Raw genomic sequence first — 52,902 nt, 5'->3', positions numbered from 1 at the left:
GGGCCACGCGCTCAGCTCAAATTACGCCCTGTACGGGGACCTGAGCGCCCGTTTTATGCGGCGGCTGGCCAGCCATGCCCCCATTGAAATCTACTCCATTGACGAGGCCTTTCTAGACCTGCACGGCATGGAACGATACCTGCTGCCGCCCCTGCGAATTGCGCGGGAGGCGAAACAGGACGTGCTGGCCTGCACTGGGCTGCCATCCTGCGTCGGGGTGGCCCCGACCAAGACGCTGGCCAAGGTTGCCAACCGCCTGGCCAAGAAGTACGCCGAACTGCAGGGCGTGCTGGTGCTCGATACGGAAAGCCGGCGGGAACGGGCGCTGCGGGCGTTGCCGGTGGGGGATGTGTGGGGTATCGGAGGCCAATACGCCCGGACGCTGCAGCAGCACGGCTTGGCTACGGCCTGGCAGCTGGCCGGCGTCTCGGAAGGGTGGGCCCGCAAATACCTGGGCGGCATCGTCGGGTGGCGGCTGGTGCAGGAGCTGCGCGGCCAGCCCTGCCAGGGCCTGCTGCCGTCCGAGGACGGTTCATTGCGCCGGCAGAGCCTGAGCTATTCGCGCACGTTCGGCCAGGTGCTCCAGGACCGGGAGGCCGTGTGGGGGGCCGTCAGCACCTACCTGATCAAGGCCGCCGAGAAACTGCGGGCGCAGGGCGACGAGGCCCACATTGTCACGGTGTACCTGAGTAAGAATCGGTTTGATCCGGGACTCGTTGGCCCGGCCGGGCGGTCGGCGACGCTGACGCTACCCGGCGGCCCCACGGCCGACACCTTGCGGCTGCTGCAGGTCGGGCGGGGTCTGCTGGACCGGCTATGGGAACCCGGCGCGGCCTACACGAAAGCCGGCGTGGTGCTCGATGGGCTGGAGCCCCCGGGCCAGGGGCGGCAGCTGGATCTGTTCACCAGCCCAGCCGCGCCGGCCGCGGCAGGTCGGCCGGAGCTGATGCAATGCCTCGACCAGCTTAATGCTAAATTCGGGCGGGGTAAAGTCACGGTTGGGTGCGCCGTTGCGCCGGCCGGCGAAGCTGCCCCCTGGCAAAGTAAGAGCCAGTGGCGAAGTCCGGCCTATACGACCCGGCTTGAAGACTTACTGTTCATCAATTAACGCAGGACCATGGATGATCATCAGTTTACCGGACACTTCTCAGGGTTGCTCAATGCCCTGGAACCGCTCCGGCGAATACAGGAAATGGTTAATCAGTCGGTTATTACGCCGGGGTGGATGGCGGCATACCGGCAGCAGTTCCAGCCCTTGGAGGCAATAGCCAGCCAGTTTAGTGCCGCCATGCCGGCGGCATTACTGGACCAGATGCAGCTGCCTGAAGCAGTTCGCCAGCAGTTGCCCGGCCAGCAGTTAGGTAGCCTGCTGGCCTCCATTGGCAGTCAGGTCAGTCAGAACATCCTGGCCACGGGCGTTGTCCCAAGTCCTTGGCCGATGCCCGTCCTGGCTGCTATCGGTGATTATGCCCGTTCGTTTCGGGAGCTGGCCGCCTGGCAGACCGATTTCATGTATCAGCTGCGGGAGGCGGCCGCTGAGCACAGTGCAGAATTACCCGACCTGGAAGACTATGGCCAGCACTTGCTGCAGGAGCTGGAGCATCAGCCGGATGCCACCCAGCAGCTGCAACAGCTGCAGAGCATGACGGCCGCCATTGTCCAGCCCACCCGCACCGATGCCACCATTGATAAGGTCCAGGCGGCTTTAGCCCAGCTCGTGAGCCTGGAGCAGCAGAACGGCCACTTGCTGAAACAGCTGGTAGCGCAGGGCAATGACGCGGGCAAGACGTTCCGGGAATACCTGAACCTGATTATCGCGGCCCTGGGATTGCTGATATCCTATCTGGCGCTGAACCAGCCCCACCAGCAGGCAATGCTCTCCCAGCAAGCAGGGGAGGCCCCTGCAGCTACTACCGCGGCCGTAGCAGCAGGCAGTATCCTAATCGTTGAAGATGATGGGCTAATAGCGGGGGAGATGGGGCGCAGCGTACAACGGATGGGGTATACGGCCCTGGAGTCTGTTTGCTCGGGACAGGAAGCGCTGGACGCGCTGCGAACGGCCCGGGTTTCCCTGGTCGTAACGAACATAAAACTGGAGGGAGAAATGACGGGGGTTGAGCTGGCCCAAAAGGTCCGGCAGCAGTACGGCATCCCCGTTCTGCTGGTATCGGCGTACCCCTCGAAAATGCTGCAGGCCCAGGTGCAGGCTGGGGTAGTGCAGGGCTACGTGAGCAAGCCGTTTACTGACCTTGCGCTTCAGGCCGGCATACGGCGGGCGCTTGGCCAGCCTGAATAACATTGCCCAACATTCAATAAAAAAGCCCTCGCTTCGGTACGCGAGGGCTTTTTTATTGGTCATGCGACCTATTTTCGTTCCTGAAGGTACCGTTGCGCATCGGACAATACCAGGGCTTCCAGTTCCCGCTGATGCGTAACGGCCACCCCGTACGCGTGCTCGTACATCGGGGTCAGCTGTTCGGCCAGCTGCGGGACCATATCCGGGAGCGTGGCGGGCGTAATATCCAGTTTGTAGAGCAGATTGTAGAGTTCCTGCTGAACGGCTTCCGGCAGGCTCAGCGCAGTTTCGTAGGCAGTTAGGTTCTGAACGGCAGATGACATGATGGGCTGAATAAAGGTGAAACGCAGAAAGAATATACGGCAAAAAACAGGCCGGTAAATAAGTAGCCCGACCCCAGGGGGGCCGGGCTGCCGGCGGTGCTGAGTCCGTCAGGCTCAGCGAAAATGGAAACGCAGACCGACCGAGTAAAAGCCGGGCCAGCGGTCAATCTGCGGATTCAGCCACAGATAGCCTTTCTGGGCCGACAGCGCGACCGAAACTGCGTCTGCCAGGTACACATCCGTATCCAGGCCCAGCAGCGGCCCTACGGCCGCGCCCTGCGGGGCTTTGCCGCCATCCCGGCCGCCCGTATTGTTTTCCTGCTTACGCTCGTAGCGCCCCAGTACCAGGCCCTGCGCGTGCACGTACACGCACTGCCCAACGCGGAATAGTTGCCGGGAGCCGCCGACGGCTACCCCATACGCGGAGAACTCCCCTATTCCCTGCCGGCCCTGGCCCCGCTCACGGGTGGCCAGCACGTCGAGGCGCGTGGTATTGGTCAGAAACCGCCCGTAACTCAACCCCACTACCCGCCCGGGCTCGGTCGAACCGTAGCTGGGGGTAAGGCTGTTGAGGTGGCGGATATGGCGCTGCGCGGAAGCAGTGGTGGTCAGCGTCAGGGCGCCGGCCAGGAAAACAAATGAATGACGGAAGAGACGGAGCATTGGAGTACGGAATTTTTACAGAGGATTAGTTGAACTGCCGGCCGACCTGGGCGAGGCTGGCGGAAAACTGTCGGTCGGCAATAACCAGGTTAGCGGCCTGCCGGGCCGGGGTGGGCTGCGTGGCGGCGAGCAGCAGCTCATCCGCCTGCTGGCGCATCTGCTGGGCCTGCATCATGGTGTTGGCGCATTCCTGCAGGCGCGACATGCGCTCCCCCTCAGTCATGGCGTAGCGGCCCTCGTTGCGCAGGGAGGCCTGCGCCTCGATCGACTGACGGGTCATCTCATCAGCGATGCGCTTGTATTCCCCGGCCTGCTGCACCCGCTGCTGCTGCACCAGGTCGGACACGGCCAGCGCGGCAAAGGCCTGCTCGTGGCCCTGCTGCTGAATCGTTTTGTAGTCCTGGCGGGTAGAGCCCGAGAGGTGGTAACGGTCCAGCTTTTGGGTGGCCACCTCGTAGCCCTGCTGGGTGCCGGCCAGTAGGTTCTGCTGAAACTGCCGGGCCAGCGAGTAGCTGCCCATGTGGTTGAGCAGGCCGCCCTTCGTGGTGGTGGCGTCCAGGGCCGTGCCCATCAGCTCCGGGACCTGGGCGAGCTTCATATCTTTTAGGCTGGCCACCTTTCGCAAATCATCCTGAATCTTCCGGTTCAGGTTCAGGGCGTCCTGGGAGATGCTGCGTACCTGGTCGGTCAGGCTTTTAACCTGATTGGTGATGTCGCGGGCGTCGCGGGCGACGCTGAGCCCATCTTTTACAATCTGGTAGTTCTGGATGGTTTTGGCCCAGTTCTGGGTTTCCTTCACGAACTTGTTGATCTGCATGGCAATGTGGCCAACGTCCACCACGGGCGCACCGGTAGCCTGCGCAATGGTGGGCGCCAGCTGCGCGCCGGCCAGCACCACTGCCATGATTCCCCACTTCGAAAATCGGTTAAGCATAAGTGAAAAGGGTTTAGGGTGAATAAAGCCTTATCGGTTGCCTCGTTCCTGGCCGGCGTAGCCGCCCTGGCCAGTGCCGCTCATAAAGCTGGACTGGAGGGGGTTGCCGTCCTGGCCCATCGGGCCGGTCGCACGCTGGGCCGGTGAGCCGGCGGCGTTCTGCGAAGCAACGGTGATAAGGACGGGGTAGCCGTCGGGAAGAAGCACCTCACGCAGCTTGCGGCCTCGCTGGGGCATCCGCTGGAGCATGGTGACGCCCATGCGGCCGGCAATGCCCTGCACGCTGTTGGCGGCGGACTGGCTGCGGTCAATGCTATAGGAAAGGTCGTTGAGGCCGCTGCTCATGGCCGTCTGGCCGAAGCCCTGCTGGCTGGCATCCACCGGAGCCCGCTTCGAGGGGTCGATCATAATACCGGGCATGTACAGGGTATTGTACACCTGGGCAGCAATGCGGTAGGGACCGATGCGGTCAATCTGGAACGTGACGCGGTTGGATTCCACCGACACCACGGCGGCCATCAGCTGGTTGCGGGGGAAAGGGACGCCCTGCAGGGTCACATCCTCGTCAAAGCGTAGCAGCACCACCGAGCCGGTACGCACGTTCTGGGTGCCGCTGATGACGGCCCGGTAGAAGGGATCGGCGGCCACCGCGTTTTCCGCGTCATCCGCCGGAGAGGCGTTGCGCCCCCGGTATTTCACCGTGTAGAAGCCATCCATGCCGGGCACGTACTGCATGGCCTTCCGGTTCTGCTCGGAAAGCTCTACGTCGGAGTCAAGGGGCCGGTACCGGCGCCCGGTCATACGCTCGTAGGCCCGCTGCACGTCCGGCCCACCTTCGCGCAGCATCGAGTTAACTTCATCGTTGGTTTCATACAAGGCACCATCCCGGTCGCGCAGGGGGCGGCGTGGGGCGCGGGGAGCCGAGGAGCGGGCGTAGCTGTTGCCCCCGCCGTAGGTGCCCCCACCGCCACTGCCGCCACCGACGAAGCCGGCGCTGTTGGTGGCGGGCGTACGGTGATATACCTGGCGGCGCTGGGTGTACTGGCCGGTCTGCGGGTCGCGGGCCGTTACTACGACCGTATCCATGTTACGGGCCCGCGCCGTGCGGGCGTACTGGTCCCGTACAATGGCCTGTTCGGCCGAAATCTGCTGCTGCTGGGCGCGGCGCTGCTTGCGGGCCTCGATGGAATCCGACGCGTACATTGCTTTCTGCTGGGCCTGCAGTTCGTCGGGCGTAACCTGCTGGGTAGGAAAGGAGTTGCTTTCCTGAGCCTGCAGCTCATCGTAGCTTTTAGTCTTGTCGCCCGACTGCGGCATAACTACTGCATTGTTTAGTACGTCGCCCTCGATGTGCTCCGTCGAGCCGGCGACGGTGGGGTTAGAGTCGGCCATATCGTTCATGGCCGATTGCACCCACAAGTACAGCCCGGCAAACAGAAGCACGAGGCCTCCAGCAGCCAGGAGCATCCAGTTTTTCTTGGCCCAGGCCCCCCAATCCTTGCGGGGTGCAGCGGCAGGAGCCGGGGCAGTGGCGGCGGGCGCAGCGGCGGCCGGGTCCACAGGGGTAGTGATGGGAGGTTGCATTGCTTAGAGAGTAGGAGCCGTGTTGATGACTTTAGCGGGGATAGGCAGCAGCAGGGTCCGCGCCCCGTTCAGCTCATGCAGCTCGACGTGCAGGTAGCCCAGATCCGTTGCGGCGTACAGCGGAACCGCGTAGTAGAGGTAGCCGGTCGTGCCGCCGGCGATTACCTGGTTGGCGCGGCCGCCCGAAGGCGTGAGGGGGCGGCGGGATTCGTTGCGCTTCTTGCCCAGGAATGGGCGTTTGGTGTTTTCCACGAGCTGGAAATCCACAAAGTCAATGTGGTAATCAATGGAACTGTTATTGTTCACCTGCAGGCGCAGGTAAGTAAATTCCTTGTCGTTGCGCACGTTGGCCAGCGACACGGCTACCCGGTTTTCGTACACGGCCACCCCCGGGTGCTCAACCCGCAGGTTGTCGAGCCGGCGCAGCTTGGCGTTGACGAAGGCCTTGCGGTGGGCCTCCCGGTCCAGGGCCAGCGGGTTATCCGGGGCAACGCCCGTGCTGGAGGTAGGCATGACGGCCCCCGTCGAAACGGTGGGCGCGTCCACGTCAGCTAGGTTGCTGTCCGGTATACCGGCCGGCCCCGGGGCACTCATGCCCCCGCCGGCCACCGTGGCCGAGGTCTGGGCGGAGGATTGCCCGGCCGGAGCGGTGTTGTAATATGCGGCAGCGGCAGCGGCGGCCCCGTTGGGGACCGGGGGCAGCTGGCTTGGTTTGGTCAGGTCGTAGAGGGCCATCACCGGCCGTTTGACGGTCACCAGCCGGCCCATCCAATACTTGGAGCCGTAGCGAACCATAATCGGCGTGGGGGGAGCCGATTTCTTCCGGGCCCGCACAAAGACGGCGTTGGCCTCAATCTTGAGCAGGTAGTTATCCATCATTCCCACGTCTACCAGCGACACGGGTCCGGCAAACACCATGTACGTCGTCGAGGAGTCCGACACGGCCACGTCCAGCAGCATCGGCTGGGAGCCAGGTGGCGGCGGCGGCGGCGGCGGCGCCAGCCGCTCAATGGTGTAGTGCAGGCCCGTATCGGTATAGCCGCCGGCGTGCGCCGGAGCCGGGCCGGGCGTAATGGGGGCCGTGGAGGGGGAAGCTGCTTCGGACGTTGCCGGCGAATACGCGGGCAGCGTGGCGGGCGGCGGCGTTGCCGGCACGCGCTTCAGGCGCTGGGCATAGCTCCCGGCCGAACACAGCAGGGACAGACTCAGGGCCAGGGCCAAACGAAAAGAATGATGGGTACTCATGACGGAAGAAGAGGTAGGACGGTAAGGGATTAGCGAATAGCGGCCTCAGCGGCAGCGGCCTGTTTGGCGGCCTGCTGGGCAGCCTGCAGCTGCTGCCGGTCACGTTCGGCCTGCTGCTCCTGAATAGCTTGCTCAGCCGCGGAGATGGGGGCGTTGTAGGGGATGAAGTCGAAGCCCGAAATCTGGATGCCGTAGGGGTTCTTTTCTGAGCGGTCCGTTTCAACCAGCGTGAAGGCGGCGGCAATGGAAATCGGGGCACTCTGGCGGTCGGCCATGAAGGTTTTCTGCTTCATGTACACCTTGCCGGTGCGGGGGCGCACGTCGTTTTGTAGCACGATGCTGTCCACTTTGACCATCGTGCGCGAACCGAACTTGCGGTAGTTCTCGTACACCTGGCCTTTCTTGAATTCCTCGTAGAGGCGACGGCCGCTGAGCGCATCCGACAGGTTCAGCGCCGTATTCATGTGGTCCGTGAAGGTGGACTCGTCGTGCTGGAACATATTCGAGACGAACGTGCGCACCACGTTGCGGTACTCGAACTCGGAATGCTCATCCGGAGAGGCGGCAACGGCGGCCTGGGTGCCCAGCGAGCCCACCACGTACACGCGCTGGCCTACCGTACCGTAGGCGTGGCGCAGGGTGAGCACGAAGAAGATGGAGGTTACCAGCACGATAGCCAGGCTGGCCATCGTCATGGTACGCATGGTGGAGTAGGTTTTATCCAGGTCTTGGATTTTGCTTTTGCTCATGGCTAGGGGGGGGAGGAAAAGGGTGAATCAGACGGTAGCCCGTCGAACTGAATTGTCAATGGGGGCATTAACCGTTGGCACTGGCGGCGCGGCGGCGGGGCCGGGCGAGGACATATCCGGGGCGGGAGCTGCGGCGGCGCTGCCGCCTCCCCCCCCACCGCCGCCGCCACCGGCCACCCGCTGCAGCATCCGGCCGGCTGCGTCGGCCATGCCGCCACCCGCTTGCATCGGGCTGGCCACGCTGGCACCGGTCGATACCGCGGCAGTTGCCGCGCCGGCGACGGCTCCCACGAAGCCTTGCACGGCCGAGGAGCCGATAACCCAGCTGGTCATGGACGGCACCATGAAATACATGATGATGAACACGATGCAGGCAATGAGGTATTCGGCGTTATTCTGGCCGGAAAGCACGTTGTTGAAGCCCCCGGTTCCGATGGTTTTAGCGTCCGAAAACGCGTTAAACAGCACGTCCAGCAAGGCGAAGGTGACCGACCAGAGCTGGATGGTAATGTAGTTCTGCAGCCAGTGGCGCCAGAGGGAGCCGAAAGGCGGAATGGCCGACAGCACAATGGAAATCGGGCCGGCGCAGAACAGGAAGCCCAGGGCGAACATGCGGATGTAGAGCATGATGTTGCGCACCAGCAGCACCGTCGATTGCGTCACGAAGCGGTAGAGCAGACTCTCAATGCTGAAGTTGGTCAGCGCGTCCACCATTTGCGAAAACTGCTGCTTGGCGTCCGTGAGCAGGTCGGTCAGGCTGGCATCCCCGTTGAGCACATCTTCGGGCGTGGGCCCGGTGGGCGTGCCCGTCATAGCGTTCTGCATGTTCGTGAGCGTATCGTAGGCGCTCTTGCCGTGCAGCGGCTCGCGGATCAGCTCGGTCACGGCGCTGACCATGCCGCCAATCAGCGGGGCCAGCTCCCGGTAGCTGGCCAGGGCAATGGCAATGAAGAAGAGCTTGAACAATGCGCCCAGGTCGATCTGCAGGGAACCGGAGAGCAGGAAGCCCCGCGACACCGTGTAGGTCAGGGTCATCATCATCAGAATCGGCAGAATCTGCGTCAGGCACAGCACGATAATGTCGTAGGAGGCACTGTACGCCCCCGACGACATGGCCTGCACCAGGTCCGAGCCCCCGATGCCGCTTTGCAGCAGCAGGGTCATATACAGGCCCATAACTAGGCGAGTACCGCTTCCCCGAGCGGCGCGGTTAGTTCCAGACTGGTCGGGATGCTTCCCTGGGTAACCAGGCCGGCCTTTTTCCGCAGCACGAATTCATCAACGGCCGGGGCCAGCCGGGGCACCTTGCGCATGACGAAGCGTTGGGTACCGTCATCGTTGAGCACGAGCTTGCCGTTTTCGTCGCGCTCCGGTACGCGTTCCTCGTACTGGTACAGCTCCACCAGCGCCTGCAGATAGTCGCGGTCCGTCGGCGTCGAGGACAGGATTGCCGCCAGCTCAGGCGACACCTCCAGCGTGTACACGCGGCCCCGGTCTCCCTGCTTGATGAAGAATTCGCGGTAGGAGCCACCCGGGCCGTTGGCTTTCCGCAGCGACTTGATCAGGTCAATATCGTGGGAGGTAAACGACAGGGCCTGCTGCAGCTGCGGCAGGACCGCCGGCACGCTGGCATGGTTCAGGATGATGCGCGTGCTGGTATTGTTGATGATGGCCCCGCCGATGGGCGAGTTCATGATTTCCTGGATACCCTGAGTGATAATCCCGATGCTTCCGTTGAGCTTCCGGATCGTGCGGTACATCAGCTCAATAAAGTTTTTCAGGCCGCCGCTCATCATCGACCAGGCCTCATCCATCAGAATGTATTTGATGTCGCGGGGGTACTTGCGGAACAGGTCCATTGCCAGTTCCGTGATGAGCATGGCCACCACCGGGTACAGGGTCGGATCGGTTTTGATATTGATCATATCAAACACGATCAGCGGGTACTCCGACAAGTCCCGGTCGCGCTGGGCGTTCAGTACCTTCTCGTAGCGGCCCCCCTTGCAGTATTCACTCAGCACCAGGAAGAATTCGTTCATGTTGATGAACTGCATGTCTTTGCGGTACTGCTCCCGTTCGGCCAGCTCGGTCGTGGGAGCGTCGGTGGGGGCGGGGGCCTCCATGCGCTCATGGTACTTCTGCACGAATTCCACGAAGGTCTGCATGCCGGGGAACCGCTCGCCCTGACGGGCCAGCTGCGCATCCTTGTTCAGATCGGCGTAGAAGCCGCGCAGGAAGCGGGTGAGCAAGGTGCGTTCGGCCTTGTCCAGCGTCTCTTCCTTTCCCCCATTGCCCGCCCCTTTCCAGATGGCCTGCAGCAGCTCCAGCAGGAAGTTCAGCTTGTCATCCCCCAGCTTCCAGCGGTTGGTTTCCGGGTCGCGGGGCATATAGAAGGGGTTGAATTCAATCGGGTTCTGCGGATCGTACTTGAAGTAGCAGTTTTCAAAGTCGTTGCCGGTCAGCGAACGTACCAGCCCCTCGTAGGTGCCGCCCACGTCGATGATGATCTGCCGGGCCCCGTTTTCCTTGCGCTGGGCAATGAAGTTGCCCATGGTAAAGGATTTGCCAGACCCCGACGGGCCGATAGTCAGCGTATTCTGGTTGTCCTGGTTGGTATCGAAGAGATTAACCTTAAGCAGGTTGCGGGAGCGGTCCGCCAGGTACTCCCCTACCCGTGTGGAACGGTAGGTAGTCGTCCAGTGCCAGTAGCAGCAGGCCCGGTCGGCCAGCGTGGGCAGCCAGCGTTCCGGCAGCTGGGCCCCGTTGCCGGGGATGGTGGCCATGAGCAGCGGCAGCGTCAGGTGCGACTCCACGACGGGTTCCGCCCCGAGCATAGCGCGAATGGCCGCCGTGGTTTTCTGGACCGCTTCCGTGCGCCGTTCCGCGTCCCCGTCCCAGAGCAGTACCGACAGGTGCATATCAACCAGGAGTTTGTTATCGGCAATGGCTTCCGCTTCCATCTCCTCCAGCTCGGCCACGCGCAGGTGGTTATCGGCGGTGGCAAACGTGCTCAGGGACGAGTTCAGCTTCTTATCCCGGGTGAATCCCTTCAGCTGCTCCCGGGTATCGTGCACGTACATCGACTGGGTGAGGATGTGCGGGGCGTGCAGGAAGTGGGTTAGCGGGTACACCAGCGGGGAAGCCACCCCGTAGCTGTTGGTAACGTGCGAGTAGGTTTCCGTGCCCTGGCCACCCAGCGACACAATGTTGACCTGCTTCTCTCCCACCGACACTACGCCGCCCTCGTTGAGAATTTCCCGCTCAGGAGCCGTTGGCTTGCCGGCGAAGTCCAGGTTGAAAAACTGATTCAGCAGCAGCTGCAGCCGCTCATCCTGCAGGCGTTCCAGCTCCAGGCCGGGAAGGCTGCGCAGGGACTGCACCAGTTCCGCGCCAACGCGCTCAATCTGTTCCAGGGCCAGCTGAATGCCGGGAAACGGATTGTCGGGCAGCAAGGCGCCGGTAGCTTGGTTGATCAGCGCGTTCAGCGCGTTTACCCGTTTGGGCTGCTGTTTAGCCTGCTTTTGCGGCGGAATGGACAGGAACAGGTAGCTTTTATGGAACAGCACCAGCGAGCCGTTGTGAAAGTTGGCGCGGCGCTGGTCAATGTAGGCGCCGGGCTTGGTGGGGTGCAGGTAGGGCCGCTCGTAGTACACGTCGGTTTTCTGCAGCACGCTACCGGCGGGCAGCGGGCGCAGGGCCGATTGGAAGGTCCCGAGGGCCAGCTCATACGCCTCCCCGTTCCAGGATTCCATTTCCGGGTTGTGGAGTTCGAAGCCCATGGCCACGCGGCCATCACGTAGAATCAGGCAGTTGTCGAGGACCTGGTGAACGGGGCTAGCGTCGCGCAGGGGTTTGGCTTTGGTGCTCATGAGTCTGAGGGGTTACAGGCGAGTGAATCGGACCGAGCGTGAGGCGACGGGGCTGGCGGATTCGGTAGGAAATCCAGCCCATGAGGTAGCCGGGAGGCTTGTGTTTTGCCAGCCAGCGCAGGCCGAAAAAGAGGATCAGTACCAGCAGCAGTAGGACCAGGTAGGCCTTGCCGGAAACGTGCAGGAACATGCTCAGCACGCCGAGCAGCATTCCGCCACCGATGAGTAAAAGAGCGACAAAGCCCAGATCCTGAAGGGGAATCCCCAGGACCTGGGCTGGTCGCTCAATGCTTTTGAACGTGCGCATTGCGTCGGAAAAGCAGGGAGCTGTTCGGTGCTTATTTCACACCGCCGCCAGTGCTGGAGGCACCCATGTTGGAGAAGATGTCATCCTTGAAGGCCTGGAAGCCGGCGAAGATGAGCACGCCCCCCAGCAGCCAGAGGCCGCTGGTCATGGCGTCGGGAGCACCGTCGATGAATTTCTTGGCCGTGCGCACCAGGCCCACCATCAGGAAGATGAGGAATACGACCTGACCGATCTGGATAGCCGTGTTCTGCACGTTTTCCATGGCGGCCTTGGCTTTGGGGCTCTGGGCGTTGGCTCCGTGAGCGGCAGCCAGGCTGAAGAAGGCCATCCAGAAGGCTTTTTCCGACGTCTTCATGTTGCCCAGTTTGTTGCCCACGCTATCGAGCGCGGCATCAGCCTGCACCACGGCCAACGTGGTGGCATTGCGCAGGGCTACGGCTTTGCCGAAGAGGGCTGCGGTAATCTTTTTAGAAGTGGTAAGCATAAAAAAGTGGTGAAGGGTGATTAAATCCGGGGGCGCTACGCCCGGGTTTGCGCAAAAAATGAGTCTGTGAATCAGTCCTTTCCCTGCTGTTCCAGCATGGGAATGTGCTGGCCGGTGTGGGTAGGAATGAAGGTTGTCGTGCGGGTTTTCTGCAGGGTCGCCAATGCTTCCGGATTGACGACGGCTTTGCGGGAGGAGAAGCGTTTGGTGGGAGCCACGCGCAGTTCCGGGGGGGAGCTGACGTGCTGCGAGAAATCCTTGATTTCCTGGTCGCCACTGCCAGCGGGCTGAGCAGCGGTAGGGGCCGCAGCATCCGAAGCCGCGGGGGTAGCAGCGGCTGCCTCGGGAGTAGCGGCAGGAGCCGATTCGGCGGTGGGCTGCTGGGGAGCGGGCGCGTCAGCCGGCGGAGCGGATGCTTCCGGGGCCGGGTCGGCGGCTACTTCCGGCGGGGCGGTGGGTAGTGACAGCGGGGGGTGTTCCTTCAGGGCGGTCTCCAGCTTGTCCAGCGTCAGCTTGAGCTGCTGGCCATACTTGGTGCCGGTGGTGCCGAGCACGTTTTCCACGGAGTACACTTTCAGCGGGGCCGCTTCCGGGGCCGGGTCGGCGGCAACTTCCGTGGGCGGCGTCTTTTTGCGCTGCTGCCGGTACCAGGCCGCTACCAGGCCGATGCACCCCAGCAGCACGATTGCCATCACCAACCGCAGCGCCCCCACCAGGGAGGCCGCGAGGAGAACCGCATGTAGGGAGAGGGGGAAGCAGACCATGTGACACCAATACACACCGGCGTTTCGTTCGCTCGGCTCAGCGGTGTCAAACTTAATCAATAATTCGTTTTTATATCATAATAATATTTTCAAAAACTCAACTAAAGTTAATTTTTCATCGAGTTTCGGAGTACATTTACCGGCCAGCCGGGTGTGCTGGCAGAGGTTCGCAGACTTAATCTGAATAGCAGCTAAAGCTATTCTATAGATAATCAAAAAATCATGTTTAATTTGTTGTTGCTAAGGACAGATGCAACCGGCCCCGGTGCCGGGCATCCGCTCCAGCACAACCGACCTCTTCAAAACCCAACGCAGCATGAACGAGAAACTAAGAAAAGCACTCCTTCAGGGAGAGCTGGCCAAATCCACTGTTCCCTACAAGGAAGTATTGGGCGTGGCGCAGGGATTCCTGAAAAAACTGGGCCACGGCCGCCTTAAAGCCTTTATTGACGAGGTGGAAAAGGAACATGCGGGTGAGCGGGGCATGAATTATCAGTCCCTCATTACTCTGCGAAACAACAAGTCGAAGCGTCCAGCCCCCATCCTTGTCCAGCGAATTCTGCGCGACGGTATGGGCCTGGAGACGGAATATCACCGGGAGGCTGACGACTACGTGTATCAGTTCAAGGACAAAGAGCAGGCGGGTGCTTTCGATGCACTCAAGAAACTCTATGTCGAACAACCCCCAACAGAACCGGCCGAATGATTCCAGTGAGCTGGATCATTTCAAGCGTAATATTGACCTGACCGCCTACGCCGTTGCCCAGCACGGCTACCAGGTAAAAGAAGAAAGCCGCCGGGGTGACTGGCAGAAGCTTTCCAAAGACGGTGAAACCCTGATCGTGACCCGCAAAGGCGACCATCAGGTGTTCATGAATACCGGTGATGACAATGACCGGGGCTCCATCATTGACTTCGTGAAGTCGCGCGGCGGTGCGTACGGCCAGGGCCTGAACCTGGGCCAGACCCGCCAGCAGCTGCGTAGTTACCTGAATGAGGATGGCCCGGCCCGCGACCAGAAGACCCTGGCGGAAGCTCCCAAGCCCGAACGTATTTCGTCGCTGAAGGAGGTTCCCCAGGGTCTTTCGCTGGAGGAGCGCCGCAACGTGCTCATTGCCGACGCGCTGGGCGTTCAGCCCAAGCTCGATAACCGCAGCTACCTCCACTCCCGCGGTATCAACGATGCCACCATTGATAACCCCGCCTTCCAGGGCCGGGTATTCACTGCCCGGGGCAAGCACGAGAACACGGCATTTCCCCTCTATAACCAGACCGGCATTATCTCGGTCGAGGAGAAGAACACCGGCTATAAGCACATGCTGCCGCTGCCGAAGGAGGGACTATGGGTAAGCAAGATGACGGAGCCCGGCAAGCCGCTGGAACGGCTGGTAGTGACGGAATCGGCCATCGACGCGCTGAGCAAGCACCAGCTGGACCACCGCGACGGCAAGCGCCCGCCGAACACGATGTACATTGCCACTGCCGGCACCGTCACGGAGCGCCAGGTAGAGTTGATTCAGCTCATCATTGACCGCCAGAAGCCCAAAGAAGTAGTGTTGGGACAGGACAATGATGCCGGTGGGCGCCGCTTCAATATCAACTACCTCAACGACCTGCAGCCCCCGCGTACCCGCCAGCCCGGCAGCACCAACGAGCTGCCGATGATTGAGCAACTGGCCCCGCCCATTACGTGGCACGCCGGCACGTCAGGCAAATACTCGACGAACCTCAAAATTGAGTTTAATACGGAGAAGGCCCACGAGGGCCGGACCGCCGTAAGCAACCTGGCCGACCGCATTGCCCAGCTCAACAGCGGCGACCAGCAGCGCGACCAGCCCCCGCTGAGCATGGACGTGGTGCGTACCTCGTCTACGCAAACCGTTGTGCGCGTAACGGCCCTGAATGCCGACATGCCAGCCCTGGAGCTGCTGTCGCGGGAACTGCACCAGCAGCGGGAAACCAAGCTGCAGCAGTTCGACGCGGAGCGCAACCCGGCTTTTCTGCGCATTGAGTATCCGCAGAGCAAAGACTTCACCCGCGACCTGGAATTAATGAATCAGGGCCTGAAGGGGGAAGAGTTGAAAGCGCAGGGCCAGCTGGAGGTGCAGCACAAGGAGGAAATGACGCGCCAGAAAAACCTGCAGGCCCAGAAGGAGCAGGAGGCCCGCGAGGAGGAGCGCCGCCAGCAGGCCGAAGCCCGCCGGCAGGAAGAAGAGGCTCGCCGGCAGAACACCCCCGAGGCGCAGAAGCAGCGGGAACAGGAAGACCGGGCGTTGGGTAATGCCCTGCTGACAATGGCCGTGGCGGATGCGCTGACCCCCGCCCGGCCCGCGCCAACGCAGGCCCGGGCCGAGCCGACGGAGGCGGAGAAAGCGTTTGCCCCGGTACAGGCCGCCGACAGCCTGCAGGCGCTGGGGGCCCTGGCGGCTCAGCTCAACGAGCGGGATACCCGCGTCGGTATTGTGGAAGTACGGGAGGCCCCGGCTATTCCGCCCTTCATGATTGCCGGTTTGGCTGGGGAGCGGGAAAGCGGTGCTTACGCTACCAAAGTGATGGACTCGCTGGAGAAATACGGGGCCGAAGTGAAGAACACGGACTGGCCGGAGCGCAACATGCTCCAAACCGGCCTGGAGTCCACGCGGGTTCACTTCACCTACAAGATTGACGATGAGCGCCAGCCCCAGCTGCACGAGCTGCTGCAGCGGCTGGAAAAGGAGCCGGGCGTTACCGTAACCGACAACGGCGCGACGGAGCGCCAGGCCGCCGCCGAGGCGCGCACGTCGGCCGTGGCCATTGAGATGCCGGAGCGGGCCCGTCAGTGGGATGAGGCGGCGGCCGTCGTGCTGCTGCGCGACACGCCCGAGAACCGGGAGCCGTTTGAGCGGGCCGGAGCCCGGGTTGAGGCCGTACGGACCAACGACGACGAAAACGCGCTGCTGATCAAGTATCCGCTCAGCACCCCGGAAGTCGTAGCGCAGGTAAGCCGCGCCCTGGACCGTCACCCCGATGAAGAATACAAGGACCACACCGGCAGCGGCATCGGCGTGATGAGAGCCGGCATCGTGTATGAAAACTCCCTGGCACGGGAGGCCCGTCAGCACATGGCCGATCAACAGCTGGGGCCGGAAATGGCCCTGGGCGTACTGACCGTTCAGGAAGCGCGGCACGAGGGTCTGAACGACCCGGGGCGAACCGCCTACGCCGAGCAGCTGAGCGCGCAGCTGGCGGGGCTGGGCGCGATGACGGAAGTAGTCGCCGGCACGGCCGCGACCAGTGGGGCCGCCGCGCACCAGGCGGGGCTGGTTGAAAACCGGGTAGAGTTTGCCATTCCCGTACATGGCATCAACGAGCCGCAGCTGATCAATCTGCTGGACACGATGGCCCAGCAGCCGGGCATTAAGCTGGAGGTGGCCAGCCCGGACCATGCCTGGCGGGATATTGAGCAGCGGTACCCCGCCGGTAATATGCCCTGGGAAAACCTGCCTGACCGTGACCGGCCGTTGCTGGAGCGCCAGGCCGTGCTGACCGTGACGGAGGAGAAGCTACCCGCCGTGGAAGCCATCCGCGCCACGCTGCAGGAGCAGGGAGCCGTTGTCGGGGCGGCCGAGCGCGTGGAGGGTGTATACGCCGGGCCGGAGCGGTACGCCGTGCCCATTACCTACCAGCTCGACAGCCCGCGGATTGAGGGTATCCGGGAAGCGTTTGATACGATTAGCCGGACGAGCCCGGCCGATAGGTCGCTGGACCTGTGGACGGGTACCTACATTCAGCAGCGCGAGCAGCTGCACGAAATCGTACCCAACCTGACCCCGTTGGCCCCGCCCGCGCCGCAGCTGCAGCAGGAGCCCCTGCCCTGGGAGGCCGGCCAGTCGCTACGCGCCCCGGCCTTCGAGGCCGCTCCGGAGGCCCTGCGCTTCCCCGCCGCCGACCACCCGGTACGCTACACCGAATTAGTGGTGGCCGATTCCCCGGCCGGCCGGCAGCGGCTGGAACAGTTGTCGGCCCAGCTGGAAGCCGCCGGCGCGACGCCCGGTGCCATCACGGAGGGCAACAACTTCCGCAACGATACGCTGAACCTGCGCATCGGCTACCGCATCGACCAGCCCGAGCTGGCTCAGGTGCATCAGGCCCTGCAGCAGGTCGCCCAGGGCGCGGATGACGTGCAGGTAAAAGACCGGGCCGGCCAGGTCGCGGAACGCTCCATGGAAGCCGAGCGCCAGCAGCGCGAGCCGGGCGTAAGCTGGGAGCAGGCCCGGCAGCAGAGCCAGCAGGTGCGCTACGCCGACGTGGCCACGTCGGCCGAGGCCGCCCCGCGCCAGCAGGCCGCACCGGAAGCGGCAACGGCGGCTACCGAGGCCGCAGCCGCCCCGTCACGGGCGCCGTTGTATTCCGAAGCCACGGAACAGCAGCGCCAGCCCGACATCAGCCACCAGATCCGCTACACGGAAATTTCGGTGCTGGACCGCGGCTATAATGAGGACGCCCTACGTCTGCTGCGCAAGCAGCTGCAGGAAGCCGGCGCGACGGTCGATGAAATCCGCCCCGTAACCGGCGTGGCTGACCAGCCCCGCCTGGGAATGATGGTTGGCTACCGGGTTGACCAGCCCGAGCTGCCGCAGATTCACCAGCAGCTGAGCGAGGCCCGCAACCAGGACGTCATGCTGATCCGGGAGCGGAACGGCCAGGGTTGGGAACGTGGCCGGGAGGTAGAAAGCCGGCAGAATGACCAGCAGCGCACCGCTGAAGGTCCTGGCCAGCCAACTCCCCCGGTAGCCGCCCAGCAGCAGGCAGAAGCCCGCCTGCAGGCCGAGGAGGGCAAAGCTCTTACCTCCAAAGCCGACCAGCAGCAGCAGCAGGCCACCGCCCACGGGAACGAGAGCCGTCAGGATACCCAGCTGGCCAGCGATAAAGCCCGCTCGGTGGAGAACGGCACGAACCTGCAGGCCAAGATTGTCATCGAGGACAAGCCGGAGCCGGCCCAGCGGGAGGTGCCCAACGAGCGGGCCCAGCGCATCTCTGATGCCTTCGAGGCGGCGGGCGCCAAGGCCGGCGAGGCAAAAGCGGTAGTAGCGGACAACGGAATCCGGCGCACTGAATTTGAGGTCAGCTACCGGACGGATGCCCCAACCATCAGCGAAATCAATTCCACGTTCAACCGGGCCGCCAACTCCAATGGCGTGCAGGTGCAGGAAACCGGCGAGGCCCAGACCTTGCGCCAGCAGGCAGCGGCCCGGGCCGAAAAGGCTCAGCCGCAGCGGCAAACCAGTGAAATAGAACGCTAGCCCTTTCTTCCCAACCGCCCATTTATGCGCTTTCATCTGCATGGCTACTTGCTCCCCTGCCCGACCGCCACCGGGCCGGCTCCCGCCGCCGATTCGCAGCGGCCCGCGTTCCGACTCCGGGTAACGGACTCCTATAGCCCACGCCCCTACTTGGTATTCCACATTTAGTTCTTCCCCATTTTTTTCAACGGGCCCAGCCCACTTCCATTTCTACTATGTCCAGTTCCTACGAGGCCGTTGGCCGCATTCACGAAATCTTCGACGAGCAGCAGGTAAGCGAGAAATTCCGCAAGCGCGAATTCGTGCTGGAGGTTGTCGATGGCCAGTACCCCGAGCACATCAAGTTTCAGCTGAGCCAGGACAAAACCAGCCTAGTTGATACCTTCAAAATCGGTGACGAGGCGAAGGTTTCCTTTAATCTGCGCGGGCGCGGTTTCAATAAAAACGGCCAGATGCTGTACTTCACCAATCTGGAGGCCTGGCGCATTGAGAAGACGGCCGCCGGGGCCCAGCAGCCAGCTGCTCGGGCTGGTGGCCAGGCACAGGCCAGCACTGCCACCCAACGGGCTTCCGCCGTGCCAGTTGGCTCGAATGATGACAACGACCTGCCGTTCTAGGCGGCAGTAGTGCTAAAACAGCAATACCCGGTTCTTACCGGGTATTGCTGTTTTAGGCGGGGGCGTTTGCCGGCGGCGGGTTCAGGTGCTCTTTCAAAAGGGCCAGATCCTGCGCCACTCGTTCCCGCAGCTTATAGCCATGACATTTGCGGTACGGCAGGGCCTTGCCGCAGGGGCAGGGGGAATAGGGACGGCCGCCGCGGTAAATAAACTCCTGCACGCCCTGTTTGAAGCCATTGTACAGCTCATAGACCGCCGCGACCGGCGGGGTCAAGGTTATCTGCCAGTTCTCATCTTCAGTGCCGTAGGATGTGATTGTGTGCACGCATTCACACAGGGTAATGAAGTCATCGACGACGGGGTTATCCGTCCGATTTACCCGAATGTTGTCTACCCGCTTGCCGGTGTACTCCCAGTCATTATCGGACACAAATAGAATCTCCTCTTCGCCCGTTTCCTGCGGGGTGATGTCGAGCAGGTTGCCCTCATTGTCCTCCCAGACGGCATGCCGTTCGGCTTCCCGCAGCAGGTTGGTTTCATGAATAGCCCAACCGTAGTGTACCTGGCCCCCATCCCGCCGAACCTTCTCCTGAACGTTCAGAAAACAGTTGTGCGGCAGTGCGTACGGCGCGGGCTGCACGGGCACCGTTTCGGGGTCGAATTCAACCCCAATTTTGTCCAGTAGCTTGTTTAGAATCGGGTCGTTCAGGAAGTTGGGCTGTTGGTCCACGGGGCTAGAATAAACTAAGTGAATCAGGTGTAACAAGGGGGCGTGCCCCGGTGGGTCGGGCTATCCAGGGCTCCGCTGGCGCTGCGGTCCTGCGGACTGAACCCCTCCTATCCCTCACGCAGTCTACGGCAGCTGGCGGCTACTGGCGGAAGCTGCTGCGCTCGGAGGTAGAGTGCAGGATGAGTGTGTGAAAAACGTCTGAAACCATTTCATCCATCGTTTTGGTTTCCTGGCCCGAGCGCCAGATTGGTTTCCGGGACCGGTCCAGGTCGAAGGACCAGGCTACACTATGGCATTTGCGCGGCTGGTTGGAAGGATGATAGACGTTCATCCCTCCCCGAAGGGTAGGGCGGCGATACCATTCAGCAACGTGCAGCGAAGCGCCGGTAAGCGAGTTGCCGAATTCGCGCTCCCAGTTCAGGACAACGGTCCAGGTGTCAATGGTGAGCAGGAAAGCCGGCGCCGTGCGTTCGGTCGAGAAGTGAATGTCTACGTCCGGTTGAGCATTATAGAGCTGGGCTTTCTCCTCAATAGCGGTGTACAGGCTCTGCACCTGCTGATTAGCCAGTTCAACCCCTTCCGCAGAAGTTAGAAACCGGTCCAGTTCGCGGTTCAGCGCCTGTTCATTGGCCAGCTCCTTCATCTGACGGAGCAGTGGATCAAGCCCGGGCGAGGTAAAGTCCGGCACCGGGCCCAGGGCTGGTTTTGCCAGTAGCGGAACCTCGCGGATGGAGCGGGCCAGGGTATCCAGCTGCACCATATACTGCGTATCGTCCGCCATGGAATGGTACGCGCGGCTCTGCAAGTAGAGTGGGGCGGATTCCAGCGACGTTCCAACCCGCAGCACCGGCAGAAACTTGTTCTGGTTGGTCTGCGCGTTGTAGAGCCCCTGGCTGATCATCGACCACTCGGCCCCAACCCCGCCGCTCCGGGCCGAGGCCTTCTCCTTGTAGGCAGGCGTCAGGATAAGCACCACTTTGTCGGCGTGCTCGATGTTCCGCTCCATGAAGTGCATGATGTCGGCCCCGGTATGCAGCTCGTACTGGTCGAGCTTAACATCAATGGAATAATACTGTATCAGGTCGTCGGCCAGCCGGCGTACCCAGTCTTTGTGCCCCTGGCTATCCCAGGAATAAGAGATAAGACAAACGGGATGTTCTTTCATAACGTGAGCGGTTGGTTGTGAATCGGAAGTAGCAAATAAGCCGCCAGCTGCACAACGCCTGACCGGGCAGAGCCGCGCCCCCCACGCAACCCCGCCACCGTGGCTGAAAAGGCCACCGTGGCGGGGTTGGCCCCCCTGACAGCATGGCTGAACGGGGGGTAGCACCGCACTGAAAAGGTGCCATGCTACCCCCCGTTCGAGTTGTCTAAACTCGGAAACGGGGCCATGAGGGAGAAGGCTGGGCGAGGTAATTTTTGCCGGCTACGTTGATTTGTTTATTGCATCAAAAGTTGAGCAACTACGTATATATACTTAGAGTCCAGCTAAATAAAGCTGCTTGGCTAAACTCATGATTATGACTGTGGCAATCGCTCCCCCCGCTTCCCTCATCAGCCAGATTTCCGAGCAGCTGAATGCCCGGGCCGGGTATAAACTCGTTGCGCGGGAACATCTGCTGGATGGTACCGGCTACTTTCTCATCGAGTACCGCGACAAACCCACTCACGAAATATTCCTCTCGCGTGAGCAGATGGGTTGGCCCGTTGAAACCATCGTGGAGCATCTGGCCGCCCGGACGCATAACTACTACTTCGGTTGGGCCGCTCGAACGGGCCGCCGTACGGTCTGAGTCCTTTACCACCCCGCTGCTGCGCGGCGGTCCTGCCTGGTGCCGGCGGGGCCGCCGCGCACTCATTAAGAGCCAGACTGCAGGCCCAAAAATCGTAAAAATCGGGGCAGTGGGGAGAAAGATGGGGCGCATAAAACAAAGTAATATATTGATTAAATTATTGCATCAAAGATAGGGGTTGGTGCGTATATATACTTAGAAATCAGGCAACAAAGCCTGGTTATAACCCCTACTTCGATGAGCAAGAAACCCGCCCCCGCCACTACCGCCACCGCCGCAAAGCGTAACGTATATGAGGTAGTAACTAACCTGATTATTGAACAGCTCGAAAAGGGCGTGGTAGCGTGGAAACAGCCGTGGAGCCAAGGGGCCAACGGCATCTGGCCCAGCAACTACGCCACCAAGCGCGAGTATTCCGGCTTCAATGCCTTTTACCTGAATCTGGTAGCCGCCGGCCGCCCCGCGCTGTATTTGACGTACAATCAGGCCAAGGCACTCGGGGGGCAGGTCCGCAAGGGCGAACGGGGCCACCTAATTACGTTTTTCCGCCCCGCTGAGCGCCCCAAGCCCGCCGCCGAGGGCCAGCCCCAGCCGGAAGGCAAGGACAAGGAGAAGCGCGGCACCATGCAGTATTTTACCGTATTCCATTATACCCAGATTGACGGGATTGACTTCGAGTTGCCCCAGCCCCGCGACGAAGAGCAGGTGCCCACCATTGAGCAGGCTGAGGCACTGGTTACGGCCTACACCACCAAGCCCGAAATTCGCTACATGCAACAGCGGGCGTACTACTCGCCCCGGCTTGATTACGTGAACATGCCGACCCGCGAGAGCTTCACCAGCTCCGCCGGATTTTACTCCACGTTATTCCATGAACTGACCCACAGCACCGGACATGAAAGCCGCCTGAACCGGCACGGGATTACGACATGGGACGGTTTCGGCTCCGAAAACTACGCCAAGGAAGAGCTGATTGCGGAAATGGGCGCGTCCTTTCTGTGTGGGATGGCCGGTATCGACCCCGGCATTATGGGCCATAACGCCGCCTATATTGCTAACTGGCTGCAGGCCCTGAAAAACGATAACAAGCTGGTCATTCAGGCCGCTTCACAGGCCGAGAAAGCGGTGCGCTTCATGTTCGCCACGGCGGAAGCTACCGAGGCCGATGAGGCCCAGCCGGAAGCCACCGGCGAGGCCGGCGAGTAGCGCAGCACCGGCCCGGCTCCGAAAGGGGCCGGGCGCGGTTCCGCGATTGGCCGGGGCGGGGCATCGAGCCCCGCCCCGGCCAGGCAACGGCAGTCGAAGTGGGGCCGTGGGGGGAAAGGTGTGGTGGATGATATAATGACTCAATTATTGCATCAACGTGCGGGGTTTTTTCGTATAAGAAGTATAACAAAAGCCAGGTTATGCACCCCGATTATTTGCACCCCGACAGCCCGAAATGGTACCGTACGAACCTGAAAATTCCCCGCAAGCTGAAAAAGCGGCTGAAGGCCACCGAGGGATGGAAGGCGTGGAGGAAAAAGGACTATTACGTGTACGGCTACGGCTGGGACGTGGATTATGACGAGTTCAGCAGCTTCATGTACCGCCGGGTGGAGTTCGATTTCACCAAGAAGGCCACCACGCGGATGCACAAGCGGGAGCTTCAGCGCATCAAACGGCTGAAACTGGCACTCGACAACGACTATCCGTTCTGAGTATGGCCCGCCGAGTCAAGACCCCAGACATATACGCCATGACGGTAGAGGAGCTGGAGGCCCACGTCAGGCAGCTAGGTGAGCGGCTGGCGGAGCACGACGCCCGCCCCGAGAACCGGCAAGTCGGCTTTCACCTGCTTACCCCCGCCGCCCGCAAGCGAAGCGCCGCAATGGGCTGGGAAATCTACCACGCCACGCGGCAGCTACGCACGCTGCGCGGGGAAACCATTAATGATGCCGGCTATACCGGCCGCAACTCTAACCGCCGCTAAGTCGGCCCCCCTTATGGAACAGCAGCAACCCGCTCCCCCGATTGAAAATATCTATTTCGTGTATGATGAGATAGATACCCCCGTCTGCGGTACGTGCCCTTTCTGTGAGGGGGAGGCGTATTTGGCCGAGGCGGCCCAGGCCGCGCACATGGTCGAAAACCACACGGAAATACCGCTGGACATTCCCGAGGGTCTGGCCTGGTGCCCGGGGTGTGAAAAGGCCGTGGAAGCGGTACCCGAGGAGGAGTAAAAATCTGCGTGAAGATTGGCACTAATTCCCCTATATTGATTCAATAATTGAATCAATATAGGGGAATGTTTCGTATAAGTAGTATCAACCAGTTAGTACAACGCTTATGAAAACAGCGCAGCAAATCAATTCATTGTGTGATAAAATGGTGGCCTGCCAGGCTACGCTGACGCGGCTGGCCGCCGGCGGCCGTATCCTGATCGGCGGCGGCGGCTACACGCAGGAGCCGACCTACCGGTACTTCTGGGTCAGCAATCCGGGCCATCCCCGCCTGCTGGTGCACGCCTACCCCGACGGGGAGCGGTGGGGCGTGAAGCCCATCATCTACTATATCCGGGGCGAGGAGATAACCGGACCCACCAGCCGGATGCCGGAGCCGCTGGGCTGCAACGAAGAGTACCTGGCCGACCTGTTTACGAAGGTGATGCACGAGGTGGACGCCCTCGACGGGGAACGGCTGCTGGAGGCCACCACCCCGGCCCAAGCTGCCTGGCTGCTGGCCATGTACCTGCGCCGGCCCGACCGTATCCCGCAGGGCTTTGAAACGGTGCTCCATCTGCGGCCGGAGTCTGCGTACGCCGCCGCCTACGTGCGCCGCTGGCAGCCGACGCTGGAAAAGCTGATGACGCCGGCCATCGTGGCGAAAGTGCTGGCCATGCCCGAGCCCATCCCCGCCCCTACTCACTGCTAATTCAACCCTTTCCGGATTATGGTACTGATCAATCTGACCGATAAGCCGTTGAGCTTCTGGTTTAACCGCAAACAGGGGGAGGCCCTGCCCCTGAACTTTGAGCTGGTGCTTCCCTTCGTGCTGGAAGCGGAGGCCGAGGATTGGGGCTGGTACCGGCTGGAGCTGCCGGCGGGGCATTTCACGATGGGGGCCGGGGCCTGGGATGAGCCCGCCCAGCAGCCCCGCATCATGCCGGGAGAGCGGAGCCAGTGGCCGGAAATGAACGACCCCCACGTTTACGCGCTGCCGTTCGGCCGTTTCGTGCAGGTGCGCACCCAGGAACCCCGCTACGAGAGCGACCCGAACCCATTCCTGCGGGCGTTTGAGCTGGTGCCGGGCCACCCCCCGACCCCGCTGCTGGAACTGCCGGAGCTGGTCAACCTGCCAACCCGCCCGAGCCGCGACGGGGAAGAACTGCCGGCCGAGGCCCTGGGCGTTGAGCCGGAGTGCGTCTACGTGAAGGCCAGCTTTACCACCTACACCCACCAGGAAGAAGTTACCCTGGAAATGCCGCTGGACTTCTATTCGATGCCGGAGCTTCAGCAGCAGGTGCTGTTGGATGAGGAATACGACGCCTGGTTGCTGGGCGGACGCACGCCCTACACGATTCACGAACCCCAAGCTGCTGCCTGATGCTGACACTACCCTCCCCCCCATTGCCCGACGTGGCCACCGCTGCCGATCAGCTACGCCATGATCCGCACATGCTGCACCGCACCGTTGAACAGGCCCGCTCGGCGCTGCTCTTTGCCCAGCTCCGGGCCACCCAGGAGGATGCCCGATTGTTGGGGCGGGCTCTCGATGCCCTCGATGAGCCCGAGCCACTGGCTACCCGCGTTTACCTTATCAGCCGGGCCTACCGCCATGCCGGCCGGCTGATGCGCGAATGGGCCGGGCGAGGCGGTCAGGGCGACCAGCCCCGCCTGACCACCCAGGAGGACAACGCCCGTGAGTGGGAACGGCGGGAACAATTTTTGCTGGCTGTTAGTCGTAATCTTGAAGCTACTACCTGATCCGATGCGCGTACTTTATCCCCCCTACAACCGTACGCTGTCGGCTTCGGCCGCTGGCACGCTGCTGGCCATCGTGGTGGCGGCCCTGCTCCAACGCTTCCTGCCACCGCTGCCGGTGCTGGCCGTGGCTTTTCTCGGGTTGCACCTGGCCGCCGGGCCGCTGCAACAGGGACCCGCGCTGAGGCGGCGCGAGTACCGCCGTTCCTTTATCCTCTTGCTGCTGGGCCAGGCTAGTCTGGCCGCGGACTTCATCACCGAGGCTATCCGCCACCCCGCCCCGCGATACGGGCTGCTGCTGGGCTTCGTCGGCGGCGCCATGCTGGTGCTGCTGGTGCTGGGCGGGCTGCGGTTGCACTTGTGCCGCCGAAGCTAGATGCCGGGGCGGTTGGGAGAAACGTCACCAGAACCGAAAAGCGGCCCGGAGCACATTGCCCGGGCCGCTTTTTTGCGGGTTAGTCCATTTCCAGATCGTAACTCAGCTCGCGGGCTTCGAAGTCGGCGGCGTCGTCCTGGTATCCGTCCTGGTACTCGAAATCCCCTTCCGGCCCGTCATCATACGGCCCGTATTCGTCGCCGTCCATCTCCATGTCTTCAGCGTAGCGGGTATCATCCTGGTAGTCGTCCATGTTAGGTACTATTTGAGGGATATATACTGTTTATACGCTTTTTTGGGGTATTTTGTTGGACAAATTCAATAAAATTAATTGCGAAAATGCACGGGTAATCAGGCGGGCAGCCGTAGGAATTCCTGCGCGACGTCCTGCATCAGCACCGGCAGCAGCTTTCCCAGATCAGTTACCTGCGGATGCTGGATAACGTCATTGAAAAACTCGTGGCTGTTATCCACGTCCTCTTCATCCAGGCCGTTAGCCCGCAGCACCGCCTGCCCTTGCTCAATGGCCACCGTCAGGTTGCGGCAGAACATCTCCTCGATGAGGGCCCGGAGCTGGCCTTGACGGAAAGAAAGCCGGTCGTACTCCCGCTGATAGAATTTGCGGGCCAGGGGGGCCTGGTTCGGTTGCCCCTTTATCAGCGGCTTACTGCATTCTTTGGCGTGCTGAATGGGGCCATCCAGTACCGTTATAAACTCGGTGTACAGGTCATTCCACTTTTCCAGCACTTCGCTCAGGGTAAGCGCGGCCCACTGCTCAGGCGTGCCCACGCGGGCGGCGGCCTCACTCAGTTCAGGCAGGCGGGTTGTGCGCAGATCAAGCGTCTGCTCAGGAACAGCAGCAAAGAAATCAAGTTGCATTATTTTATCATTTATCCTATAAATTATACGTTATATAATCATATTTGTTGAATATATCCGAGATTTTCAGGATGAATAATCAGCCCGCTACGGTGAGGAAACCAGTATGCTGTTTACTTGGCGCGGCTTGCAGCATAGTAGCGGATAGCCTCTTCCACAAACTCGGTTGGCTTATCCTCATTGCGTACTATTGCGGCAACATCACCAGCCACCCGGTTAACACCCAACGGCTTTTTCCCATCGGCCTTTTTGGGTCGCCCCCCTTTCTGGCCTACCAAGCCACGATACATTTCCTGCTTGGTTTCGTCCTGGTGCCATTCAGCTAGTGCGTTACCCATTATGTGAGCAGGCACCGGGCGGGGGCTTTTAGCGGTTGCCCCCATGATGCGCTGCGCCATTCGTGGCGCGTGCTCCAGGTCATTGTCAACGAGTGCCTGGACGTATTGCTCTACGATGCGACGCTGGGCGTTAGCTACTACCGCATAGTACGCCCGCAGAGCTTCCCCCAGCGCCCGGCCCGGGGAAGTAGTGTTTTCATTCTGTGGCATGATTAGGCGGCGTCGCGTTCTGAAATGGCAAATTCAGCGGCTTGCAAGGCGTATTGTTTAGCCTCGCGCTTGTTTGTCGCGTTACGGGTGGTCGAGTAGCTGCCGGACCACCAAGGCCCAATTTTACACAACACAGCGGGCTTTTTAGCCTCCAGGGTGTGCTGGTCTAATACAGGCGAGATAGAGCCATCCGCATAGACTGCTACGTAACGGCGGGTATTGCGACCCTCCAGGTCTACAGCAGCCATTTTGTTAATGGCACAGTCGATGGCGGATTTTAGTTGCGTGATTGTCATAATGTTTAGTGGGTTACAAGGGATTACATTACAAGTATACGGTGGTTTTTGGTTATCGGTAACTAAAAACCATAAATATTTTTTTCTCCCATCCCCCGCAAAGAGAATAAATGTGCTGAAAGGGTGGTATTTTGATTCAATCATTGAATCAAAAAAGTATGACATACCGTATAACGGGTATAGTCTCAGTAGTCGCTTTTTCCCGTTTTGCGCATGTTTCATCCCGAGTTCTTTCCGACCCCTGCCGCCGTTATCGAAAAGATGCTGGAGCCCTATTTCGAGCAGCGGGAGCGCCCGTTTCCTCACCAGGTACTGAACCTGAGCGGTCGGACGATCTTTGACCCCGGCGCCGGCAGCGGGGCCCTGCTGGAGTTCGTAGAAAAGCGGCTGAACAAGAACTACTACGACCGGGGCCAGGCCAAGCTGTATTGCTGCGAAGTGGACCCGGACCTGAAAGCCACGCTGCAGGGCAAGAATTACCGCCTCGTCGGGGAGGATTTTCTAACCTATGAGGGGGATACCATCTTCGACCTGATACTGATGAATCCCCCCTTCAGCTGCGCCGATAAGCACATTCTTAAAGCCTGGCAGGTGGTGGGGGCCGGGGGTGACGTGGTGGCGCTGTGCAACTCGGAAACCCTGCGCAACCCCTACACCAAGACGCGCCAGCAGCTGGCCCGCCTCATCGAGCAGTACGGCCAGAGCGAGGAGCTGGGCCAGGTGTTCCTGCAGGCCGAGCGCCCGACCGATGTTGAGGTAAGCCTGATCCGGTTGAAAAAGCCCAAGCAGGAAAGCCCGTTCGCGTTCGAGTGGGAAAGCAAGGGCCGGGAAAAGCACGCGGAGCTGGGCGAGCACCTGTACCAAGACCAGGTGGCCACCCGGGACGTGATTGGTAACATGATGGTGCAGTTCGACCAGCTGAAGGAGCAGTTTGTGGCGCTGCTAAAGGCCATCGACGGCATCAATTTCTACGGCAAAGGACTGGTAAAAAGCGAGTACCGGTCGGCCTGGGAAGTGGCGCAGGAAGTGGTAGGCAAGCGCACCAGCCGCGGCAGCTACGCCAGCTGCTACAATGAGTTTACGGAAGCCATGCGGCAGGAAATATGGGGGGCCATCTTCGATAAGCTCCACATCAAGAAATACCTCACCCAGAAGGTGCAGGAGAACTTTACCGCCTTTGCGCGGGCCCAGGGCTACATGGAGGTTACCCACGAAAGCGTCTGGTCGCTGATGAGTATGGTAATGGCCAACACCGGTACGATCATGAAGGAGGCCGTGACGGATGTTTTCGATGAGTTTACCGCCTATTACAAGGAAAACCGGGCCTATCAGGAGGGATGGAAAACCAACTCCCGCTGGAAGGTCAATCGACGAATCATCCTGCCGTACTGGGTGCAGCTGTGCAAACACATGGACACGTTTTCCGTTTCGCGCCATGGCCAGCTATCAGACGTCGATAAGGTCATGTGCTACCTCACCGGCCGCGACTATGAGCAGTGCTACACGATTGCCCAGGCGCTGGAAACGCGCTTTCGCAACCTGGGCCGGGTGAGAAAAGGCAGTTTCTACAACGAGTGCCAGAGCGAGTTTTTTAACATTCGCTTTTTTAAGAAAGGCACCCTTCATCTCGAATTTCGGTCGGAGTTCCTTTGGCAAGAATTCAACCTGGCGGCCTGTGCCGGCAAGCAGTGGCTTCCGGAGCCGGAAATGAGGGCGTATGAGCAGCGTACGCGCAGCCCGTTTGCTCCCGAGCCCGAGCCGGCGGCCACCCCGGCCCCCGAGTTGGCCCCCGCGCCCGTTGTACGGCGGCTGGCCGGCCCCGGCACGCAGCTAAGCCTGTTGGACCTGGCCGCCTGAAAAACTACTGCTCCGCCGGCAGAACGGCGGAGCAGTAGTTTTTCACCGATGCAGAACGACTTAAGCCGGCTGAATCCTCCGCCGCAAAAGTAGCAATTCGGGCAGAGGTAGGAAAGCTCATTGATAAAAAATATTAACTTTGGATTAACTAAATGCGATATATGAAACACGTTTTACTGCAACTGTCGCTGGCCACCCAGCCAGCCCCTTCCTTCCCTACCGCCCCGTTTTATTCAGCTCAGAGTTACATCGTGCCTGACTGCGCGTAGGTGTTGCCGGCGCCATTGCATGCCGTTGAGCCCACTTGTTCTGAGTTTTTTCATTCATGTGGAAAGTCTTTGTGCTTACGCTGGTGGGTGCACCAGCAGATGGAGGCACGGTTTGACAGGTGTGATGCGTGCGTTTTCAAGTACATCTTCCATTTCATTTCAACACATCATGCGAGCTTCTGTATCAATCTTGTTAGGGTGCGCCTTGGTATTGGCTTTATTCAGCCTGTTTTGCTTCTTCTTAAGGCCTGCAAACGAATCTAACGACGCAGCAAAGGCCATTCACGGGGCAGCACTCAATGAGGATGCTGACATCGACCAAGCGGTTATACCAACCCCCACTGACCGTCCCAATAGCTCACCCTACGGGCGTGGGTTTATCATCGTGCACGGTACCAATGCTGACTCTGTAAGCGCGCAGATAAACCGGCGGATTGACCAGGGCTTTGTTTTAGAAGGGACGTTGTTTACTGAACGGATTGGGCCAGCTGGCTTTGAGTATATCCAAGCAATGAGAAGCTACGGTAACTGATGCCAGGCGTGTTTCCTGTACCGAAGATGAAGTAAGAGGTCAGCATGAAAAATCTGCTTACCACCATTCCCCAGCGGGGCGAATTGCGGCACTGGGCGGACGTCGAGAAGATTCTGCAGGGCTGCGACAGCGAGGACGATTTCTGGAGCTTCAGCTGTCGGCACTATCCCAAAGAAAGCGGGCCCGGCCAACTCTGTTTCATGATCCACAGCGGTTTTGTGCGGGGCTACTTTACCATCCTGGATTTCTCCGATGAGGACATACTCAGGCACGGAGCAGATCAGGAAAACCCGGCCATCATAAGTGGTAAAAAAGTAATCCTGGCCGTATGGCGGCCTATTTCGCCAATAGCTCATACTGGATTCCAGGGCTGGCGCTACACCGACTTAAAGCCTTAACTCACCAGTAGCGTTCTTTTCATGGATAGCAAGCAACAGGAAACCCTGCTGGATCAGGGCTACATGCTAATTGAGCCGTTTCACACCAGTAGTATTGAGCGCAATCAGCAGAACACGGGCACCGTACGGGTGTATAAACCAGTCATCCGGGCCAAGTATGGCCAGCGCAGAAACTGGTACGTGCTGCAGCGCGGGTTTGCGACTGAGCAGCAACGGGATGAGCACCTGCAGCGGCTACTGAAGCTGCCAAAATATGCGTTGGGATGAATGACAGCGAAATTCGGCGGCAGCTATACCCCCAGTTAGCCGGCGGCGTCCACATTGACGAGCTAGACACCGGGGCAACCCGGGCCGACGTGGTGCACATCACCAGCGAGAGCATGCACTGTTACGAACTGAAGGGAGACGGGGACACGCTGAAGCGGGCCGAAACGCAGCTATTCTACTACGCTCGGGCCTTTGATTATGTCACCTTTATCGTAACCGAACGGCACCAGCAGCGCCTGCAGCAGATGCTGCCGGCATGGGTCGGCATCACGGTGGCCAGTGGTGCCGGCCTGGTGCCAATACGAGTAGCACAGGTAAGCCCGCTACGGGAACGGGGGCCGCTGGCACTGCTGTTGCTGGGCTCCGAAATCAAGCAGTTTTTGAGGGGCCGTGGGGAAAAAGGGCTGAGTAAGCTGCGGGACTTCGAGCTGAGCGCCTGGCTGACGGCGGCCGACCACATTCCCCTGGAGGAAATCAGCCAGTATGTCCGCCGGCAGCTCATCGAGCGGCTGCCGCAGCGGCTCCGGAGGCGGGAGGTCCGCCGGCAGCTGGCCCGGGACCAGCGGGCCGCGCGCCAGGCAAACCGCCAGGATCTGCAGCAGAAGATGCGCCAGTGGGAGCAGGATGAGCCGGAGTGGTACGCCCAGCACCGGGCGTATTACGAGGCAGAATTGGCGCGCATCTGAATGCGGCACCTATATTGCCCCGGTTATCAGTGGTGATGTACTGATGACGGAGAACCAGGAACCCGCGTCTCGAAAGAGGGCGGGTTCCTGCGCGTCTGGCCCCGGGCCTAGCCTACTTAACCCCTACCGCCCTTTCCTGCCGCCGCAGGATGTTCACAATCAGGTCCCAGAGGTGTTCGTACGGGATGATCTCAATTTCGCCGTACGCCTGGCCAGGGTGCGGGGTAGCTCGAAGCCGTTCCAGCAACGGCTGGGCTTTGGGAGCCACCCGGCGCATATCAAAACCTTCCTTCATGCTCATGAAAATGAGGCGGAAGAATAATTGGGTGCGCAGCGTGGCGGGGTCGCGCAGGTGGCGCTGCTCATACTTGCGCAGGGCGTCCAGTCGGGCGGTGAACCCGTCGATGTCGCCTGTATTAAGGAAGTAGAGGAACTGCAAAATCAAAATAGCCACATTCTGGCCCTGCTTGTCGCGGCTATACGACGGCACTTTTTGCACGAACTGACTAAAGGCGCGCATCTTTAGCGGGGAAATGGCCGGCTTTATGAACTGCAGGTAGGCTTCGTACAGCTCCCACCGCTGCTGCGCGGCGTCCCGCTGCTTATTGAAGTAAGGGTTTTGGTGGGCCTGCTGCAGTAAAGCCAGGGCGGTGCTGTAATTGTGCGCGTGGATGGCCAGCAGCAGATAGGTTTCTAGGAAATAGAACCAGTTGCCGGAGGAGTAGTGGAAGTTTTTGAAATATTCTTCCGCCAGTTGTAAGCCTTGTTCCGCCTGCTTGTTGTGCAGGTGGGCAAACACGCTGATATAGTTGTTGAAGCGCTTATCGAGCCGGCGCAGATTGATTTTGCCTTGCTGGCACAGCTGCTCAACCTCGGAGGTGAGGCGGATAATCTCGGTATAGTTACCCTGCAACTCCTCCTTCATGAGGCGGATCGTGTACAGCGGGTGAAACGTGTTGTAGCTGTTTACTTCCTGGTGAATTGCTTCTAGGCGCTCAATAATCTGGGGCAGCTGGTCTAAGATAAACCGGCGGTATTGCACCTTATCGTTGAGTGCTATTTTGCACTCGACGTACAGTTGCTCCGCTTCGTTTTCCAGAAGTTGTTTGGCCAGAAAGTCCTGCAGCTGCTGATTCACCCACCGGAAGCGAGCTGGGTTATTCATCTCCACGTACAGCTTGCGCAGGATGGTAAAGCCCAAGATGCTGTAGTGCGTGAATTCGGCTTCTTCTGCGAGGCGCAGGGCTTTACGGAATAGCTTCTCGGCCAACTTATATTCCCCCTCCCCAACGAGAATCTTTGCCTGGTGCAGCGTGCTCAGACATTTCTGATCATATTTCTTCACAGCCAGGTGGCGCGGGTCGGACTGGTCAAGAAAGTAGAGCTGATTCAGTAATTTCTGCTGAACCCGGGACTTAAGCTTTCGGAAAGAAGCAGCACTTTTTGTATCCGTTCCGCCATACAAGCCCTTTACCAGCTGCGTCTGGGTGATGACGGTAGGGCTATCCAACATCCGGATTAACCGAAAATCCTTGCCAGGACTACTGCTTTCGCTGAAATTCAGCAGCGGCAGCGTGTCCAACCGGCGGTCCGTGACGATTTTAACTAAAGTCTTCAGCTCTTTCATCTACATGCTGACCAGGATACAACCGGGCAAAATTACGCGACTATTCTGGTGAGCTGGGCCGGGCGGTAGGAGGAGGAACCAAGGGCAAATTATTCCCCTGTTAAATATGAGTTTATTATTACATTTTGTTTAACTTTATATCCCCACTCTAACGTCTCATTATGGATTACGCGCAGCGATTAGTCGCCGATGCAGCCACGGCTGCACTTATTGCCCAAGGAGCTATTGTAGCGGAAGGCAAGAACATCTTGTTAGGGAACCAGATTACGGGGGAGCTGGCTGATACCATCCTGCGAACTGTGCCGGCCCAGCGCGAAGATGAACAGGGGGCTGGAGTCTATATCGGCACCCACCAGGGTAAGATGCTGGTGTACATCCGAGACTGGGGGGAGTTAGGCCTGTACTGGGCAGCGGAAGCCGCGCCGGAATATTATGAGTTCCTGGAGAGCTTGCGAGGTATGATTTCTAAAACTGCTTGAGGTCGGAAGCACATGCAGCTTACTGAAGAACAGAAAAATATCGTTGCGGCAACCGGCAACTTGAAAATCAACGCCGTAGCCGGGTCTGGCAAAACGACGACGGTTGTGGAGTATGCGCGGCGGCAGCCCGCTGCGGCGCGGATTCTGTACCTGGCGTTCAACCGGACCGTGAAGCTGGAGGCCCAGCGCAAGTTTGCCGCGGCCGGCGTGAGCAATGTGCAGGTGGAAACGGCCCACTCGCTGGCCTTTGGCTACGTGGTAAAGGGGAGCAAGTACCGCTTGCACAAGACAGGCTACCGGGCCTACGAACTGGTGGAGCTGCTGGAGCTGCCCAAAGGCACCGGGGCCGAGCGAAATCAGGAATACGTCCTGGCTAGTCACATCAACAAGTACGTGGCGTATTTCTGCAACATGCCGGCACGCAAGGTGACGGACCTGGATTACCTCAGCACGGTAGCCGATGCCAAGGCGCGGGAGTTTGTGCGGGAGCATCTGCCGACCATTACCACGTTTACCCGGCAGATGCTGGCCATGATGGAGCGGGCGGAAATCGAGATAACCCACGACTTCTATCTGAAGAAGTTCCAGCTGCTGGAGGTCCAGCTTCCGCACCACTACATCTTGTTCGATGAAGGACAGGATGCGTCCGGCGTGATGCTGGACGTCTTCCTAAAGCAGCAGGCGACGAAAATTCTGGTCGGTGACGCCCATCAGCAGATTTACGGCTGGCGTTTTGCGGTTAATTCCTTGGAAAAGGCCGATTTTGCCGCCCTGCAGCTGAGCACCAGCTTCCGCTTCGGGAACTCGATTGCGGCCCTGGCCTCCCGGGTGCTGAGCTGGAAAACCGAGTTGGGGGAAACCCAGCCGCTGCAGGTGCTAGGGGCGTCCAGGGCGCCGGAGCGCAGCCAGACGAAAGCTGTTATCGGCCGCACGAATTTGGCCCTGCTGCTAAAGGCAATCGAATACTTAACAGCCCACCGCAACAGCCTGAAGGCACTTTATTTCGAGGGGAATATCAACTCCTACACCTACGCCGACGAGGGAGCCAGCCTGTACGACGTGCTGAGCCTCTACAACGGCCGCACGGAGGGTATCCGCGACCCGCTGATTCGGCGGATGAAGAGTCTGGATGAGCTGTCGGAGTATGCCGAGCAGACGGAGGATGCGCAGCTGCTGATGATGATTCAGATTGTCGAGGAGTACGGCAACCAGGTAATCAGCCTGATTGAGGAGTTGAAGCGCCGCCACGTTGCCGACGGGGCCCGCGACGAGGCCCAGCTCTATTTCTCCACGGTGCACCGCTGCAAAGGACTGGAGTATGACCAGGTGCAGCTGACCCCGGACTTTATCACCCAGTCGAAGCTGAACAAGTACATCGAGCAGTTTGAATTCGAGGAGCCCACGGCCACCGAGCGGGGCAAGGTGATGGAGGAAATCAACCTGCTGTACGTGGCCCTGACCCGGGCCCGGCACCGGTTGCATCTGCCGGTGGACTCTCTGCCGGCCGGATTCGTGCTGGGACCGGAAATCAGTCTGAGCTACGGGACCGGGGGCACCGTGCTACTCCCCTCCCCAACGCCAGCCGCGGCCGTCGATGCGCCCCTGGGCAAAACGGTAGTAAGCAGTAGCCCACGGCAGGAAATACCAGCTGAGCAGGCATTACACGCGCGGTTGGCAAAGCTGCAGGAACGGTTAGATAAAGACTCTCTCTTTTAACGGCTCACAAATGAAAACAGCAGCAACAGTACAGCTGGAGGAAATCATAGCTGAAGAGAGTGCCAAGCAGCAGTTGCATAAAAACCAGGAAAAGCATACCCCATGCAGCTGATACGGATTTTGCGGCTGCTCTACGGCCGGCAACTGCTGCAGGGATGGTCGAACAAGCATGTGGGTCTGCTGGCCTCCGGCATCAGCATTATCGTGCTGGCCAGCCTCCCACGTCAACTGCTGAACCTGCCGGCTTACTGGCTGACGTGGACAGCCTGGACTGTGTTGCTGCTGGGAAACTGCTGGATGACGGGAGTAGCCCTGTGTTTGTGGCGGGATTATCTATTGCGCCTGCAGGGACGCGGCGCGCAGAATTCAAATTGAACACCTTACAGTTTCTGACTCAATATGGCTGCCATCGGCGTAAATACCCCAGTAGTTCCGTTCAGCAACGGCACCCAGGCCGAGTACTGGCAGGCTACGAACTGCCTGCGTTGTGCTAAGTACGCCGAGGAGCAGGAGTACGGCGCTTCCCAGGATCTGCGCGCCGGCGGCTGCGCACTGGCCATGCGGGTAGATCTGGGTTTTATATCGGGCGAAATCCCGGCCAAAACGGCCCTTCGTATCGGGGCCAGTAACTTTCGTTTAGCTCCCGAAGGGGAGCGTGGTTATTGCTCGATGCCGTCAACGTGCGCCGAGTTTAGGGCTACGCAAGAGTAGTAAGCTGTCATGCCCATCGAACCCGGCCAGGAGGATAATCTGTATGCTCACTACTGCAACTGCTGCGGGGATGAGATGCTGCATTTCTGTGAGGTTGAGGGCGAGTATCCGCTTTGTATTCTTTGGCAGCTGCAATGCGGCGAGTGCGGAAGCATTTTTCTGGCTTGGGAGGATCGAGGAGGTCCAATTCTTTAAATGCGGGTGCCAACAGGCAGAAAGCATGAAGGGGCGTTGTGCATCGTGCACAACGCCCCTTTCAAGTGCTAAGGACCGGGTTCAGGCCCTGGTAGCCCGGTTTAGCACGTACGCTGCCGTCAGGGCTATCAGCGACACAATGAACGTCGTGACGGGGATAAGTGCCACCGCCGCCGCCAGGTTAGCGGGCCGGTGCAGGAACACCCACCACTGCGCAACCGTCGTGGTGATAATGGCCAAGCTAAAGCAGTGGATCTGCAGGGCCCAGGCCACCGGCCGGCCGGCAATGTCCCGGCGCAGCTGCTGCACCCAGAATACGAAGATGCAGAGCGTGGCCATGCTCAGGGCCAGGCTCGGGGAAAGTGCCGACGAGCCCGCCAGCCGGGCCGACGTGTGGAGCCCCTGAAACCAAATACCATCAATCAGTGCACAAAGCAGAAAGGCGATGCCAATCAGTAAGGCAGCCCGGGAGAAATTCAGAACAGCGGTAGTCATACGGAGCGGTGCTTAACGGGCGCCGGCGACTTACGCCAGCCGGCGTACCAGGTGCGGAATCGAATTAGAATGGCCCCCAGGTAGCGCAGCACGCGCAGGGCAGCGTTGAGCAGCAGGGCCAGCACGATGCCCGCCAGCAGAACCAAAACTGGTATTGGGGTGGCGGTGATAGCAGCAAGTACCATGAACTTATTGCTGAACGTGGATGCGGGTAGTCGCCACGAGCTGGCCCTGCCGGTCAATGAGCCGCAACAGGTACAGGCCTGGCTGCGCGGGTGTGGCCACGCTTACGCCGTTTGGCCGCGCTTGCGCAGGAGCCGGCAACAGCTGGCCGGCGGCGCTGACCCAGCTGGCCGTGAGCTGCTGGGTTTGCGGGCCGATTACCTGCACGGACTCCCCTGGCCGAACCGGGTTCGGCCAGGCATTCAGCGCGACGGACGCAAGAGGTGCGGCCACGTCGAGCGTCGGCGAAGCCAAAACGGTCGTCGCGGAGGAGTTCAGTACCACCCGCAGGCTTTTGACGGGTGGCGCAAACAAGGGCTGCGCCTCACTCCCATTGTACTCGGTTATCTGTACCTGGTACCAGCTGGCGTTGACCAGGCCTGCGAGGACTACTATATCCAGGGGAGTGTTAGCCACAACCCAGCCCCCGCCGGCTTGCGGGCCAGCGCCGTAGTCGGCCGAAATTGGATAGGCCACCGAGTCGCGGGGCTGCAGCGCCAGTGGAGCCGCTGTGGGCGAACCGACCCGTACCATGCTAATAGTCCGACCGATGCCATCACCAGGCGTAAAATTCAGGAGCAGGGCCGTGCCGGTAGCCGCCCCCACCACCACGTTTTTCGCGGGTTGGGTAGGGCGCTGAGCCTGCGCAGAGAAGCTGACCAGCGCGGCCGTCAGCAAGGGGAGCAGGGGCAAAATTCGTTTCATGGATAGGAGATTAAATGGACAAGTTGAATAAAAGTAATACCTCATTTATATATTAACTAAAACTAATCGTAAGTTAATATTATATAATGCCCTGATTTATAAGGGGGCGGTGGGGAGGAAAGGGGGAGACAGATGAAAATAGATGTTGTTTTGATTTAATAATTGAATCAAAATATGATAGCTTGCCGTATATATACTTAGAAAGCAGGGTGATACTGCCTCATTTCCACCACTTCTTCCCAACTGCCCATGAACTCCGAAGCCAACCGCGTGCAGGCCATCCAGTCGCCGGCCTACCAGTTCCAGGTAGTGTACCACAAGCTCTTCCTCAGCGGCCCGAAACAGGGCCAGCAGGAGGAGGCAACATTGGAATATGTGGAGCGGGAGGATGCTGACCGGGTGTTCAGCTTCTTCGACGGTGAGAAGGTCAAGGACCAGCAGGGAAGTGAGTACCAGGTAATCATGCAGGAAGTACGCCCGCTTTAAGTATCCACCTCATTCCTTTTCACTATGAGCCTTTACCGCTCCCGCAATCAACCCAGGGCCTCGTTTATCTACGACATTACCGAGGACGGCATTATCTGCATTACCGACCAGGACCAGGGCCGAACGGTCACGAATGACATTCACAACGTGCTGGCCGATATCAGCCAGGAGGAAAACCGGCCCCTTTCCGGAATGAAAGTGATTTACCGCGACTCCAGCGGCTGCTGGGACCAGGTAGAGCTGACGTCGGCGGGCGAGTTCCGCGACTTTCGCTCGGTCAACAAGTATACGCTCGACGACGCGTTGGACGTGGTACGCGGGCGTGAGTAGCGGTGCACACGGTGGCGGACCCATCAAAACCGAGGCCTTCTGGTCCACCGACTTGGGTTGCCTGGTCCGCATCCACAGTGGGCCATCGAAACAATGGCTTTACCTAACCGTCGAAACCGGTCCCCGCGCGCCAGCGTGCGGGGACCTGATGGTGACCCAGCGCACCATGAACAACCGGCCCGACGGCTGCGCCGTGCAGGCCGAGAACCGGACCCGCCAGACCCGGGCGTTACCCAACCTGCTGCAGGATGCCGGGCTTAGCTGCTGGCAAACCCCGAAGGCCCGGCGCTGGAGCTTTGCCAAAACCAAAGCCCGGGTACGACTGGACTATGATACCCGGCGGGGCACTCGCCGGCCAGTATCCGGACCACCCCAGCCGCAGCCCCAGCCCCAGCGCGCACCGGTGCGCACCATCAGTGTGCAGCTCGACTTGTTTTCCAGTATTCATCAGCCACTGGCCCAGGCAGCGTAGCTGCACCCTACTCCTATAGTCGTGGTGTGCTATTTGCTTCCGTAGCCGGTGAAAATTGCCTCAATACTTCACGTACTCTGAAATCCATCTTTGTAATGCGTATCGTACATAACCATCAGCTTCGTTCCGCAATTTTCGGTTTCATTTTGAGCAGCCTGACTCCCTTTATGGGCCAAGTAGCGTGCGCTCAGGACACGCCGGTACTCACGGCCTCCAACACGGGCAAAGTATCCCTCACGGGCGTTGTATTCAGCAGTACCGGCCAGCCCCTGGCCGGCGCCACGGTTGAGGTAAGCGGCAACAAACTCAGCACCGCCAGCACCAATTCGGAGGGCTTTTTTCTGGTGCCGGTCGAAGCCGACGAGCCCATTACCCTGGTTGTATCCTTTCCAGAGCACCAACCCGAACAGGTGGAGATCAAACGCCCTTCGGGAGAAAGGAACTTGGTCATCACGCTGCAAAGTCAGGGCAAACAGAAACTTAAAGCCCTCCGGGCCCGGCAGAAGCAATTTCAGCGGAACCCGACCCGGTAAGTACGTAGGTCAGAAAGCGAAAATCCCCGCCAGGAGCGGGGATTTTCATTACGGGCGGACTTAAACACACCTGCTGCCGCCCGACCTTTGCAACGGGTGCAAGATAGTATTGGTTACTAAATCACTACGCGGCCGGTTGAGTGGATTCAGTCTCAGTCGTGGTAGCTGGGGTAACTTCAGCCGCTTCAGCAGTTGCTTTGCGCAGCTGCATGCGCATCAGCTCATCATTGACAGTCTGCATCTCGTGCCATTTGCGAATGCCGTAGCGCAGGGCCTTGGCACTGATGAACACGAGGCCCAGCCACAAGGCGGTTATGGCGCCCAGGTAATACGAATTCTGCTCCAGCAACTGACTTTGCTCACCCAGGCGAATAGCTTCCTCGTTCGACTTCTCCACGACCTGGTTGAGCGCCTCCAGCTTCTTGTTGAAATTGGCGGCGCTTTTCGCCTGCAGCTTGTCTAGATATTCGTTGTACTTCGACTCATCCGTGAAGTGTATGTTGTCGAAAGTGACGCTGAATTCTTTCATGGCCGGCCATCCCTGCTTCTTGGCTAGCCTATTTGCCAAGGTTCTGACCTGACGCATAGCTTTCTGCTGGGCCGAGTCGAATTTCATCTCTCGAAGCAGCTCTTTACGCTCCCGCTCTGTAATGGCCTGCTTATGCTCGTATAGTCGGATGGCAGTAGCATATTTAATATCCAGCTGGCTGGTTTTCTGCCACTGGTTCACGAAGAGGACGGAGCTGGCCAGGATTGCCAGAATGGAGCCGATAGTTAAGAACTTATAGAGGGTTTCGGTAGGAATGCTGGTAACGGGGACCATGCCTGCAGGAGTCGGTGAAAGAAAGACCAAATTAGGCAAATCCCAGTCGACGAGGCCAAGGGCAAGTGCCCATCAGCGAGTTGCAGCACTATCGGCCGGGTGGTCGAATGAGGCGGGCGGTTGGGGGATGTAGGCCGGCGAGGCAGCCCCGTAATACGCGGGGCTATGTGTGGGACCATACCTGGCCAGTAACCAGATAAGGCCAGCAAATGCGCCGGCATATAGCAAGAATCTTTTCATGGCGCTGTGCGAGCAGATGGGCAGGTAGGGAAAGGCGTAAAATCAGAAAAAGCACCGGACCACAGACCGGTGCTTTTTCTATCCTGGCGGGCAGGTCCTGACCACAACCACGTTAAGGACCCGCCCACGGAGGACCTTAACGGTCCTTAGTTTTGGGTGGCAGTGGGTTGAGCGACTTCCCGGTCACTGTTTCCCCAGCTCGACCAGTATTGATTTTCGAGGCGGGCGGGGAGTTCTTCCGTAGAGAACTGGTTTGTAGATGCGTCCATGAGATAAATGGAAAGTGAAACTGAAAAAATGAATCTGCCTGCAGCAGCTACACGGGCCGGCACCGGTGACTGAACAGAACAGGGTAAGCGTACTCGTGCGCCGTGGGTCCTAACGGGCGGTAGACTGGGTTATACCTGACGAGGGCCAGGTACTTCCTCCTTGGTGGTATCCAGGGTGGAATCCCAATGCTGGTTTTCGAGGCGGCCGGGCAGTTGCTCGGTGGAGAACTGGCCGGCCAGCTGCTCGGCAGCGGGTTCGGGGCAAGAGGTTTTACTCATGCTGGGTAGGGAATAGGTGAAACAATGGCGGGCGCTGATCAGGCAACTGGCCGGCCTACCCGCTTTAGGCCAGGGCTGCATCATGGGAACAACGGGACTGCAACCGGCCACACGATGAATAAAAGTAGTTGATCTAATAACTAAACAAAAGATAATTTTTAATTAGACAATAATTAAACTTTGTAAACGTCCCTGATTCGGTCCGCAGCCCGCTTTCCCCAGGCGTACAGCTGGCGGGCCAGCAGCAGGCAAAACAGTAGCGCCGGCAAATCCCCGGGGCTGAGCTGCGGCCACTGACCGGCCAGCAGTTGCCGCCCGGCGTGTACCAGGTGCGCCGGCAGCAGCGGCAGCCGATGCCCGTACCGTATCAGGGCTAGGGCCAGCAGCACGCCCGTTGACAGGGCATTGGCCACTCCGTACGCCAGCAGCCAGCCCTGGGCCCGCGTACGGGGCCATTGTCCCTTCCGGGCCGCCTGCAGCTGCGAGACGGCATTTTCCAGCAGCAGCGGATTACCGGTAAAGTCAGCCAGCATCCAGTACCCATCGTGGCGGCTGAAAATATTGAACTGCCACCAGGCCAGGATGATGATGGTAACCACCGCCGGCAGCAGCCCGGGCCGGTGGCCCAGGGTCGCCACGGCCGCCAACAGCAAGGCAAACGTCAGCTGCGCAATGATGCCCCCCGCGTTGGCAATGAGCCGCTGCGCCGGCAGCGCCTGCCAGATAGCCGTTACGTCGGCGTAGAAGGCCGGCAGCAGGTACAGGTAGAGGCCCACGCCCACGCCCCCGTGGCGGATGCCTACCCGGGAGCAGGCGGCAATGTGGCCCAGCTCGTGCACCAGCGACGAGAACAGCACCAGTCCCACGAGCAGCCAGCCCTGGGCCGGGGCCATGCCGGCGGTCGAGTTTGTAGCCTGCCAGGCTACGCAGGGGCTCAGCACTAACAGGGCGGGCAGCAACCAGCGTACGACCCGGCTAATCAGCAGCGGCTTCAGCCCGACGGCCAAGCGACCAGCCACCGCCGGCGACAGCAGCTGCCAGCGGACTGGCAGCGCATCGGGGGGCATTGGTCGAGGGGGAGCGGCGTCATGGGCCAGTACACCCAGGCCGGAGAACTGTGCAGTAATCAGGTTGGAAAACTCTTCAGGAGAGTAGGCAGCGCTGAATTCCGCATTGAAGCACTGCAGGGCCGTATCCGGATTGGAATGGTGCAGCAGCTGGAGCAGGCGGTAGCTATGGCTGCTGAGCAACGCATGACGGCCGCTGGGGGTGCGTAGTACCCAGCGGCCGTCTCCGAATGGTGTGATTTCAATTTCCGGTACCAGCATCAGGCCGCTTGTTGCACTACCTGCCAGCAGTGGTAAGCCCGCAGCGCCCGGCACGCCGCGGCCGTGGTCAGCACGCGGTTGTGGTCAGCCAGCAACACGTTGAAGCCGAAGGGGGAGACTTTCCAGCGCGTTTCCGAGGTCAGCTCCCCGCACGCCGGTTCCGGCAGGCGCAGCAGCGGGGACGCCAGCCAGCTCCCATCGGTCCGCTGTTGTCCGATCAGCCAGGCCGCGGCCGCTTCAGCCGCCGGCAGGTTTTCCGCATCGGGCGTCGCGGTCAGGGCCTGGAGCGCCAAAGCCGTGTAAAAGGCGCTGGGCTGACCCAGAACGTACCAGGAGCCCTCAAGCGACTGGCTGTTGCGGAGCCAGGCGCAGGCACGTTCAATGGCCGGCCGGTAGACAGAATTATCCTGCAAGGCCAGTACCGCAAATGCCGTACTCAGTATCTCACTGGACCACCAGTAAGCCTGCCAGCGGCCATCCGGCAGCTGCTGACTCAGCAGCCACGCGCAGGAGGCCGTATATACACCCGCGCAGGCAGGAAACCGGCGGAGCGCCCACGCGTTCAGGGCTGTGGTGCAGGCGTGGGCCGCCGTCCAGCCGCTGATATCCCTTTCTTCCCCACCGCCCAACTGCCGACGCACGGCGGGCACGTCACGGTAAGCCACCCAGCCACCATCCGCGTTCTGGTAGTCCAGCCAGGCCCGGGGAGCTGAATCCGGCTGATGGCCGCTGCATATTTTCTGCAGCGAAAGACCAAGGCCCAGCGAGAGGCCGGGCAGCAGGCCCGCTGGCTGCTGCTCGATCGGAAACAAGCTATCAGACGCTTCCACGACCAGGGCCGTATGCCGGTCCTGCCCCTCGCTGAGCAAGGCCGCGGCGAAGGCCGTTACCAGGTACTGCGTATCCGCTTGATCGGTGAGCAGGTCCACCCATCGGCTCTGTGGGCTGCGGCTGCCACTGAGCTGCTGTTTACCGCGCCCTACGGCGCCAGGTATCAGCGAGGGAGTAAAGCAGGGGCGGTCGGGAAAAAATAGGTGGAAGCTTTTCAGCTGACGTTGGGCATGAATGTCGGCGTGCAGCGAGGCCTGGTGCTGCTGCCGGCGCGCACTCATGCCCAGCTGGCCGGCCACGGCGGTTAGCTCCGGTAGCCGCAGGTCCTGGCCTATCTGCCGGGCCAGGTCGAAATGGTGCTGAGCGCGTCCGTACAGGGCATAGGCCGTGCGCGAGGAGTGGAACAGTAACTCCAGTTCATGCGGGGCCAGCGCGGGCGCGTCGGCCCCGGCCTGGGCCCGGTATACCTGGTAGGTGAGGTAGTGGGCGAACGTGTATTGCCCGTTGGCCAGATCCTGCACGAAATCGTCCACGTCGTCGAGACACTGCAGGCCGATGTGGACGTGCCGCAGGCAAGCCAGGAGCTGGGAGCTATGTTCAGGCTGGCCGCTGAGTTCTTCCAGGGCATGTACCATGGCAAAGCAAACGGCGGACTTGCCGGCGGCCAGTTCCTCGAACATGGTGGCCGTGATGGGTGGGCGGGTCGCAGCCAGCCGCTTTTCCTGCCGGTTGCTGCCGGCGTACTGCTGCTTGCACCGGTTCAGGTGGGCCCAGAACGGGGCCGATTCCGGAAACAGGGAGCACAAGCCCCGAATGGCCGCCTCGTATACCGAACAAAATTCAATCATCCGCTCGGTTTCCTCTTCCGGGCGAGTCGTCGAGGCCGTCTGATCAAGCATCTGATCGAAGGCCACCAGGAATCGGAAGTAGAAGTACCCGAAGACGGAGAGCTGTTCCAGCTGCTCCGGACTAACCAAAGGGTAGGCGGGCGCCAGCAAGTGCGGTAGCCGCAGATACAGGGCATGCTTTCGTAATACGGTGGGGCTGGTCAGCTCCTGGCGGAGGCCGGCGCTGACGGGGAGCTCGCTGACGATGCGTTCGAGCAGAGACATGATAATGGCATCAAGGTGAGGAATGCGGGCCACCTACCATTCGGTAGGGTGCTACGACAATGGCACAGGACGGGGCAGGAGCGGATATCAGCGGGCGGAGTAGCTGGCGGGCGCGGCGTCGGTCAGGCGGGTAGCTCGATGCTGACGCAGAAAGGCTTTCGCCGTCGAATACATGGAGGAAGAACGGTCAGCCTGCTTCAGCACCGTCTGGTAGTAGTGGTGGGCGGCGCGCAGATCCTGCTGGGCCTCGGCGATGCGGCCAAGGTTATAATTGGCGTAGAGGTAGTACCCGCCCTTGGTCATCTCCGTCAGCTCGGAGAACACAATGCACCGCTGGTAATAGTCGCGGGCCTTCGACAGGTTCTTGTATTTGGTTTGCTGGACCCAGCCCAGGTAGTAGGTGGCATACCGGCCGCTGAAGGACTCGTAGCCGGCTTGGCCCTGGTTCAGCTTGTCCAGGATGTTGAGGCTGACCCGCTCGCACTCCCGGAACTCGCCCTGATTGAAGCACAGCAGCGCATAGTAGCGCTGGAAGTAGGCATTGTCGGGATACGTGGTCACCAGCCGGCGCGCGATGCGCAGGGCCCCGGCCTCGTCGTTCTCTTTGGGGCTGGCCAGGATCTTCATCAGGAAAAAGCTGGCCTCAGCCCCCGTGTAGAATCCGTTCTCCGACGTGGAGCGCAGCTGCTGCAGGCCCAGCGTACGGTTGCCCTTCGGGAAGAACAGTAGAATGGGCCGTAAAAAAGGGTAGTCGTCGGCCACCGATACGGCGTAGTAGTTGAAAAGGGCCGTGCCGAAGAGGAATTCCGGACTCAGACCGTTGGCCTGCTGGCTGCGTTGCACGTATTCCAGGGCGCGTTTGCTGTAAACTGTGGCCTTACGTAGGTCGTGCCGTTCCGCGTGCAGGCGGGCGGAGAAGCCGTAAGCGGCCGAGAGCAGGAAGCTGGCTTCAAAGTTCGTGTCATCCGCCTCGTACAGCCGTTCGCCCTTCGCAATGGCCGTATCCATGTAGGCGTAGAACACCTTATCAAACTGCCGGTTGGTGACGTTGCTGGGCATGATCTTCCACCACTGGGTGAGGCCCATCAGGAAATAGGGCATCGGGTGCTGGGGGTAGCGCCGGCGCAGGCTTCGAAATTGCTTTTCCGCTCGGTCGTAGTGGAAGTTGTAAAGGTTGTGCATGGCGCCTTCCAGCTCCAGCTTGATTCCTTCATCGAGCAGCAGCCACCCTTTCGTATCGGCCGCGGCCGGGGATACGTCCACGTTGGCCAGGTGCACCTGGCGGGTGGTATCAATTGCGGGAGCGTGTTGGGCAGGAGCCTGCAGAGCGCACAGTAGTCCGGCCAGGGCGAGAGTGTGACGAATGAAATGCACGGGAAACAATGGAATAGTGAAACAACACGACGAAAGCGGATAGGTGTGCGTGCTGGAGGCGGAAGGGCACTTTAGCGCAATGCAGAAAAAGTGCAATAGGAGCAAAGAAGGGCCGAGACCCACGAAGCGAACGGCTGCAGAACTTTACCGCCAAGTGAAAATCTGCGGCAAAACTATTCAAAAACTCGCCTAAAAGTAATATTTATTTCCTGTAGGCAAGGCAAATGGCCACTGCTGAATCCGTAGAGGCAGGTCCGGCTTTCTGAGTAGCTGTACGGGGGCAAGGTACAAAGTGTTGTAATCCATTACAACACTTTGTACCTTGCTTGCGTACTACATCCTGAGTCCGCTACTGGACATCTTAATTTACCCCATCCATGGCTACCGATAGTGTACTATTTGAAACCTACCCTTTCCCGGATGAGCGGGAAGAGCGTTGGCTGAGCCGTATTCTGCTTAGCCGGACCAGTGACGGGGCCATGATACTGGTCCTGGCCGAGCGGCCCCGAGGAGTTGACGGCCGCCACGCCGGCGAGGCTCAGTTGCCGGCGGTGCTGGAGGCCCTGGCCACCAAACTCGGGCAGGACTTCGACTTGAGCGGCCAGCCACTGCAGCTGTTGCTAAGTGAGCAGCCAATCCAGGGTGGCTTGGTTCGCCTCGAGCAGATGCGCCAGGTGTTCTTTGCCAGCACCGAGCGCCAGGAGTTCAGCTTGCTGCGGTACCGCCGGCCAATTCTGCAAGCGGCCGGTGAGGAGCTGCGCCAGGCCTGGCCGGACGTCTTCTTACCAGCCGCCGTATCTTCGGGACTTATCCCACTGCTCATGCCGCGTAAACAAGTACCTCATCAGAACCCAGCAAGCCTGCAGGAAATGCCAGACCTGGAAGCAATTCTGGTCGCCCACCGGGTATCGCTGCGCAAAACGCGCGAGCAGCTGGGCATAACGGACATGCGCACGTTGAAATCCCGTCTGGCGGAGCCTGGGCGCCTGACCTGCACGCAGATTGAGCAGTTGGCGCAGCTGCTTAACCGACCTGCCAGCGAGTTGCTGGAATGGGTGCTGACCGTAGCCCTGCCACCTACGGAGATGACACAGCTGCCGCTGCAGGGCCGGGAGTTCACCTGCGCTCAGTTGAAGCTGTTTGGCGAACTGGTCGGCATCCCAGTGGACCAGTTATTGCAACGCGTTTTGAACGTCCATATACTCTCTGCTTAACGTCTAATTCCATGTTGACTTATCTGCCTTCCGACACTTCCGCCGAAAACCTCCTGCAAGTGGGCCACCCCTATCCGTATAAGCGTCCGTTGAGCTTGCCGGCCGGCGAGGAAGGGGCCATAGCCTATCTGCCGATAGAAGATAGTGAGACGTTGCTGCAGGTGGTGTATTTCACGCCGTTGCCCGAGGAGGATAAAGTGAGCTGGGCAACCCACGACTTGAACATGGTCGTGTACCAAGGCAAGCAGAAACTAACGCACCTGGTACTGCAGGTGGAAGGCATGTGCTGCTTTGATGCAATCCCCCGGCTGCCGGTGGAGCGGGATGAGCATCTGGAGCGGTGGATGACCAGCGAGGGCTGCAACGTGCTGCTGATCCTGGTAGATACCAATACCGGTCGGGTGAGCGCTTTACGGGAGGTAACGGCCGGGGCGGAATGGGCCGGGGCGTTGCGGGCGGCCGTGCAAAAGCAAATGGAGGAGCTGCCAGCCGCTTTGTTGCCATTAGCGGTGGTGGAAGATTCTGTCCTGCCCCTGTGGCAGATGATGGCTGCCTCAACCATCCACCTGAACTCCAGCCCGCTGCAACGCCCGTTGCCTCCGCTACTACGAACGTCTTTTAATTAATAAGCCACGTCTTCCCACTTTGCACGAAAAGCCCCGCAGCAGACATGCGGGGCTTTTGTAGTTTGCTTTGGTTGTGGAAAAGGGCGTAGGTGCGGGGATCTGGGAATAGTTCTTACCGGTCTTCAGCGGTGCTGAATTCCATTGCTGGATGTCTGCTCCGGTGCGACAAGGTAAGCTGATTGCCTGGAACCCCGGGTACTCGTTTGCTCCCATTATGCTTTCCCACGTTCCCAATTTGGGGCTGATTTTACACCTTTTCAGCTACTTTTTTTTTACTCGATGCGTTCTGAGGGCCCTTTTTTTCCAGCATTTCGAGCACGGTATCAATACCCGTGCGACGCAGGAAAATTCGATTGCCGGTCTTAACCAGTTCGTCAATTGTGTAGGGTCCGGCCAGGTATTCCTGAAAAAACTCAGTCGGCAGCACGTAGCTGATGTAGTAGGCGCCGGTATTCAGATGCTCATAGACTCCGTAGCGGCTTTCCCTGGACGTGAGCAGCTTTAAATCCAGCATGGAAAGAGAAGTCGGCACCGGCACCGCGGACAGCTGGATGAACTGCTGATATTGATCCTTATTCGCGCGAATAATGCCCCACCACGAGGTAGCCAGCGAGGCCCATGGTACGGCCTGCTCATCAGGCTTGCGTACCAGGTACTCGGGTTGCATAATCCCTTCCAGAATCCAGCCCTCTTTCGGCCAGGTTGGAATCCATAGCTGCCCGGACAGCTGATCAAGCTGGGCCGGCAACGGGCCATTGTTAAAAATATCCAGCCACAGACCCGGCTCCGCTTCCATCTGCCAGCCGGCCATCGACACAAACGGACGAGGCGGGCTGTCCAGCACCAAGTAACTGGCGAAGGGGAGGCCCGCGGGGGCATCTGACTTTTTAAGGCTGTAGCATATTGTATTATAACTGGTTCGATAACCGGATAATGGAGCCATAAAAGAGCGGAAATAAGGGGCGGTTGGGAGAAAGGTAAGGTTCGGCAAAATACAACTTATTTTGATATAATTATTGAATCAAAAACACGGCAGTAAACGTATAACCTATTGTAAGTCAAACAATAAAGATTTTATTATGAAAAAAAATACCGCCTCCGCCCCCGCCGCCGCCGCCGCTTCGTCCACTCCCGTATGGCACGGCATGAATTGGATTAGCCAGCATAAGCGCCTGGCTATCTACCTGCGCGATGGACTGGCCTGCGCCTATTGCGGTGCCGGCGTAGAATCCGGCGTAAAACTGGCCCTTGACCACATCGTGCCCCGCAGCCAGCCGGCCAGCACCCACAAGGCCACCAACCTGATTACCTGCTGCATGAAGTGCAACACGGCCCGAGGCGACCGGGACGTAAGCCTGTTTGCCGCCCGCGTGGCTGAACGTATCGGCGGCGATGCCCAGGAGATTGTTGGCCGGGTGGAACGCCAACGCGTAGCCCCCCTCGACACGGAAGGAGCCCGGCGCATTATGGGAAGCAGGACGTGCAAAGCGGTACTGGAAACTTATACCGAGGGGGCCTAGCCCCCTATTTTTTTCTCTCCCGGCGCGAAAATCGGGGCGGTTGGGGAGAAAATTTTTAGGCGGCGAGATACTGAAAATAATCTGTTTTTTGATGCAATTATTGAATCAAAATAGACGTTATCAACGTATAAATACTAAACAACAACTCAATAATCAGCACCATGAGCGCAGCACCTCTTTTGTTGACCGAAGGCACCGAAGCCGAAGCCGTGATGAACGTAGTACGGGGCGACGAGGCCCAGCCGGAGGCGGTTCAGCCCGCCGAGCAGCCGACCCGCGCCGCCGCCGAATTGCTGGACGTACCCCTTTCCGACGTGTACCTGCCGTTCAACTACCGGGAGCGGCGCGAGAAGCTGAACCGGGCCGACCTGGAATCGTTGGCCGAGGGCATCCGCGCAACGGGTGGGCTGATTCACGCCGTGCCCATGCGCCGGTTGCCGGAGCCGATTGAGGGCAAGAATTACGCCCTGACTGCGGGCTTTAGCCGCTTCGCCGCCCACGAGCTGGTGCTAGAGTGGCCCACGATTCGGGCAATGGTGCTGGATATGACCGAGCAGGAGGCCGAAGCCGCCCGTATCGTGGAGAACCTGCACCGCAGCAACCCCCACCCGCTGGATGAAGCCGCCGCCGTGGCCCAGCTGCTGGCCGGGCGCGAGGGGGAGCCGGGCCGCACGTATCAGGAAGTCGCCGCCATGCTGGGTAAGGACACCCGCTGGGTGGCCCAGCGGCGCGGGCTGACGGAGCTGGCCGCTGAGTGGACGAAAGGCGTGTATGACGGACTGGTAACCCTGAGTAGCGCGGAGGAACTGGCCCGCTGGCCCCTCGACGTGCAGAAGCGGCTGTTTGACAAGTGGGGCGGGCGGTACTCGCTGCAACATTCCAGCCTGAAAGGGTGGTTGGAGCAGGAAAACCGGGTACTGTCGGCCGCGCCGTGGCCCTTGTCGGATGCGGAGCTGGTGCCGGAGGCCGGGGCTTGCAGCAACTGCCCCAAGCGTAGCGGGTGCGCTACGGTCCTGTTTGCCGAGCTTGCCAAGAAAGACAACTGCCTAGACGCGGCTTGCTGGAACACGAAGCTGACCGCCGAAATCAGCCGCAAACAGCAGGAACTCAGCACCGAAGAACAGCCCGCCGTGCTGCTGAGTAATTTTTACTACGGGGATAAAGGGCTGGCCCCGAGTAAGTACGAAACGACCCGCAAGAAGAAAGAAGGCGTGTGGGGCGTGTATGTGGATGGGCCGAAGGCCGGGCACAAGCAGCGTGTGATTTTGCAGGGCGTTGCTGCGGTAGCCCCCAGCGGCAAGGCCGTAACGTCCAACCAGCCCACGCGGGGCGAGGTGATGAGGGAAAACCGCCAACGCCGGGCCACTACCGAAATGGAAAAAACGGTACTGATGGAACGGATGCTGGCCGGGATTACCAACGAGGACGCGGCAGTTTCAGCGGAGCACATTACCGGCATTCTGCGGGTGGTAATCGACGACAAGTTCCGCGCCCGGCGCGGCACGATGGACGAGCAGACCTTACAGACCCTGATTGATACGTTCGGCTGGGAGAAGCGCACCAAAGAGGAATATTCCGAGCGCGACTGGATGACCAACCAGATTAACCGCACTTGCCAGACGCTGGATTCGGCCATGCACCTGCTGATGTGGGCCATGATTACCCACAACGCCGATTTGGAATACGAGCAGAACCAGCAGGACGTAGCCAAGCGCATGAAGGTGGCCGCAGTTCAGGACGGGTTCAAAGAGCAGCTACAGGAGCGGTTGGGAGCCATCTACGACCTGACTACGTGGAAGCCCAAGAAGAAGTAAGCCAGCACCCCGCCCGGCCCTCAATGGGGGCCGGGCAACAGGGGGAGCTTTTCGCCCTACCGCCCCCTGTCCCTGCCCACGAGCGGCCCCGACCTCTGCCCCGCTGCTGCCCCCGCCCCCGCTGGCCGGACCAGCAGGCCCCCGCCCATCCTGACGACCAGCAGGACGCCCGCGGGCTGGAAGGCATAGAGCGCAATTACGGATGGTGCTGCCCGGTGCATTACGTGCGCTACCTCCGCTGGAAATACGATTTGTAACCCTTTATCCCCCATTGCCCATGTTACGTGCCTCAACCCTACCCGCTTTCAGCGTCACCGTTCACGGTGTTTCATTCTGTGTATTGCTGGCCGGTGGCAGCCGCCCTGCCCATCTGCGAACCAAAGGCCGCACGGCCGCCCGGCAGGCCGTGCGCCGCGAGGGAGCCGCCCAGTCCCTGCGGGCTGAGCTGGGCCGCTGGCAGGATGAGCACCAGCAGCTGGAACACGTCAGCCACGTAGAGTTTCACCGCTGGCAGAACTGGCGGCGGCACCAAGCCCGGCAGATTCGCCGGGTGCGGGCGTTGTTGTGGGAATTGTCGGCCGACCGCCTCGGCCAACTGGCCGCCCGCTGGCACCAGGTGCGCCGGGGATGGAGCATCGACCAGCTGGTAACCTGGATTGCGGCCCCGGCCGCGGAACTGCAACTGGCCGCGTAGATGAAAACCCTGACCATTTCTCACCTGAAAGGGCTCGAAGCGGTGGCACAGCTGCTACGGGCCGGGTTCCGCTTACGGCTGCACGACCACTACGGCGGGTGCGGCGGGGGCAGTCTGGGCCTGAAGCGGGCGGGTGGCTACGACGTGGCCGCCATGCTGAACCACAACGCGACGTGCGTGGCCACCCACAAAGTCAACAACCCGACTACCCGCCACTTCTGCGCGGACGTGCGGGCGACCAATGAGTTCGACCTGGGCAAAGCCGACATTATCTGGGCCTCGCCCAGTTGCACCCACCATAGCATTGCCCGGGGCGGCATGAGCTGCGACGAGCAGGAGCGGGCCCTACCCGAGGAGTTACCCCGCTTTGCGCTGGCGGCCGATGCCAAGTGCCTGATGATTGAAAACGTGAAGGAGTTCCGCAACTGGGGCCCGACCGAGCCCAAGCGCGACAAAAAAGGGCATATCGTGTACCGGAAAGGAGCCGATGGAAAGCCGGAGCCGGTGTACGTGCCGGTCAAAAGCCGGAAGGGCGAGTATTACCGCCGGTGGGTGGCCACGCTCAAAGGCATGGGGTACGTCAACTACGAATGCCGCCTGCTCGATGCGGCGAACTACGGCACCCCGCAAAGCCGGGTCCGGTACTTCGGGATTTTCACCCGCGCCGGCATCCCTATCAGCTGGCCGGCCCCGACCCACGACCGGCACGGCAAAGGCGGGTTGCCCCGCTGGAACGGCGTTGAACAGTGCCTGGATCTGGAGGATACCGGCCAGAGCATCTTTACGCGCCGGCAGCGCGGCAAGAAGGACTACGCGGATGCCACGCTGAGCCGGCTACTGGCTGGAATCCGGAAGCTGTTACTCCCAACGGCCCAACCGGCCGAGGCAAACGGACTATTCACGCAGGGCCTCCAACAGGATAGTCACTGCCGACCCCAGCCGCTGCAGCAGTTCCTGTATCAGAATAACGGCACCCGCGCCGGCGACAAAGCCGCCCGGTCCGTTCGGCCGGTGTGCCGGTACTCCCCCACCGTGACCACCAACGGCGGCAACCTCTTCCTGGCCAGCGTGCAGCTGCTGACGACCTACTACAAGCA

62 protein-coding genes (1 of these 62 only partly in view) are annotated in these 52,902 nt (G+C 60.2%); 35 read left to right on the top strand and 27 right to left on the bottom strand.

Annotation, left to right across the window (positions count from 1 at the left end; genetic code table 11):
• Positions 1–1,108: the 3' portion of a Y-family DNA polymerase gene (locus KLP40_RS14620; RefSeq protein WP_215594580.1), read on the top strand. The gene continues 197 nt to the left of window position 1, outside the view; the window shows 1,108 of its 1,305 coding nt (coding positions 198–1,305); its start codon lies off the left edge, out of view; the stop codon is at positions 1,106–1,108.
• A gap of 9 nt (positions 1,109–1,117) precedes the next feature.
• Positions 1,118–2,296: a response regulator gene (locus KLP40_RS14615; protein WP_215594579.1), complete on the top strand. Its 1,179-nt coding sequence runs from the start codon at positions 1,118–1,120 to the stop codon at positions 2,294–2,296.
• A 68-nt stretch (positions 2,297–2,364) separates the two neighbouring features.
• On the opposite strand, the gene KLP40_RS14610 is transcribed toward KLP40_RS14615, so the two are convergent.
• From KLP40_RS14610 to KLP40_RS14560, 11 genes are all read right to left on the bottom strand, one after another.
• The gene (locus KLP40_RS14610) at positions 2,365–2,619 is read right to left on the bottom strand and encodes a hypothetical protein (RefSeq protein ID WP_215594578.1); all 255 of its coding nucleotides are present in this window, start codon (positions 2,617–2,619) and stop codon (positions 2,365–2,367) included.
• A gap of 114 nt (positions 2,620–2,733) precedes the next feature.
• A complete protein-coding gene (locus KLP40_RS14605; protein WP_215594577.1) occupies positions 2,734–3,282 on the bottom strand; it encodes a hypothetical protein in 549 nt (182 codons plus the stop codon).
• Positions 3,283–3,307: 25 nt separating this feature from the next.
• The gene (locus tag KLP40_RS14600; protein WP_215594576.1) at positions 3,308–4,216 is read right to left on the bottom strand and encodes a hypothetical protein; all 909 of its coding nucleotides are present in this window, start codon (positions 4,214–4,216) and stop codon (positions 3,308–3,310) included.
• A 30-nt stretch (positions 4,217–4,246) separates the two neighbouring features.
• Positions 4,247–5,800: a conjugative transposon protein TraM gene (traM, locus tag KLP40_RS14595; RefSeq protein WP_215594575.1), complete on the bottom strand. Its 1,554-nt coding sequence runs from the start codon at positions 5,798–5,800 to the stop codon at positions 4,247–4,249.
• Between the two features lie 3 nt (positions 5,801–5,803).
• A complete protein-coding gene (locus KLP40_RS14590; RefSeq protein ID WP_215594574.1) occupies positions 5,804–7,045 on the bottom strand; it encodes a DUF4138 domain-containing protein in 1,242 nt (413 codons plus the stop codon).
• 29 nt (positions 7,046–7,074) lie between these two features.
• The gene (locus KLP40_RS14585) at positions 7,075–7,794 is read right to left on the bottom strand and encodes a hypothetical protein (protein WP_215594573.1); all 720 of its coding nucleotides are present in this window, start codon (positions 7,792–7,794) and stop codon (positions 7,075–7,077) included.
• 27 nt (positions 7,795–7,821) lie between these two features.
• Positions 7,822–8,970: a hypothetical protein gene (locus KLP40_RS14580; RefSeq protein ID WP_215594572.1), complete on the bottom strand. Its 1,149-nt coding sequence runs from the start codon at positions 8,968–8,970 to the stop codon at positions 7,822–7,824.
• A 2-nt stretch (positions 8,971–8,972) separates the two neighbouring features.
• The gene (locus tag KLP40_RS14575; protein WP_215594571.1) at positions 8,973–11,663 is read right to left on the bottom strand and encodes a VirB4 family type IV secretion system protein; all 2,691 of its coding nucleotides are present in this window, start codon (positions 11,661–11,663) and stop codon (positions 8,973–8,975) included.
• Positions 11,629–11,970: a hypothetical protein gene (locus tag KLP40_RS14570; RefSeq protein ID WP_215594570.1), complete on the bottom strand. Its 342-nt coding sequence runs from the start codon at positions 11,968–11,970 to the stop codon at positions 11,629–11,631. Before KLP40_RS14570 ends, KLP40_RS14575 begins: the two co-directional genes overlap by 35 nt.
• Positions 11,971–12,001: 31 nt before the next feature.
• Positions 12,002–12,454: a hypothetical protein gene (locus KLP40_RS14565; protein WP_215594569.1), complete on the bottom strand. Its 453-nt coding sequence runs from the start codon at positions 12,452–12,454 to the stop codon at positions 12,002–12,004.
• Positions 12,455–12,525: 71 nt separating this feature from the next.
• Positions 12,526–13,218 carry a hypothetical protein gene (locus KLP40_RS14560; protein WP_215594568.1) on the bottom strand — a complete coding sequence of 231 codons (693 nt, stop codon included), beginning with the start codon at positions 13,216–13,218 and terminating at the stop codon, positions 12,526–12,528.
• A gap of 316 nt (positions 13,219–13,534) precedes the next feature.
• Here KLP40_RS14560 and KLP40_RS14555 point away from each other — a divergent pair, with 316 nt between their 5' ends.
• The 3 genes from KLP40_RS14555 to KLP40_RS14545 all read left to right on the top strand — a co-directional run bounded on the left by KLP40_RS14555 (position 13,535) and on the right by KLP40_RS14545 (position 19,117).
• The gene (locus KLP40_RS14555) at positions 13,535–13,924 is read left to right on the top strand and encodes a hypothetical protein (RefSeq protein ID WP_215594567.1); all 390 of its coding nucleotides are present in this window, start codon (positions 13,535–13,537) and stop codon (positions 13,922–13,924) included.
• Complete coding sequence (locus KLP40_RS14550; RefSeq protein WP_215594566.1) at positions 13,890–18,500, top strand: toprim domain-containing protein; 4,611 nt, start codon at positions 13,890–13,892, stop codon at positions 18,498–18,500. The genes KLP40_RS14555 and KLP40_RS14550 overlap by 35 nt, the downstream gene beginning before the upstream one ends.
• Before the next feature lie 215 nt (positions 18,501–18,715).
• Complete coding sequence (locus KLP40_RS14545) at positions 18,716–19,117, top strand: DUF3127 domain-containing protein (protein WP_215594565.1); 402 nt, start codon at positions 18,716–18,718, stop codon at positions 19,115–19,117.
• A gap of 52 nt (positions 19,118–19,169) precedes the next feature.
• Here KLP40_RS14545 and KLP40_RS14540 read toward each other — a convergent pair whose 3' ends face one another.
• Positions 19,170–19,847: a hypothetical protein gene (locus KLP40_RS14540; protein ID WP_215594564.1), complete on the bottom strand. Its 678-nt coding sequence runs from the start codon at positions 19,845–19,847 to the stop codon at positions 19,170–19,172.
• Between the two features lie 139 nt (positions 19,848–19,986).
• A complete protein-coding gene (locus KLP40_RS14535) occupies positions 19,987–21,012 on the bottom strand; it encodes a toll/interleukin-1 receptor domain-containing protein (RefSeq protein ID WP_215594563.1) in 1,026 nt (341 codons plus the stop codon).
• A 361-nt stretch (positions 21,013–21,373) separates the two neighbouring features.
• Between KLP40_RS14535 and KLP40_RS14530 the strand changes: the two genes are divergently transcribed.
• The 9 genes from KLP40_RS14530 (at position 21,374) to KLP40_RS14490 (ending at position 25,978) form a co-directional block, all read left to right on the top strand.
• Positions 21,374–21,640 carry a hypothetical protein gene (locus KLP40_RS14530; RefSeq protein WP_215594562.1) on the top strand — a complete coding sequence of 89 codons (267 nt, stop codon included), beginning with the start codon at positions 21,374–21,376 and terminating at the stop codon, positions 21,638–21,640.
• A gap of 237 nt (positions 21,641–21,877) precedes the next feature.
• Entirely contained in the window at positions 21,878–22,846 is a 969-nt protein-coding gene (locus KLP40_RS14525; RefSeq protein ID WP_215594561.1) for an ArdC family protein, read from the top strand.
• Between the two features lie 200 nt (positions 22,847–23,046).
• The gene (locus KLP40_RS14520) at positions 23,047–23,340 is read left to right on the top strand and encodes a hypothetical protein (protein ID WP_215594560.1); all 294 of its coding nucleotides are present in this window, start codon (positions 23,047–23,049) and stop codon (positions 23,338–23,340) included.
• Positions 23,341–23,342: 2 nt separating this feature from the next.
• Entirely contained in the window at positions 23,343–23,612 is a 270-nt protein-coding gene (locus KLP40_RS14515) for a hypothetical protein (protein WP_215594559.1), read from the top strand.
• A gap of 13 nt (positions 23,613–23,625) precedes the next feature.
• Entirely contained in the window at positions 23,626–23,862 is a 237-nt protein-coding gene (locus tag KLP40_RS14510; RefSeq protein ID WP_215594558.1) for a hypothetical protein, read from the top strand.
• 106 nt (positions 23,863–23,968) lie between these two features.
• Entirely contained in the window at positions 23,969–24,553 is a 585-nt protein-coding gene (locus tag KLP40_RS14505; RefSeq protein WP_215594557.1) for a hypothetical protein, read from the top strand.
• A gap of 18 nt (positions 24,554–24,571) precedes the next feature.
• Positions 24,572–25,225: a hypothetical protein gene (locus KLP40_RS14500; RefSeq protein WP_215594556.1), complete on the top strand. Its 654-nt coding sequence runs from the start codon at positions 24,572–24,574 to the stop codon at positions 25,223–25,225.
• Positions 25,225–25,605 carry a hypothetical protein gene (locus tag KLP40_RS14495; RefSeq protein WP_215594555.1) on the top strand — a complete coding sequence of 127 codons (381 nt, stop codon included), beginning with the start codon at positions 25,225–25,227 and terminating at the stop codon, positions 25,603–25,605. Before KLP40_RS14500 ends, KLP40_RS14495 begins: the two co-directional genes overlap by 1 nt.
• A gap of 4 nt (positions 25,606–25,609) precedes the next feature.
• On the top strand, positions 25,610–25,978 hold the full coding sequence (locus KLP40_RS14490; RefSeq protein ID WP_215594554.1) for a hypothetical protein: 369 nt from the start codon (positions 25,610–25,612) through the stop codon (positions 25,976–25,978).
• Positions 25,979–26,057: 79 nt separating this feature from the next.
• Here KLP40_RS14490 and KLP40_RS14485 read toward each other — a convergent pair whose 3' ends face one another.
• From KLP40_RS14485 to KLP40_RS14475, 3 genes are all read right to left on the bottom strand, one after another.
• A complete protein-coding gene (locus tag KLP40_RS14485) occupies positions 26,058–26,231 on the bottom strand; it encodes a hypothetical protein (RefSeq protein ID WP_215594553.1) in 174 nt (57 codons plus the stop codon).
• Positions 26,232–26,329: 98 nt separating this feature from the next.
• Complete coding sequence (locus tag KLP40_RS14480) at positions 26,330–26,857, bottom strand: hypothetical protein (RefSeq protein ID WP_215594552.1); 528 nt, start codon at positions 26,855–26,857, stop codon at positions 26,330–26,332.
• 113 nt (positions 26,858–26,970) lie between these two features.
• Positions 26,971–27,255, bottom strand: a complete 285-nt coding sequence (locus KLP40_RS14475) for a hypothetical protein (RefSeq protein WP_215594551.1) — start codon at positions 27,253–27,255, stop codon at positions 26,971–26,973.
• Positions 27,256–27,264: 9 nt separating this feature from the next.
• Here KLP40_RS14475 and KLP40_RS14470 point away from each other — a divergent pair, with 9 nt between their 5' ends.
• Entirely contained in the window at positions 27,265–27,411 is a 147-nt protein-coding gene (locus tag KLP40_RS14470; protein ID WP_215594550.1) for a hypothetical protein, read from the top strand.
• Here KLP40_RS14470 and KLP40_RS14465 read toward each other — a convergent pair.
• Positions 27,408–27,866: a hypothetical protein gene (locus tag KLP40_RS14465; RefSeq protein WP_215594549.1), complete on the bottom strand. Its 459-nt coding sequence runs from the start codon at positions 27,864–27,866 to the stop codon at positions 27,408–27,410. The genes KLP40_RS14470 and KLP40_RS14465 overlap by 4 nt on opposite strands.
• Before the next feature lie 48 nt (positions 27,867–27,914).
• Here KLP40_RS14465 and KLP40_RS14460 point away from each other — a divergent pair, with 48 nt between their 5' ends.
• The 5 genes from KLP40_RS14460 to KLP40_RS14440 all read left to right on the top strand — a co-directional run bounded on the left by KLP40_RS14460 (position 27,915) and on the right by KLP40_RS14440 (position 31,710).
• On the top strand, positions 27,915–29,558 hold the full coding sequence (locus tag KLP40_RS14460) for a class I SAM-dependent methyltransferase (RefSeq protein WP_215594548.1): 1,644 nt from the start codon (positions 27,915–27,917) through the stop codon (positions 29,556–29,558).
• A gap of 438 nt (positions 29,559–29,996) precedes the next feature.
• Positions 29,997–30,359, top strand: coding sequence for a hypothetical protein (locus KLP40_RS14455; protein ID WP_215594547.1), 363 nt, complete (start codon positions 29,997–29,999; stop codon positions 30,357–30,359).
• Between the two features lie 44 nt (positions 30,360–30,403).
• Entirely contained in the window at positions 30,404–30,757 is a 354-nt protein-coding gene (locus KLP40_RS14450; protein WP_215594546.1) for a hypothetical protein, read from the top strand.
• A 21-nt stretch (positions 30,758–30,778) separates the two neighbouring features.
• Positions 30,779–31,024 (top strand): hypothetical protein, encoded by a 246-nt coding sequence (locus KLP40_RS14445; RefSeq protein ID WP_215594545.1) that lies wholly within the window; start codon positions 30,779–30,781, stop codon positions 31,022–31,024.
• A complete protein-coding gene (locus KLP40_RS14440) occupies positions 31,021–31,710 on the top strand; it encodes a sce7726 family protein (protein ID WP_215594544.1) in 690 nt (229 codons plus the stop codon). Before KLP40_RS14445 ends, KLP40_RS14440 begins: the two co-directional genes overlap by 4 nt.
• Before the next feature lie 112 nt (positions 31,711–31,822).
• Here the strand turns inward: KLP40_RS14440 and KLP40_RS14435 are convergent, their stop codons facing one another.
• A complete protein-coding gene (locus KLP40_RS14435; protein WP_215594543.1) occupies positions 31,823–33,337 on the bottom strand; it encodes a tetratricopeptide repeat protein in 1,515 nt (504 codons plus the stop codon).
• Positions 33,338–33,498: 161 nt separating this feature from the next.
• Between KLP40_RS14435 and KLP40_RS14430 the strand changes: the two genes are divergently transcribed.
• The 4 genes from KLP40_RS14430 to KLP40_RS14415 all read left to right on the top strand — a co-directional run bounded on the left by KLP40_RS14430 (position 33,499) and on the right by KLP40_RS14415 (position 36,243).
• Entirely contained in the window at positions 33,499–33,816 is a 318-nt protein-coding gene (locus tag KLP40_RS14430) for a hypothetical protein (RefSeq protein ID WP_215594542.1), read from the top strand.
• Between the two features lie 12 nt (positions 33,817–33,828).
• The gene (locus tag KLP40_RS14425; RefSeq protein WP_262898951.1) at positions 33,829–35,532 is read left to right on the top strand and encodes a UvrD-helicase domain-containing protein; all 1,704 of its coding nucleotides are present in this window, start codon (positions 33,829–33,831) and stop codon (positions 35,530–35,532) included.
• 120 nt (positions 35,533–35,652) lie between these two features.
• Positions 35,653–35,907 (top strand): hypothetical protein, encoded by a 255-nt coding sequence (locus KLP40_RS14420; protein WP_215594540.1) that lies wholly within the window; start codon positions 35,653–35,655, stop codon positions 35,905–35,907.
• A gap of 24 nt (positions 35,908–35,931) precedes the next feature.
• On the top strand, positions 35,932–36,243 hold the full coding sequence (locus KLP40_RS14415) for a hypothetical protein (RefSeq protein ID WP_215594539.1): 312 nt from the start codon (positions 35,932–35,934) through the stop codon (positions 36,241–36,243).
• A gap of 276 nt (positions 36,244–36,519) precedes the next feature.
• Here the strand turns inward: KLP40_RS14415 and KLP40_RS14410 are convergent, their stop codons facing one another.
• From KLP40_RS14410 to KLP40_RS14400, 3 genes are read right to left on the bottom strand one after another with little or no spacing between them, the layout of a single operon-like run.
• Complete coding sequence (locus KLP40_RS14410; protein WP_215594538.1) at positions 36,520–36,933, bottom strand: hypothetical protein; 414 nt, start codon at positions 36,931–36,933, stop codon at positions 36,520–36,522.
• A complete protein-coding gene (locus tag KLP40_RS14405; RefSeq protein ID WP_215594537.1) occupies positions 36,930–37,118 on the bottom strand; it encodes a hypothetical protein in 189 nt (62 codons plus the stop codon). The genes KLP40_RS14410 and KLP40_RS14405 overlap by 4 nt, the downstream gene beginning before the upstream one ends.
• Positions 37,119–37,122: 4 nt before the next feature.
• On the bottom strand, positions 37,123–37,860 hold the full coding sequence (locus tag KLP40_RS14400; RefSeq protein ID WP_215594536.1) for a hypothetical protein: 738 nt from the start codon (positions 37,858–37,860) through the stop codon (positions 37,123–37,125).
• A 249-nt stretch (positions 37,861–38,109) separates the two neighbouring features.
• Between KLP40_RS14400 and KLP40_RS14395 the strand changes: the two genes are divergently transcribed.
• From KLP40_RS14395 to KLP40_RS14380, 4 genes are all read left to right on the top strand, one after another.
• Positions 38,110–38,346 carry a hypothetical protein gene (locus KLP40_RS14395; protein ID WP_215594535.1) on the top strand — a complete coding sequence of 79 codons (237 nt, stop codon included), beginning with the start codon at positions 38,110–38,112 and terminating at the stop codon, positions 38,344–38,346.
• Between the two features lie 24 nt (positions 38,347–38,370).
• Positions 38,371–38,676, top strand: coding sequence for a hypothetical protein (locus KLP40_RS14390; RefSeq protein ID WP_215594534.1), 306 nt, complete (start codon positions 38,371–38,373; stop codon positions 38,674–38,676).
• A gap of 166 nt (positions 38,677–38,842) precedes the next feature.
• The gene (locus tag KLP40_RS14385) at positions 38,843–39,148 is read left to right on the top strand and encodes a hypothetical protein (protein WP_215594533.1); all 306 of its coding nucleotides are present in this window, start codon (positions 38,843–38,845) and stop codon (positions 39,146–39,148) included.
• A 26-nt stretch (positions 39,149–39,174) separates the two neighbouring features.
• Positions 39,175–39,681 (top strand): carboxypeptidase regulatory-like domain-containing protein, encoded by a 507-nt coding sequence (locus tag KLP40_RS14380; RefSeq protein ID WP_215594532.1) that lies wholly within the window; start codon positions 39,175–39,177, stop codon positions 39,679–39,681.
• 124 nt (positions 39,682–39,805) lie between these two features.
• Here KLP40_RS14380 and KLP40_RS14375 read toward each other — a convergent pair whose 3' ends face one another.
• The 5 genes from KLP40_RS14375 to KLP40_RS14355 form a co-directional block, all read right to left on the bottom strand.
• Positions 39,806–40,504, bottom strand: a complete 699-nt coding sequence (locus KLP40_RS14375) for a hypothetical protein (protein WP_215594531.1) — start codon at positions 40,502–40,504, stop codon at positions 39,806–39,808.
• A 638-nt stretch (positions 40,505–41,142) separates the two neighbouring features.
• Positions 41,143–41,292 carry a hypothetical protein gene (locus KLP40_RS14370; protein ID WP_215594530.1) on the bottom strand — a complete coding sequence of 50 codons (150 nt, stop codon included), beginning with the start codon at positions 41,290–41,292 and terminating at the stop codon, positions 41,143–41,145.
• Between the two features lie 173 nt (positions 41,293–41,465).
• Entirely contained in the window at positions 41,466–42,620 is a 1,155-nt protein-coding gene (locus KLP40_RS14365; protein WP_215594529.1) for a hypothetical protein, read from the bottom strand.
• Complete coding sequence (locus tag KLP40_RS14360; protein WP_215594528.1) at positions 42,620–44,563, bottom strand: prenyltransferase/squalene oxidase repeat-containing protein; 1,944 nt, start codon at positions 44,561–44,563, stop codon at positions 42,620–42,622. The genes KLP40_RS14365 and KLP40_RS14360 overlap by 1 nt, the downstream gene beginning before the upstream one ends.
• A gap of 87 nt (positions 44,564–44,650) precedes the next feature.
• Complete coding sequence (locus KLP40_RS14355) at positions 44,651–45,937, bottom strand: tetratricopeptide repeat protein (protein WP_215594527.1); 1,287 nt, start codon at positions 45,935–45,937, stop codon at positions 44,651–44,653.
• 377 nt (positions 45,938–46,314) lie between these two features.
• On the opposite strand from KLP40_RS14355, the gene KLP40_RS14350 reads away from it, so the two are divergent.
• Together KLP40_RS14350 and KLP40_RS14345 are read left to right on the top strand one after the other, a co-directional pair.
• Positions 46,315–47,151, top strand: a complete 837-nt coding sequence (locus KLP40_RS14350; RefSeq protein ID WP_215594526.1) for a hypothetical protein — start codon at positions 46,315–46,317, stop codon at positions 47,149–47,151.
• Between the two features lie 11 nt (positions 47,152–47,162).
• The gene (locus KLP40_RS14345) at positions 47,163–47,777 is read left to right on the top strand and encodes a hypothetical protein (RefSeq protein ID WP_215594525.1); all 615 of its coding nucleotides are present in this window, start codon (positions 47,163–47,165) and stop codon (positions 47,775–47,777) included.
• Positions 47,778–48,024: 247 nt separating this feature from the next.
• Here the strand turns inward: KLP40_RS14345 and KLP40_RS14340 are convergent, their stop codons facing one another.
• On the bottom strand, positions 48,025–48,720 hold the full coding sequence (locus KLP40_RS14340) for a hypothetical protein (protein WP_215594524.1): 696 nt from the start codon (positions 48,718–48,720) through the stop codon (positions 48,025–48,027).
• Positions 48,721–48,856: 136 nt separating this feature from the next.
• On the opposite strand from KLP40_RS14340, the gene KLP40_RS14335 reads away from it, so the two are divergent.
• The 5 genes from KLP40_RS14335 to KLP40_RS14315 form a co-directional block, all read left to right on the top strand.
• Positions 48,857–49,297, top strand: a complete 441-nt coding sequence (locus KLP40_RS14335; protein WP_215594523.1) for an HNH endonuclease — start codon at positions 48,857–48,859, stop codon at positions 49,295–49,297.
• 161 nt (positions 49,298–49,458) lie between these two features.
• Entirely contained in the window at positions 49,459–51,111 is a 1,653-nt protein-coding gene (locus KLP40_RS14330) for a ParB/RepB/Spo0J family partition protein (protein ID WP_215594522.1), read from the top strand.
• Positions 51,090–51,368, top strand: coding sequence for a hypothetical protein (locus KLP40_RS14325; RefSeq protein WP_215594521.1), 279 nt, complete (start codon positions 51,090–51,092; stop codon positions 51,366–51,368). The genes KLP40_RS14330 and KLP40_RS14325 overlap by 22 nt, the downstream gene beginning before the upstream one ends.
• 20 nt (positions 51,369–51,388) lie before the next feature.
• The gene (locus KLP40_RS14320; RefSeq protein ID WP_215594520.1) at positions 51,389–51,805 is read left to right on the top strand and encodes a hypothetical protein; all 417 of its coding nucleotides are present in this window, start codon (positions 51,389–51,391) and stop codon (positions 51,803–51,805) included.
• Positions 51,806–52,902, top strand: a 1,097-nt coding sequence (locus tag KLP40_RS14315) for a DNA cytosine methyltransferase (protein WP_215594519.1), incomplete at its 3' end; no start/stop codon positions are given. It abuts the gene before it with no gap.

The sequence above is a fragment of the Hymenobacter piscis genome (assembly GCF_018760735.1).
GTDB lineage: Bacteria > Bacteroidota > Bacteroidia > Cytophagales > Hymenobacteraceae > Hymenobacter > Hymenobacter piscis.
Note: the sequence above shows the minus strand (reverse complement) of the source record. Positions and strands in the feature narration are given on the sequence as shown.

What these genes read in the sequence shown, in the direction of transcription:
- KLP40_RS14350 (WP_215594526.1), top strand. Translation starts at nt 46,315, where the DNA reads ATGGCTACCGATAGTGTACTATTTGAAACCTACCCTTTCCCGGATGAG.
- KLP40_RS14395 (WP_215594535.1), top strand. Translation starts at nt 38,110, where the DNA reads ATGAACTCCGAAGCCAACCGCGTGCAGGCCATCCAGTCGCCGGCCTAC.
- KLP40_RS14370 (WP_215594530.1), bottom strand. Translation starts at nt 41,292, where the DNA reads ATGAGTAAAACCTCTTGCCCCGAACCCGCTGCCGAGCAGCTGGCCGGC.
- KLP40_RS14425 (WP_262898951.1), top strand. Translation starts at nt 33,829, where the DNA reads ATGCAGCTTACTGAAGAACAGAAAAATATCGTTGCGGCAACCGGCAAC.
- KLP40_RS14400 (WP_215594536.1), bottom strand. Translation starts at nt 37,860, where the DNA reads ATGAAACGAATTTTGCCCCTGCTCCCCTTGCTGACGGCCGCGCTGGTC.
- KLP40_RS14460 (WP_215594548.1), top strand. Translation starts at nt 27,915, where the DNA reads ATGTTTCATCCCGAGTTCTTTCCGACCCCTGCCGCCGTTATCGAAAAG.
- KLP40_RS14320 (WP_215594520.1), top strand. Translation starts at nt 51,389, where the DNA reads ATGTTACGTGCCTCAACCCTACCCGCTTTCAGCGTCACCGTTCACGGT.
- KLP40_RS14365 (WP_215594529.1), bottom strand. Translation starts at nt 42,620, where the DNA reads ATGCTGGTACCGGAAATTGAAATCACACCATTCGGAGACGGCCGCTGG.
- KLP40_RS14500 (WP_215594556.1), top strand. Translation starts at nt 24,572, where the DNA reads ATGGTACTGATCAATCTGACCGATAAGCCGTTGAGCTTCTGGTTTAAC.
- KLP40_RS14450 (WP_215594546.1), top strand. Translation starts at nt 30,404, where the DNA reads ATGAAAAATCTGCTTACCACCATTCCCCAGCGGGGCGAATTGCGGCAC.
- KLP40_RS14440 (WP_215594544.1), top strand. Translation starts at nt 31,021, where the DNA reads ATGAATGACAGCGAAATTCGGCGGCAGCTATACCCCCAGTTAGCCGGC.
- KLP40_RS14525 (WP_215594561.1), top strand. Translation starts at nt 21,878, where the DNA reads ATGAGCAAGAAACCCGCCCCCGCCACTACCGCCACCGCCGCAAAGCGT.
- KLP40_RS14330 (WP_215594522.1), top strand. Translation starts at nt 49,459, where the DNA reads ATGAGCGCAGCACCTCTTTTGTTGACCGAAGGCACCGAAGCCGAAGCC.
- KLP40_RS14610 (WP_215594578.1), bottom strand. Translation starts at nt 2,619, where the DNA reads ATGTCATCTGCCGTTCAGAACCTAACTGCCTACGAAACTGCGCTGAGC.
- KLP40_RS14475 (WP_215594551.1), bottom strand. Translation starts at nt 27,255, where the DNA reads ATGGCGCAGCGCATCATGGGGGCAACCGCTAAAAGCCCCCGCCCGGTG.
- KLP40_RS14565 (WP_215594569.1), bottom strand. Translation starts at nt 12,454, where the DNA reads ATGCTTACCACTTCTAAAAAGATTACCGCAGCCCTCTTCGGCAAAGCC.
- KLP40_RS14485 (WP_215594553.1), bottom strand. Translation starts at nt 26,231, where the DNA reads ATGGACGACTACCAGGATGATACCCGCTACGCTGAAGACATGGAGATG.
- KLP40_RS14480 (WP_215594552.1), bottom strand. Translation starts at nt 26,857, where the DNA reads ATGCAACTTGATTTCTTTGCTGCTGTTCCTGAGCAGACGCTTGATCTG.
- KLP40_RS14575 (WP_215594571.1), bottom strand. Translation starts at nt 11,663, where the DNA reads ATGAGCACCAAAGCCAAACCCCTGCGCGACGCTAGCCCCGTTCACCAG.
- KLP40_RS14570 (WP_215594570.1), bottom strand. Translation starts at nt 11,970, where the DNA reads ATGCGCACGTTCAAAAGCATTGAGCGACCAGCCCAGGTCCTGGGGATT.
- KLP40_RS14520 (WP_215594560.1), top strand. Translation starts at nt 23,047, where the DNA reads ATGCACCCCGATTATTTGCACCCCGACAGCCCGAAATGGTACCGTACG.
- KLP40_RS14495 (WP_215594555.1), top strand. Translation starts at nt 25,225, where the DNA reads ATGCTGACACTACCCTCCCCCCCATTGCCCGACGTGGCCACCGCTGCC.
- KLP40_RS14550 (WP_215594566.1), top strand. Translation starts at nt 13,890, where the DNA reads ATGTCGAACAACCCCCAACAGAACCGGCCGAATGATTCCAGTGAGCTG.
- KLP40_RS14535 (WP_215594563.1), bottom strand. Translation starts at nt 21,012, where the DNA reads ATGAAAGAACATCCCGTTTGTCTTATCTCTTATTCCTGGGATAGCCAG.
- KLP40_RS14505 (WP_215594557.1), top strand. Translation starts at nt 23,969, where the DNA reads ATGAAAACAGCGCAGCAAATCAATTCATTGTGTGATAAAATGGTGGCC.
- KLP40_RS14580 (WP_215594572.1), bottom strand. Translation starts at nt 8,970, where the DNA reads ATGGGCCTGTATATGACCCTGCTGCTGCAAAGCGGCATCGGGGGCTCG.
- KLP40_RS14360 (WP_215594528.1), bottom strand. Translation starts at nt 44,563, where the DNA reads ATGTCTCTGCTCGAACGCATCGTCAGCGAGCTCCCCGTCAGCGCCGGC.
- KLP40_RS14385 (WP_215594533.1), top strand. Translation starts at nt 38,843, where the DNA reads ATGAACAACCGGCCCGACGGCTGCGCCGTGCAGGCCGAGAACCGGACC.
- KLP40_RS14335 (WP_215594523.1), top strand. Translation starts at nt 48,857, where the DNA reads ATGAAAAAAAATACCGCCTCCGCCCCCGCCGCCGCCGCCGCTTCGTCC.
- KLP40_RS14390 (WP_215594534.1), top strand. Translation starts at nt 38,371, where the DNA reads ATGAGCCTTTACCGCTCCCGCAATCAACCCAGGGCCTCGTTTATCTAC.
- KLP40_RS14585 (WP_215594573.1), bottom strand. Translation starts at nt 7,794, where the DNA reads ATGAGCAAAAGCAAAATCCAAGACCTGGATAAAACCTACTCCACCATG.
- KLP40_RS14375 (WP_215594531.1), bottom strand. Translation starts at nt 40,504, where the DNA reads ATGGTCCCCGTTACCAGCATTCCTACCGAAACCCTCTATAAGTTCTTA.
- KLP40_RS14345 (WP_215594525.1), top strand. Translation starts at nt 47,163, where the DNA reads ATGTTGACTTATCTGCCTTCCGACACTTCCGCCGAAAACCTCCTGCAA.
- KLP40_RS14545 (WP_215594565.1), top strand. Translation starts at nt 18,716, where the DNA reads ATGTCCAGTTCCTACGAGGCCGTTGGCCGCATTCACGAAATCTTCGAC.
- KLP40_RS14515 (WP_215594559.1), top strand. Translation starts at nt 23,343, where the DNA reads ATGGCCCGCCGAGTCAAGACCCCAGACATATACGCCATGACGGTAGAG.
- KLP40_RS14490 (WP_215594554.1), top strand. Translation starts at nt 25,610, where the DNA reads ATGCGCGTACTTTATCCCCCCTACAACCGTACGCTGTCGGCTTCGGCC.
- KLP40_RS14415 (WP_215594539.1), top strand. Translation starts at nt 35,932, where the DNA reads ATGGCTGCCATCGGCGTAAATACCCCAGTAGTTCCGTTCAGCAACGGC.
- KLP40_RS14410 (WP_215594538.1), bottom strand. Translation starts at nt 36,933, where the DNA reads ATGACTACCGCTGTTCTGAATTTCTCCCGGGCTGCCTTACTGATTGGC.
- KLP40_RS14605 (WP_215594577.1), bottom strand. Translation starts at nt 3,282, where the DNA reads ATGCTCCGTCTCTTCCGTCATTCATTTGTTTTCCTGGCCGGCGCCCTG.
- KLP40_RS14555 (WP_215594567.1), top strand. Translation starts at nt 13,535, where the DNA reads ATGAACGAGAAACTAAGAAAAGCACTCCTTCAGGGAGAGCTGGCCAAA.
- KLP40_RS14510 (WP_215594558.1), top strand. Translation starts at nt 23,626, where the DNA reads ATGGAACAGCAGCAACCCGCTCCCCCGATTGAAAATATCTATTTCGTG.
- KLP40_RS14445 (WP_215594545.1), top strand. Translation starts at nt 30,779, where the DNA reads ATGGATAGCAAGCAACAGGAAACCCTGCTGGATCAGGGCTACATGCTA.
- KLP40_RS14455 (WP_215594547.1), top strand. Translation starts at nt 29,997, where the DNA reads ATGCGAGCTTCTGTATCAATCTTGTTAGGGTGCGCCTTGGTATTGGCT.
- KLP40_RS14590 (WP_215594574.1), bottom strand. Translation starts at nt 7,045, where the DNA reads ATGAGTACCCATCATTCTTTTCGTTTGGCCCTGGCCCTGAGTCTGTCC.
- KLP40_RS14435 (WP_215594543.1), bottom strand. Translation starts at nt 33,337, where the DNA reads ATGAAAGAGCTGAAGACTTTAGTTAAAATCGTCACGGACCGCCGGTTG.
- traM (WP_215594575.1), bottom strand. Translation starts at nt 5,800, where the DNA reads ATGCAACCTCCCATCACTACCCCTGTGGACCCGGCCGCCGCTGCGCCC.
- KLP40_RS14615 (WP_215594579.1), top strand. Translation starts at nt 1,118, where the DNA reads ATGGATGATCATCAGTTTACCGGACACTTCTCAGGGTTGCTCAATGCC.
- KLP40_RS14560 (WP_215594568.1), bottom strand. Translation starts at nt 13,218, where the DNA reads ATGGTCTGCTTCCCCCTCTCCCTACATGCGGTTCTCCTCGCGGCCTCC.
- KLP40_RS14340 (WP_215594524.1), bottom strand. Translation starts at nt 48,720, where the DNA reads ATGGCTCCATTATCCGGTTATCGAACCAGTTATAATACAATATGCTAC.
- KLP40_RS14405 (WP_215594537.1), bottom strand. Translation starts at nt 37,118, where the DNA reads ATGGTACTTGCTGCTATCACCGCCACCCCAATACCAGTTTTGGTTCTG.
- KLP40_RS14600 (WP_215594576.1), bottom strand. Translation starts at nt 4,216, where the DNA reads ATGCTTAACCGATTTTCGAAGTGGGGAATCATGGCAGTGGTGCTGGCC.
- KLP40_RS14430 (WP_215594542.1), top strand. Translation starts at nt 33,499, where the DNA reads ATGGATTACGCGCAGCGATTAGTCGCCGATGCAGCCACGGCTGCACTT.
- KLP40_RS14465 (WP_215594549.1), bottom strand. Translation starts at nt 27,866, where the DNA reads ATGTCATACTTTTTTGATTCAATGATTGAATCAAAATACCACCCTTTC.